This is a genomic window from Photobacterium nomapromontoriensis (genome assembly GCF_050336815.1).
In the GTDB taxonomy this organism is placed as follows: domain Bacteria; phylum Pseudomonadota; class Gammaproteobacteria; order Enterobacterales; family Vibrionaceae; genus Photobacterium; species Photobacterium nomapromontoriensis.
In genome coordinates, this window is the sequence record NZ_JAKJSL010000048.1 from 1 (window position 1) to 57,671 (window position 57,671).

55 protein-coding genes, 9 tRNA genes and 1 other RNA gene (1 of these 65 running past the window's edge) are annotated in these 57,671 nt (G+C 48.3%); 12 read left to right on the top strand and 53 right to left on the bottom strand.

Annotated elements, in window-relative coordinates; all coding sequences use genetic code 11:
* Positions 1-10 precede the first annotated feature (10 nt).
* From L4D12_RS19790 to L4D12_RS19855, 14 genes are all read right to left on the bottom strand, one after another.
* Positions 11-87 (bottom strand) — tRNA-Arg (locus tag L4D12_RS19790).
* Positions 88-137: 50 nt separating this feature from the next.
* Positions 138-214, bottom strand: a tRNA-Arg gene (locus tag L4D12_RS19795).
* Positions 215-336: 122 nt separating this feature from the next.
* Positions 337-413, bottom strand: a tRNA-Arg gene (locus L4D12_RS19800).
* A gap of 91 nt (positions 414-504) precedes the next feature.
* Positions 505-597 (bottom strand) — tRNA-Ser (locus L4D12_RS19805).
* 10 nt (positions 598-607) lie between these two features.
* A tRNA-Arg gene (locus tag L4D12_RS19810) sits at positions 608-684 on the bottom strand.
* A gap of 50 nt (positions 685-734) precedes the next feature.
* Positions 735-811, bottom strand: a tRNA-Arg gene (locus tag L4D12_RS19815).
* 37 nt (positions 812-848) lie between these two features.
* A tRNA-Ser gene (locus L4D12_RS19820) sits at positions 849-941 on the bottom strand.
* A gap of 10 nt (positions 942-951) precedes the next feature.
* Positions 952-1,028, bottom strand: a tRNA-Arg gene (locus tag L4D12_RS19825).
* 37 nt (positions 1,029-1,065) lie between these two features.
* Positions 1,066-1,158: transfer RNA gene (locus L4D12_RS19830), tRNA-Ser, on the bottom strand.
* Positions 1,159-1,386: 228 nt separating this feature from the next.
* A complete protein-coding gene (gene csrA / locus L4D12_RS19835; RefSeq protein ID WP_428449566.1) occupies positions 1,387-1,584 on the bottom strand; it encodes a carbon storage regulator CsrA in 198 nt (65 codons plus the stop codon).
* Positions 1,585-1,671: 87 nt separating this feature from the next.
* A complete protein-coding gene (locus tag L4D12_RS19840) occupies positions 1,672-2,850 on the bottom strand; it encodes an aspartate kinase (RefSeq protein ID WP_428449567.1) in 1,179 nt (392 codons plus the stop codon).
* A 15-nt stretch (positions 2,851-2,865) separates the two neighbouring features.
* Positions 2,866-5,490 carry an alanine--tRNA ligase gene (gene alaS / locus L4D12_RS19845; RefSeq protein ID WP_428449568.1) on the bottom strand — a complete coding sequence of 875 codons (2,625 nt, stop codon included), beginning with the start codon at positions 5,488-5,490 and terminating at the stop codon, positions 2,866-2,868.
* Between the two features lie 369 nt (positions 5,491-5,859).
* Entirely contained in the window at positions 5,860-6,912 is a 1,053-nt protein-coding gene (gene recA, locus L4D12_RS19850; RefSeq protein ID WP_428449569.1) for a recombinase RecA, read from the bottom strand.
* Between the two features lie 123 nt (positions 6,913-7,035).
* Positions 7,036-7,521 carry a CinA family protein gene (locus tag L4D12_RS19855; RefSeq protein WP_428449570.1) on the bottom strand — a complete coding sequence of 162 codons (486 nt, stop codon included), beginning with the start codon at positions 7,519-7,521 and terminating at the stop codon, positions 7,036-7,038.
* A gap of 239 nt (positions 7,522-7,760) precedes the next feature.
* Here L4D12_RS19855 and mutS point away from each other — a divergent pair, with 239 nt between their 5' ends.
* A complete protein-coding gene (gene mutS / locus L4D12_RS19860) occupies positions 7,761-10,298 on the top strand; it encodes a DNA mismatch repair protein MutS (RefSeq protein ID WP_428449623.1) in 2,538 nt (845 codons plus the stop codon).
* A 109-nt stretch (positions 10,299-10,407) separates the two neighbouring features.
* Here the strand turns inward: mutS and rpoS are convergent, their stop codons facing one another.
* The 13 genes from rpoS to rlmD all read right to left on the bottom strand — a co-directional run bounded on the left by rpoS (position 10,408) and on the right by rlmD (position 24,349).
* On the bottom strand, positions 10,408-11,400 hold the full coding sequence (gene rpoS, locus L4D12_RS19865; protein ID WP_428449571.1) for an RNA polymerase sigma factor RpoS: 993 nt from the start codon (positions 11,398-11,400) through the stop codon (positions 10,408-10,410).
* Between the two features lie 56 nt (positions 11,401-11,456).
* Entirely contained in the window at positions 11,457-12,392 is a 936-nt protein-coding gene (locus tag L4D12_RS19870; RefSeq protein ID WP_428449572.1) for a peptidoglycan DD-metalloendopeptidase family protein, read from the bottom strand.
* Positions 12,393-12,422: 30 nt separating this feature from the next.
* Entirely contained in the window at positions 12,423-13,052 is a 630-nt protein-coding gene (locus tag L4D12_RS19875; RefSeq protein ID WP_428449573.1) for a protein-L-isoaspartate(D-aspartate) O-methyltransferase, read from the bottom strand.
* A gap of 2 nt (positions 13,053-13,054) precedes the next feature.
* Positions 13,055-13,804 (bottom strand): 5'/3'-nucleotidase SurE, encoded by a 750-nt coding sequence (gene surE, locus L4D12_RS19880; RefSeq protein ID WP_428449624.1) that lies wholly within the window; start codon positions 13,802-13,804, stop codon positions 13,055-13,057.
* Positions 13,785-14,858 (bottom strand): tRNA pseudouridine(13) synthase TruD, encoded by a 1,074-nt coding sequence (gene truD / locus L4D12_RS19885; protein WP_428449574.1) that lies wholly within the window; start codon positions 14,856-14,858, stop codon positions 13,785-13,787. The genes surE and truD overlap by 20 nt, the downstream gene beginning before the upstream one ends.
* Before the next feature lie 66 nt (positions 14,859-14,924).
* The gene (ispF, locus tag L4D12_RS19890) at positions 14,925-15,398 is read right to left on the bottom strand and encodes a 2-C-methyl-D-erythritol 2,4-cyclodiphosphate synthase (RefSeq protein WP_428449625.1); all 474 of its coding nucleotides are present in this window, start codon (positions 15,396-15,398) and stop codon (positions 14,925-14,927) included.
* Positions 15,398-16,096, bottom strand: a complete 699-nt coding sequence (ispD, locus tag L4D12_RS19895; RefSeq protein WP_428449626.1) for a 2-C-methyl-D-erythritol 4-phosphate cytidylyltransferase — start codon at positions 16,094-16,096, stop codon at positions 15,398-15,400. Before ispD ends, ispF begins: the two co-directional genes overlap by 1 nt.
* Before the next feature lie 36 nt (positions 16,097-16,132).
* Entirely contained in the window at positions 16,133-16,405 is a 273-nt protein-coding gene (gene ftsB, locus L4D12_RS19900) for a cell division protein FtsB (protein WP_428449575.1), read from the bottom strand.
* Between the two features lie 238 nt (positions 16,406-16,643).
* Positions 16,644-17,945 (bottom strand): phosphopyruvate hydratase, encoded by a 1,302-nt coding sequence (gene eno, locus L4D12_RS19905; protein WP_428449576.1) that lies wholly within the window; start codon positions 17,943-17,945, stop codon positions 16,644-16,646.
* Positions 17,946-18,026: 81 nt separating this feature from the next.
* A complete protein-coding gene (gene pyrG / locus L4D12_RS19910; protein WP_428449577.1) occupies positions 18,027-19,667 on the bottom strand; it encodes a CTP synthase in 1,641 nt (546 codons plus the stop codon).
* Positions 19,668-19,863: 196 nt separating this feature from the next.
* On the bottom strand, positions 19,864-20,673 hold the full coding sequence (gene mazG, locus L4D12_RS19915) for a nucleoside triphosphate pyrophosphohydrolase (protein ID WP_428449578.1): 810 nt from the start codon (positions 20,671-20,673) through the stop codon (positions 19,864-19,866).
* An 86-nt stretch (positions 20,674-20,759) separates the two neighbouring features.
* On the bottom strand, positions 20,760-22,991 hold the full coding sequence (gene relA, locus L4D12_RS19920) for a GTP diphosphokinase (RefSeq protein WP_428449579.1): 2,232 nt from the start codon (positions 22,989-22,991) through the stop codon (positions 20,760-20,762).
* A 32-nt stretch (positions 22,992-23,023) separates the two neighbouring features.
* A complete protein-coding gene (rlmD, locus tag L4D12_RS19925) occupies positions 23,024-24,349 on the bottom strand; it encodes a 23S rRNA (uracil(1939)-C(5))-methyltransferase RlmD (RefSeq protein WP_428449580.1) in 1,326 nt (441 codons plus the stop codon).
* Between the two features lie 155 nt (positions 24,350-24,504).
* Between rlmD and barA the strand changes: the two genes are divergently transcribed.
* A complete protein-coding gene (gene barA / locus L4D12_RS19930; RefSeq protein WP_428449581.1) occupies positions 24,505-27,285 on the top strand; it encodes a two-component sensor histidine kinase BarA in 2,781 nt (926 codons plus the stop codon).
* 88 nt (positions 27,286-27,373) lie between these two features.
* Here barA and acpS read toward each other — a convergent pair whose 3' ends face one another.
* From acpS to rpoE, 11 genes are all read right to left on the bottom strand, one after another.
* A complete protein-coding gene (gene acpS / locus L4D12_RS19935; RefSeq protein ID WP_428449582.1) occupies positions 27,374-27,754 on the bottom strand; it encodes a holo-ACP synthase in 381 nt (126 codons plus the stop codon).
* On the bottom strand, positions 27,754-28,485 hold the full coding sequence (gene pdxJ, locus L4D12_RS19940; RefSeq protein WP_428449583.1) for a pyridoxine 5'-phosphate synthase: 732 nt from the start codon (positions 28,483-28,485) through the stop codon (positions 27,754-27,756). The genes acpS and pdxJ overlap by 1 nt, the downstream gene beginning before the upstream one ends.
* Positions 28,482-29,192, bottom strand: coding sequence for a DNA repair protein RecO (gene recO, locus L4D12_RS19945; RefSeq protein ID WP_428449584.1), 711 nt, complete (start codon positions 29,190-29,192; stop codon positions 28,482-28,484). Before recO ends, pdxJ begins: the two co-directional genes overlap by 4 nt.
* A gap of 8 nt (positions 29,193-29,200) precedes the next feature.
* Positions 29,201-30,106 carry a GTPase Era gene (era, locus tag L4D12_RS19950; RefSeq protein ID WP_428449585.1) on the bottom strand — a complete coding sequence of 302 codons (906 nt, stop codon included), beginning with the start codon at positions 30,104-30,106 and terminating at the stop codon, positions 29,201-29,203.
* Positions 30,103-30,777, bottom strand: coding sequence for a ribonuclease III (rnc, locus tag L4D12_RS19955; RefSeq protein WP_428449586.1), 675 nt, complete (start codon positions 30,775-30,777; stop codon positions 30,103-30,105). Before rnc ends, era begins: the two co-directional genes overlap by 4 nt.
* A 10-nt stretch (positions 30,778-30,787) precedes the next feature.
* A complete protein-coding gene (gene lepB / locus L4D12_RS19960; RefSeq protein WP_428449587.1) occupies positions 30,788-31,687 on the bottom strand; it encodes a signal peptidase I in 900 nt (299 codons plus the stop codon).
* A gap of 182 nt (positions 31,688-31,869) precedes the next feature.
* Positions 31,870-33,666, bottom strand: coding sequence for a translation elongation factor 4 (gene lepA, locus L4D12_RS19965; protein WP_428449588.1), 1,797 nt, complete (start codon positions 33,664-33,666; stop codon positions 31,870-31,872).
* 77 nt (positions 33,667-33,743) lie between these two features.
* Positions 33,744-34,241: a SoxR reducing system RseC family protein gene (locus tag L4D12_RS19970; RefSeq protein WP_428449589.1), complete on the bottom strand. Its 498-nt coding sequence runs from the start codon at positions 34,239-34,241 to the stop codon at positions 33,744-33,746.
* Positions 34,238-35,230: a sigma-E factor regulatory protein RseB gene (rseB, locus tag L4D12_RS19975; protein WP_428449590.1), complete on the bottom strand. Its 993-nt coding sequence runs from the start codon at positions 35,228-35,230 to the stop codon at positions 34,238-34,240. Before rseB ends, L4D12_RS19970 begins: the two co-directional genes overlap by 4 nt.
* 14 nt (positions 35,231-35,244) lie before the next feature.
* Complete coding sequence (locus L4D12_RS19980; protein ID WP_428449591.1) at positions 35,245-35,904, bottom strand: RseA family anti-sigma factor; 660 nt, start codon at positions 35,902-35,904, stop codon at positions 35,245-35,247.
* A gap of 23 nt (positions 35,905-35,927) precedes the next feature.
* Entirely contained in the window at positions 35,928-36,506 is a 579-nt protein-coding gene (gene rpoE, locus L4D12_RS19985; protein ID WP_428449592.1) for an RNA polymerase sigma factor RpoE, read from the bottom strand.
* 394 nt (positions 36,507-36,900) lie between these two features.
* On the opposite strand from rpoE, the gene nadB reads away from it, so the two are divergent.
* Positions 36,901-38,520, top strand: a complete 1,620-nt coding sequence (gene nadB, locus L4D12_RS19990; RefSeq protein ID WP_428449593.1) for an L-aspartate oxidase — start codon at positions 36,901-36,903, stop codon at positions 38,518-38,520.
* A gap of 128 nt (positions 38,521-38,648) precedes the next feature.
* Here nadB and L4D12_RS19995 read toward each other — a convergent pair whose 3' ends face one another.
* Both L4D12_RS19995 and L4D12_RS20000 read right to left on the bottom strand, forming a co-directional pair.
* On the bottom strand, positions 38,649-39,077 hold the full coding sequence (locus L4D12_RS19995; RefSeq protein WP_428449594.1) for a protein YgfX: 429 nt from the start codon (positions 39,075-39,077) through the stop codon (positions 38,649-38,651).
* Positions 39,046-39,306, bottom strand: coding sequence for an FAD assembly factor SdhE (locus tag L4D12_RS20000; RefSeq protein ID WP_428449595.1), 261 nt, complete (start codon positions 39,304-39,306; stop codon positions 39,046-39,048). The genes L4D12_RS19995 and L4D12_RS20000 overlap by 32 nt, the downstream gene beginning before the upstream one ends.
* A gap of 309 nt (positions 39,307-39,615) precedes the next feature.
* Here L4D12_RS20000 and ygfZ point away from each other — a divergent pair, with 309 nt between their 5' ends.
* From ygfZ to L4D12_RS20015, 3 genes are read left to right on the top strand one after another with little or no spacing between them, the layout of a single operon-like run.
* Positions 39,616-40,596: a tRNA-modifying protein YgfZ gene (gene ygfZ, locus L4D12_RS20005; RefSeq protein WP_428449596.1), complete on the top strand. Its 981-nt coding sequence runs from the start codon at positions 39,616-39,618 to the stop codon at positions 40,594-40,596.
* 3 nt (positions 40,597-40,599) lie between these two features.
* On the top strand, positions 40,600-41,061 hold the full coding sequence (locus L4D12_RS20010; RefSeq protein WP_428449597.1) for an aminoacyl-tRNA deacylase: 462 nt from the start codon (positions 40,600-40,602) through the stop codon (positions 41,059-41,061).
* Between the two features lie 24 nt (positions 41,062-41,085).
* Positions 41,086-42,024: a LysR substrate-binding domain-containing protein gene (locus tag L4D12_RS20015; RefSeq protein ID WP_428449598.1), complete on the top strand. Its 939-nt coding sequence runs from the start codon at positions 41,086-41,088 to the stop codon at positions 42,022-42,024.
* Here the strand turns inward: L4D12_RS20015 and nqrM are convergent.
* From nqrM to L4D12_RS20030, 3 genes are read right to left on the bottom strand one after another with little or no spacing between them, the layout of a single operon-like run.
* A complete protein-coding gene (gene nqrM / locus L4D12_RS20020) occupies positions 42,021-42,224 on the bottom strand; it encodes a (Na+)-NQR maturation NqrM (protein ID WP_428449599.1) in 204 nt (67 codons plus the stop codon). The genes L4D12_RS20015 and nqrM overlap by 4 nt on opposite strands.
* Entirely contained in the window at positions 42,221-42,703 is a 483-nt protein-coding gene (locus L4D12_RS20025; RefSeq protein WP_428449600.1) for a NifB/NifX family molybdenum-iron cluster-binding protein, read from the bottom strand. The genes nqrM and L4D12_RS20025 overlap by 4 nt, the downstream gene beginning before the upstream one ends.
* 3 nt (positions 42,704-42,706) lie before the next feature.
* A complete protein-coding gene (locus L4D12_RS20030; protein ID WP_428449601.1) occupies positions 42,707-43,009 on the bottom strand; it encodes a DUF134 domain-containing protein in 303 nt (100 codons plus the stop codon).
* A 473-nt stretch (positions 43,010-43,482) separates the two neighbouring features.
* Between L4D12_RS20030 and L4D12_RS20035 the strand changes: the two genes are divergently transcribed.
* Complete coding sequence (locus L4D12_RS20035) at positions 43,483-43,689, top strand: DUF1107 domain-containing protein (RefSeq protein ID WP_428449602.1); 207 nt, start codon at positions 43,483-43,485, stop codon at positions 43,687-43,689.
* A 62-nt stretch (positions 43,690-43,751) separates the two neighbouring features.
* Here the strand turns inward: L4D12_RS20035 and gcvH are convergent, their stop codons facing one another.
* The 4 genes from gcvH to L4D12_RS20055 form a co-directional block, all read right to left on the bottom strand.
* Positions 43,752-44,135: a glycine cleavage system protein GcvH gene (gene gcvH, locus L4D12_RS20040; RefSeq protein WP_428449627.1), complete on the bottom strand. Its 384-nt coding sequence runs from the start codon at positions 44,133-44,135 to the stop codon at positions 43,752-43,754.
* A 300-nt stretch (positions 44,136-44,435) separates the two neighbouring features.
* The gene (locus tag L4D12_RS20045; RefSeq protein WP_428449603.1) at positions 44,436-45,644 is read right to left on the bottom strand and encodes an FAD-dependent 2-octaprenylphenol hydroxylase; all 1,209 of its coding nucleotides are present in this window, start codon (positions 45,642-45,644) and stop codon (positions 44,436-44,438) included.
* A gap of 2 nt (positions 45,645-45,646) precedes the next feature.
* Positions 45,647-46,834: a 2-octaprenyl-6-methoxyphenyl hydroxylase gene (gene ubiH, locus L4D12_RS20050; protein WP_428449604.1), complete on the bottom strand. Its 1,188-nt coding sequence runs from the start codon at positions 46,832-46,834 to the stop codon at positions 45,647-45,649.
* A gap of 33 nt (positions 46,835-46,867) precedes the next feature.
* Complete coding sequence (locus L4D12_RS20055; protein ID WP_428449605.1) at positions 46,868-47,515, bottom strand: UPF0149 family protein; 648 nt, start codon at positions 47,513-47,515, stop codon at positions 46,868-46,870.
* Between the two features lie 264 nt (positions 47,516-47,779).
* Here L4D12_RS20055 and zapA point away from each other — a divergent pair, with 264 nt between their 5' ends.
* The 5 genes from zapA (at position 47,780) to serA (ending at position 51,328) form a co-directional block, all read left to right on the top strand.
* Positions 47,780-48,082, top strand: coding sequence for a cell division protein ZapA (gene zapA, locus L4D12_RS20060; RefSeq protein ID WP_428449606.1), 303 nt, complete (start codon positions 47,780-47,782; stop codon positions 48,080-48,082).
* 7 nt (positions 48,083-48,089) lie between these two features.
* Positions 48,090-48,272, top strand: a non-coding RNA gene (ssrS, locus tag L4D12_RS20065) — 6S RNA.
* A gap of 81 nt (positions 48,273-48,353) precedes the next feature.
* A complete protein-coding gene (locus L4D12_RS20070; RefSeq protein ID WP_428449607.1) occupies positions 48,354-48,962 on the top strand; it encodes a 5-formyltetrahydrofolate cyclo-ligase in 609 nt (202 codons plus the stop codon).
* Positions 48,963-49,163: 201 nt separating this feature from the next.
* Positions 49,164-49,823, top strand: coding sequence for a ribose-5-phosphate isomerase RpiA (gene rpiA, locus L4D12_RS20075; protein WP_428449608.1), 660 nt, complete (start codon positions 49,164-49,166; stop codon positions 49,821-49,823).
* Positions 49,824-50,098: 275 nt separating this feature from the next.
* Positions 50,099-51,328: a phosphoglycerate dehydrogenase gene (gene serA / locus L4D12_RS20080; protein ID WP_428449609.1), complete on the top strand. Its 1,230-nt coding sequence runs from the start codon at positions 50,099-50,101 to the stop codon at positions 51,326-51,328.
* Positions 51,329-51,497: 169 nt separating this feature from the next.
* Here serA and L4D12_RS20085 read toward each other — a convergent pair whose 3' ends face one another.
* The 6 genes from L4D12_RS20085 to tkt all read right to left on the bottom strand — a co-directional run.
* Positions 51,498-52,196 (bottom strand): oxidative stress defense protein, encoded by a 699-nt coding sequence (locus tag L4D12_RS20085; protein ID WP_428449610.1) that lies wholly within the window; start codon positions 52,194-52,196, stop codon positions 51,498-51,500.
* Between the two features lie 247 nt (positions 52,197-52,443).
* Positions 52,444-53,292: a small-conductance mechanosensitive channel MscS gene (gene mscS / locus L4D12_RS20090; RefSeq protein ID WP_428449628.1), complete on the bottom strand. Its 849-nt coding sequence runs from the start codon at positions 53,290-53,292 to the stop codon at positions 52,444-52,446.
* A gap of 371 nt (positions 53,293-53,663) precedes the next feature.
* Positions 53,664-54,740 carry a class II fructose-bisphosphate aldolase gene (gene fbaA / locus L4D12_RS20095; RefSeq protein WP_428449611.1) on the bottom strand — a complete coding sequence of 359 codons (1,077 nt, stop codon included), beginning with the start codon at positions 54,738-54,740 and terminating at the stop codon, positions 53,664-53,666.
* Between the two features lie 138 nt (positions 54,741-54,878).
* Positions 54,879-56,042, bottom strand: coding sequence for a phosphoglycerate kinase (locus L4D12_RS20100; RefSeq protein ID WP_428449612.1), 1,164 nt, complete (start codon positions 56,040-56,042; stop codon positions 54,879-54,881).
* Between the two features lie 78 nt (positions 56,043-56,120).
* On the bottom strand, positions 56,121-57,176 hold the full coding sequence (epd, locus tag L4D12_RS20105; protein ID WP_428449613.1) for an erythrose-4-phosphate dehydrogenase: 1,056 nt from the start codon (positions 57,174-57,176) through the stop codon (positions 56,121-56,123).
* A gap of 282 nt (positions 57,177-57,458) precedes the next feature.
* Positions 57,459-57,671, bottom strand: partial view of a transketolase gene (gene tkt, locus L4D12_RS20110; RefSeq protein ID WP_428449614.1) — the 3' end only. Its footprint extends 1,785 nt past the window's final position; the window shows 213 of its 1,998 coding nt (coding positions 1,786-1,998); the start codon falls outside the window, past its right edge; its stop codon occupies positions 57,459-57,461.

Genomic DNA, 57,671 nt, shown 5'->3' on the forward strand with positions numbered 1-57,671 from the left:
CTTTAAATAATGGTGCGCGCGGGAGGATTCGAACCTCCGACCGCCTGGTTCGTAGCCAGGTACTCTATCCAGCTGAGCTACGCGCGCACTAAATCRGTGTAACAGYAACAAGCATTRAGGCTCATCACTTTAAATAATGGTGCGCGCGGGAGGATTCGAACCTCCGACCGCCTGGTTCGTAGCCAGGTACTCTATCCAGCTGAGCTACGCGCGCACTGAGTTGTTACTTTATTTGTTTCTTACTAACGTACTAGATCATTTTGTCAGAAAACACCTAACGGCCAATGCGTTTCCGTATTGGCTTCAGTAACAATCCATTGATACCTAGTAAGAAAATGGTGCGCGCGGGAGGATTCGAACCTCCGACCGCCTGGTTCGTAGCCAGGTACTCTATCCAGCTGAGCTACGCGCGCACTGTTTGTTGCTACATCTTCCTGCTATAAGAAGATAGTTTGCGTAAACAAAACCAATCACATCTTGTGGTGTATTTTGTAAAGCAAATAATGGCGGTGAAGGAGGGATTCGAACCCTCGATACGGTATTAAGCCGTATACTCCCTTAGCAGGGGAGCGCCTTCAGCCTCTCGGCCACCTCACCGCAAATTTGATGGTGCGCGCGGGAGGATTCGAACCTCCGACCGCCTGGTTCGTAGCCAGGTACTCTATCCAGCTGAGCTACGCGCGCACTAATTCGGTGTTACAGTAACAAGCATTAAGGCTCATCACTTTAAATAATGGTGCGCGCGGGAGGATTCGAACCTCCGACCGCCTGGTTCGTAGCCAGGTACTCTATCCAGCTGAGCTACGCGCGCACTGTTTTGTTGCTGTATTCTTTTTGCTAAGAAAGAATGGCGGTGAAGGAGGGATTCGAACCCTCGATACGGTATTAAGCCGTATACTCCCTTAGCAGGGGAGCGCCTTCAGCCTCTCGGCCACCTCACCGTGAATTTGATGGTGCGCGCGGGAGGATTCGAACCTCCGACCGCCTGGTTCGTAGCCAGGTACTCTATCCAGCTGAGCTACGCGCGCACTATTTTGTTGCTGTATTCTTTCACTAAAGAAAGAATGGCGGTGAAGGAGGGATTCGAACCCTCGATACGGTATTAAGCCGTATACTCCCTTAGCAGGGGAGCGCCTTCAGCCTCTCGGCCACCTCACCGTGTTGCGGGGGCCAATATTACTGCCAGCCAAAAATAAGTCAAACGTTTTATGCTTAAAACAGGACATCTTAAGTGCAGATGCACACTTCATAGCCAACACGACAGCTTATCAGGCATCATCGCATGATATTTTGTCTATTTTCAAGATAATGGTACTTACTCATACCCAAGCGACCTTGGGTATAAAGATAAAAAAAAGGCCAGCAACAATGCTGACCTTCTTCGAATTAGTAGTTACCAGAATCCTGGGAACCCGTTTCTTTTTCTGCTTGAATGCGCATGTAGATTTCTTCGCGGTGTACAGAGACTTCTTTTGGTGCATTCACACCAATGCGGACCTGATTACCTTTAACGCCAAGAACTGTAACGGTGACTTCGTCACCAATCATTAGTGTTTCACCTACGCGACGTGTCAAAATTAGCATTCGTGTGCTCCTTGAGTATTCTCAGCTTTTATAAGAGTTAAAATTTAGTATCCAACAACATTTACATATTTCGTAAATGATCACTGCTCAAGAAACAGCGAGAAGTGGTCGATTATCCAGACTTTCTGGTTCAACCACAAACTTTTTGTGGATGTGCTCTACTGCTAACTGCTGATCCTCCCCATTTATCAGGATGGATAAGCAGCGGGCGGATTGTTTTTGTTGGTGCATAGTCAACCCTAATTCAGTCATTAGTAGACCAATGACATCGCTCAGGTTGTCCATCCCTTCCCCAATGACGGATAAGGTAGTTACCCCTGCCTCTACGACCTCAATACCATTAAGTATGAGCGTCAACTGAGCCAAATCGTCAGTCGCAGCAACGACAAATGTTGCGCTGCCACTACCAGCATAACACCACGCATCATACCCTAACAGCATTAGACGCTGTATTACCTCATCAAAAGGCAGTGCTACACGAAGTAGAGACTGTTGACTCATAACCGCGACGCCAACAGCACCATTACGCTGGAACTGCATAAAATCGACCAGTGTTCCCTCACCCTCATCGAAAGATGACAGTACCCTCAACGGGACCTGATGTGACTCTGCATATTCAACTGACTGTAACTGTAGCACTTTTGCACCATGTCGCGCCATTGCCGTCATGTCATCAAAATGAATTGATGGCAATCGGTAGGCATCACTGACTAACCGAGGGTCAGTGGTATATACCCCATCAACATCGGTAAAGATCTGACACTCATCGGCCCCCAATGCACCCGCAATAGCAACCGCTGTGGTGTCAGACCCGCCTCGTCCCAAGGTCGTGATATTATTACTATAATCACGACCTTGGAAACCAGCCACAACAACAATGTGGCCTTGTGCAAGCAGAGACTTGAGGTTATCGGTTTCAACCTCAATAATGCTGGCATTATTAAATGCATGATCAGTCCGGATCGTCACTTGATCTGCCGTCATCGAGGTCGCAATTACACCTCGTTTATTTAGCGCCATCGCCAGTAACGCTATCGTTACTTGCTCTCCGGTTGATAATAATACGTCCAGCTCACGCTGGGATGGTACAGCATCAACCAGCCTCGCTAAACCTAACAGGCGGTTAGTTTCCCCCGCCATAGCAGAAACAACTACGACAATTTGATGCCCTTGCTTATGCGCCGCAATAACGCGCTCAGCAACGGCTTCAATACGTTCAATACTACCGACTGACGTACCACCAAACTTCTGCACCAATAGTGCCACAGCACTTCTCCAACGTTATAGCTTATCAGCCAACCAAGGGGTGACAGAGTCAAGTGCAGCTGGCAATGCGGCTGCATCGGTACCACCCGCTTGGGCCATATCTGGACGACCGCCACCTTTGCCGCCAACTTGAAGTGCGACTAAGTTAACCAAATCGCCGGCTTTCACTTTGCCAATCAGATCTTTGGTTACACCGGCAATCAAACCGACTTTACCTTCGCTCACATTACCCAGTACGACGATACCGCTGCCCATCTGGTTCTTCAGCTCATCAACCATACCACGTAGTGCTTTATTATCAGCGCCATCTAGTTTAGCGATCAGTACCTTAACGCCGTTGATGTCCTTCGCCAGATTGATAAGATCAGCACTTTCCTGAGCGGCTAGCTTATCTTTCAACTGCTGAATTTCTTTTTCCAGCTGCTTGCTATGCGCAACCAATGCACTGACTTTCGTTGCAACAGAAGCCGCATCAGATTTCACTAGGCTTGCGGTTTCAGCCAGTAGTGCCTCTTGTGCGTGAAGTGCTGCAATTGCCGCCTCACCCGTTACCGCTTCGATACGACGAACGCCCGCAGCAATACCGTTTTCAGACAGGATCTTGAACAAACCGATATCACCCGTATTTTCAGCATGGATACCACCACACAGTTCAACGGAGAAATCACCCATGCTCAATACGCGCACTTCGTCGTCATACTTTTCGCCAAATAGCGCCATCGCGCCTTGCTCTTTGGCTGACTCAATATCCATCACATTGGTCGTGATCGCATGGTTACGACGAATTTGTTCGTTAACCACACGCTCGACTTCACGTAACTCTTCTGGCTTCACAGCTTCAAGGTGTGAGAAGTCAAAACGCAGACTGTCAGGCTTCACGAGTGAGCCTTTCTGTGCAACGTGATCACCTAGCAGATTACGCAGGGCGGCGTGCATCAGGTGCGTCGCAGAGTGGTTCAGACTTGTCGCTGAACGGCGCGTAGCATCAACGGTGGCAGTCACTTTGTCACCGACTTTCAGGCTACCAGCGGCCAGTTGGCCTTTATGACCGATGGCTGCGCCAAATTTCTGGGTATCCAACACGGTGAAAGAGACGCCATCAGCCGTCAACATACCCGTATCACCACACTGACCACCAGACTCCGCATAGAACGGCGTATTATCCAGAACAATCAGTGCATCATCACCCGCGTTAACGGCATCGACAGCATCGCCATCTCGGTACAGAGCAACCACTGTTGCTTCACCCTGCGTGGCGCCGTAACCGCAAAACGCTGTTTCTGCATCAACTTTAATAGCATCATTATAGTCAACACCAAATTGGCCTGCTTCACGAGCACGCTGACGCTGGGCTTCCATTGCATCGTTGAAGCCTTCTTCATCGATAGAGAAACCACGCTCACGCGCGACATCATTGGTTAAGTCAGCCGGGAAGCCGTAAGTATCGTACAGTTTAAATACTGTCTCACCGTCAAGAATCTCACCGTCAAGGTTATCCAACGCTTCTGCTAGGATAGCCATACCGCGCTCAAGCGTGCGGCCGAAGTTTTCTTCTTCGATTTTCAGTACTTTCTCAACCATTTCTTGCTGCTTTTTCAGTTCAGTGCCTGCACTGCCCATGATGTCAGCCAGAGGGCCAACCAGCTTATAGAAGTATGATCCTTTCGCACCCAGCTTGTTACCATGACGTACTGCACGACGAATAATACGTCGTAATACATAGCCACGGCCTTCATTCGATGGCATCACACCATCTGCAATGAGAAACGCACATGAACGAATATGGTCCGCGACAACACGCAGTGACTGATTGCTCAAGTCGTCATAACCGATCACATCAGCGGCATCTTTAATCAGACGCTGGAAGATGTCGATTTCATAGTTTGAGTGTACGCCCTGCATAATGGCAGAAACACGCTCAATACCCATGCCTGTATCAACTGACGGCTTCGGCAATGGCTCCATGGTGCCATCAGCTTGACGATTGAACTGCATAAATACGTTGTTCCAGATTTCGATAAAACGATCGCCATCTTCGTCTGGAGAGCCAGGAGGACCACCGGCAATATGAGCGCCGTGATCATAGAAAATTTCGGTACAAGGACCACAAGGACCTGTATCACCCATCTGCCAGAAGTTATCTGACTCAAACGGCTTACCGCCTTCTTTATCGCCAATACGAATAATGCGATCAGCAGGAATGCCTACTTTCTTATTCCAAATATCAAATGCTTCATCATCAGTTTGATAAACGGTGACCAGCAACCGCTCTTTTGGCAGTTGCAAAACCTCAGTCAGGAATTCCCACGCGAACGAAATAGCATCTTCTTTGAAATAATCGCCAAAGCTGAAGTTACCCAGCATTTCAAAAAAGGTATGGTGACGAGCGGTGAAACCTACATTTTCCAGATCGTTATGCTTACCACCTGCACGTACACAGCGCTGAGCCGTAGTCGCTCGAGTATAGGCGCGTTTCTCAAGACCTAAGAAGCAATCCTTAAATTGGTTCATACCGGCATTAGTGAACAACAACGTCGGATCGTTGTGTGGAACTAACGATGAACTATCTACGATTTGGTGTCCTTTGCTTTCAAAGAACTTGAGGTACGCATTACGTACTTCATCAGTGCTCATGTACATTGGCAATTCCTGAATAGTGCTTTCATGTAATATGAATGAACGAATTTATATCGCATTACCTGGCCCGGATTTACCACCATGCCCTTGGTTGGACAATTCGGGGAGGCCTTGATTGGGCTAACATAAATTCTTTGACGGTTATTGTAAAACAACGGCAGGCAATACGGGAAATGTTATGTTGAGAAATGGGGCAAAATCTACCCGTTTAGGGTATCTAGCGATAACGCATCATCAACCAGAAAGTAAACTTGAACCATACAGAATCACTGTTCTCGGACGGCATAAAACAAAAACGGGCGAGGTTAATACCTCGCCCGTTTTTATCTCATCACAGATATATGGTAGTTTAACGGAATATCTTCGCTAGAGTTAAAAATCCTGCTCTTCTGCATCAATCTCTGCTAGATCTTTGTCAGCTTGCGGGGCTTCTTCTACTGGACTAAGTAGCAACTCACGCAATTTCTTATCAAGTTCAGCGGCAATCTCTGGATTTTCAGTCAAATACTTACACGCATTTGCTTTACCCTGACCAATCTTGTCACCTTGGTAGCTGTACCATGCGCCAGCCTTTTCAATCAGCTTATTTTTCACACCCAAGTCAACCAATTCACCATTGCGGTTGAAACCTAGGCCGTACAAAATCTGCGTTTCAGCTTGCTTAAACGGTGCTGCAATCTTGTTCTTCACTACTTTGATGCGGGTTTCGTTACCAACCACTTCATCACCGTCTTTTACCGCTCCGGTACGACGAATATCAAGACGCACAGAGGCATAGAACTTTAGTGCATTACCACCGGTTGTGGTTTCTGGGTTACCGAACATCACACCAATCTTCATACGGATCTGGTTGATGAAGATACACATACAGTTAGACTGCTTCAGGTTACCGGTTAGCTTACGCATCGCTTGAGATAGCATACGAGCCTGTAGACCCATGTGCGAGTCACCCATTTCGCCTTCAATTTCAGCTTTTGGTGTTAGCGCAGCAACGGAGTCAACCACAAGAATATCAACCGCACCTGAGCGCGCTAGCGCATCGGCAATTTCCAATGCCTGTTCGCCAGTATCAGGCTGAGAGACCAATAGTTGGTCGATATCAACCCCTAACTTCTTCGCATAAATTGGATCAAGTGCGTGCTCTGCATCAATAAAGGCACAGGTTTTACCCTGGCGCTGAGCGGCAGCAATCACTTCGAGCGTTAATGTGGTTTTACCTGATGATTCAGGACCATAGATTTCTACGATACGGCCCATCGGTAGGCCACCAGCACCCAAGGCGATATCGAGAGATAGAGAACCAGTCGACACAGTCTCGACATCCATTGTGCGGTTATCGCCCAACTTCATGATCGAGCCTTTACCGAATTGCTTTTCAATTTGACCTAACGCGGCGGCAAGTGCCTTCTGCTTATTGTCGTCCATTCGACTCTCCAAGGGATGCTTTAATAAGTACTGATAATGATGACCAGTATACTGTCTATTCATACAGTGTCTAGCACTGTATGAAACTTTTTTTATGAATCAGACCATCGTTCAAAATAATCGTCACTGATCGCCCAGCGATTCAAGCCGCCGGATCAGCCCGCGCAATGCAACCTCAACAGCCTGTTGTCGCACCGCCTGCCTATCCCCCTCAAGGTAATAGACCTTGGCTTCTGACCAACCAGTCTTATCTGCCCAAGCAAACCATACCGTACCCACTGGCTTTTCAGGGCTACCGCCGCCAGGACCTGCGATACCACTTACCGCGATACTGATTGAGGCTAATGAACGGGTTAACGCTCCAGCAGCCATCTCAGTCACCACCGCGTCGCTGACAGCACCATATTCAGCTAATGTGCTATCTTTTACCCCCAGCATTTGTTGCTTGGCAGCATTCGTATAGGTGACAAATGCACGGTCAAACCAAGCAGAACTGCCCGCAATATCGGTGATTGCCGTCGATATCCCACCTCCGGTGCAAGACTCTGCAGTCGTCGCCATCCATTGCTGACGCGCGAGCAATAGCCCCAATTGTTGTGCTAATTTCATCACCCGCTCCTTCACAACGTTCTTTCCTTCACACCATACCCCGCACAGAGGGTGCTATCAATACTAAATAACAGCGTAGCTTGTTAAGTAAAATTCCCCCTTGAACCTTTGCCCAAAGGGCGGATTCACGTATCCTAGGCGATCAGATATTTCTCCGGAAAATGCGGGCAAGCACGCTCCTACCGGCACAATGAGCAGGCAAAATCGTGACAGTAAAAGGCATAGAAAAGCATACCCCAATGATGCAGCAATTTTTGCGGATCAAGGCTGAAAACCCTGAGACCCTGCTGTTCTACCGGATGGGTGACTTCTACGAATTATTTTTTGATGACGCCAAACAAGCTTCCCAGCTACTGGATATTTCCCTAACCAAACGCGGCTCATCTAACGGTGAGCCGATCCCAATGGCGGGCGTTCCGTATCATTCCATTGAAGGCTATCTTGCCAAACTCGTCCAGCAGGGCGTCTCTGCGGCTATTTGTGAACAAATTGGTGATCCGGCAACCAGCAAAGGGCCGGTTGAACGTAAAGTCGTGCGGATCATTACTCCGGGAACTGTCAGTGATGAAGCGTTACTCAACGAACGCCATGACAACCTGATTGCCGCTATTTTCTATGATGGTAAGGGATTTGGTTACGCCACCCTCGATATCACCTCTGGCCGCTTTATGCTCACCGAGCCAGAGACCGAAGAAGCGATGCAGGCTGAATTGCAGCGTACCAGCCCAGTGGAGCTGCTCTACGCGGAAGACTTTGCTCTTCCTGGCTTACTACAGGGCTACAAAGGTAGCCGCCGCCGCCCGGTCTGGGAGTTTGATCTCGACACCGCACGTCAGCAACTGACCCTGCAATTTGGTACCCGCGATCTGATTGGATTCGGGGTGGACAAGGCCGATAAAGGGCTGTGTGCGGCCGGTTGCTTGCTGCAATATGTCAAAGATACCCAGCGTATTGCCCTGCCTCATATCCGGGCTATCACCCTTGATACTAAAGATCACTCCGTGATCTTAGATGCCGCAACCCGGCGCAATCTTGAATTAACGCAGAACTTATCCGGCGGCTTTGATAATACCCTCGCGTCCGTACTGGATCACACCGCAACACCGATGGGTAGCCGCTTACTCAAGCGCTGGCTACATCAACCTATTCGCGATCACCAGCAGCTCAATGGCCGCCTTGATGCGATTAGCGCATTCAAAGATAACGGACTGTTTCTCGACTTGGCTGGTGTACTGCGTCACGTAGGCGACTTGGAACGTATCCTGGCCCGTCTCGCATTGCGCTCTGCTCGCCCGCGTGATTTGGCTCGTATGCGCACCGCGCTACAACATTTACCAGAGATCAGTGAACTGCTGGCTGACATCGACCAATCACGTATCGGCGAACTGGCTCACTATGCAGCTCCGATGGATGATCTGTGTGAATTACTTGAGCGAGCGATCATTGAATCCCCACCCGTCGTGATCCGTGATGGCGGAGTGCTAGCACCAGGTTATAACGCTGAGCTCGATGAATGGCGAGATCTGGCCGATGGGGCAACCAAGTTTCTTGAAGAGCTAGAAGCCAGTGAGCGGGAACGCCATGACATTGACACCCTGAAAGTGGGTTTCAACCAAGTCCACGGTTTCTTCATTCAAGTCAGCCGCGGACAAAGCCACCTCGTACCAAGCCATTATGTCCGCCGCCAAACCCTGAAAAATGCTGAGCGCTACATTATTCCTGAGCTAAAAGCCCATGAAGACAAAGTACTGAATTCGAAATCGAAAGCGCTCGCGCTCGAGAAAAAGCTGTGGGATGAATTGTTCGACCAACTGTTACCGCACCTCGAGCAGTTACAAAATGCTGCCAGTGCGTTATCTGAGCTCGATGTTCTGGCGAACTTAGCCGAACGTGCAGATACGCTGAACTATTGCCGTCCGGAACTCGTTGACAGTGTCGGTATTGATATCAGTGCGGGTCGCCACCCTGTTGTTGAGCAAGTACTTAGCGAGCCGTTTATTGCTAACCCGATTGCCTTGCATCAGGATCGACGCATGCTGATCATCACCGGGCCTAATATGGGCGGTAAATCAACCTATATGCGCCAGACTGCGTTAATTGCCCTACTGGCACACGTGGGGTCTTTTGTCCCGGCAGAAGCAGTTAAAATTGGCCCGCTCGATCGCATTTTCACCCGTATCGGTGCCTCCGATGATCTGGCCTCAGGCCGATCAACCTTTATGGTTGAGATGACGGAAACCGCCAATATCTTGCACAATGCTACCCCAAATAGCTTAGTGCTAATGGATGAAATTGGCCGAGGGACCAGTACTTATGATGGTTTATCTTTAGCCTGGGCCAGTGCCGAATGGCTGGCTGACAAAATCGCGGCGATGACACTGTTTGCCACTCATTACTTTGAGCTTACTGAGTTACCGTCACTGATGTCGGGACTCGCTAATGTTCACCTTGATGCGGTAGAACACGGAGATGAAATTGCCTTTATGCACGCCGTGCAAGAAGGGGCTGCCAGCAAATCTTACGGTCTGGCTGTTGCCAGTTTGGCTGGCGTACCCAAAGCGGTGATCAAACGGGCTAAATTTAAGCTCCAACAGCTTGAAGCCAGTGGCCACCAACAAGCTGTCACACCAACAACCTCAATACCGAGAGAAGAGCAACAGCTAAGTCTGATCCCTGAGCCAAGTGAAGTAGAAGAAGCACTGGCGAAAGTTAATCCGGATGAAATGACGCCTCGCCAAGCATTGGATGAGCTATACCGCCTAAAAGCACTGATATAGCACGACAACGCTAAAAAAGAAAAGGGATTGATGCGCTGGCATCAGCCCCTTTTTATTCTTGATTCTATAACTCAAACGTCACAAAAAGTGACAAAAAAATGATAGGACGCTAGAGTTGATCTTGATTAAACAGCGACTCAATACTGAGCCCTTGATGGGTCAACATATCCCGTAGACGACGTAGACCTTCAACTTGGATCTGACGAACACGCTCGCGTGTCAGGCCGATTTCACGACCAACATCTTCAAGTGTTGATGCCTCATAACCCAATAAACCAAAACGTCTCGCCAATACCTCACGTTGTTTAGGGTTCAGCTCTTTAAGCCAATGTACGATAGAGAGTTTGATATCATCATCTTGGGTTGAGGTTTCTGGCCCCCCCCCTTTTTCATCGGGAATAATATCAAGCAGGGCTTTCTCTGAATCCCCTCCAATGGGGTTGTCAACCGAGCCAACACGCTCATTGAGCCTTAACATTCGGTTTACATCATCAACGGATTTATCAAGCTGTGTTGCAATGTCTTCGGCCGTCGGCTCATGATCGAGTTTTTGCGCGAGCTCACGCGCGGTGCGGAGGTAGACATTGAGTTCTTTTACGACGTGAATAGGTAAGCGGATAGTCCGGGTTTGATTCATGATCGCCCGTTCAATAGTTTGCCGAATCCACCAGGTAGCGTAAGTCGAGAAACGGAAGCCCCGCTCAGGGTCAAACTTCTCAACCGCGCGGATCAAGCCGAGATTGCCTTCTTCAACCAAATCAAGCAGGGCAAGCCCACGATTGCTGTAACGACGAGAAATTTTAACCACCAAACGCAGGTTACTTTCAATCATACGTTTACGTGCTATCTCATCGCCACGGAGTGCCCGACGCGCATACAGCACCTCTTCTTCAGCAGTCAGGAGGGGAGAAAAACCAATTTCACCTAAATAAAGTTGCGTTGCATCAAGGGCTTTTTGCGATGTCCCATATTGCGAGACATCAACGTCTTCTTCTGTCGTATCCACACTGACAGTTTTAGCTTCAACGTCGCTGGATTTCCCCTCCATTTCCTCTTCGAAATCAAAGTCTTCAATCTCTGTAACCGTATTGCTTCTACTCATAGCGCCTCCCAGATGGCGAGTTAGCAAGATATTACAACTGTACTACGCCACATTGTCTATCGAGGTAAATAACGCAATGGATCAACGGACTTACCTTTATAACGAATTTCAAAATGCAGCTTTACATTGTTGGTACCGGAACTTCCCATTGACGCAATTTTTTGACCAGCCGTTACTTTTTGCTGCTCCTTAACGTTCAATTGATCATTATGTGCATAAGCACTGAGGTAATCTTCACTGTGCTTAATAATAATCAGGTTGCCATAACCACGTAATGCATTGCCTGCATATACCACCACACCACTTGCTGAGGCTGTAACCGCTTGGCCTCTGTTACCCGCAATATCTAAACCTTTATTGCCATTCTCAGCATTCGAGAACTTTGCAATTACGCGTCCCTTAGTCGGCCATGACCACGAGTCCACTTTATCATTACTGGTTTGGGTGCTTTTTGTAACAACTTTGTTACTTTTGGTTTTTTGAGAGTACTCTCTTGTGAGAGCTGGATCAACATTTTTATTGCTGGTTTTTTGTTCGACTTTAGGCTTATTCACCACCGTCTGAACTGGCTTCTGGGGAGCCGGTTTAATCGGTGGTTTCTTAGCAGTTACTACTACCTCGGATTTACTTGTTGGTTTTATTACTGGTTTTGCTTTTGGTTGAGTGATCACTGGCGCGATAACCACGGGGGCAGCATGACCATATTTAGGGGCCACATACTTGGGCTTCCACAGCTGAAGCGTCTGTCCTGGGTAAATCGTATAGGGCTTAGTCAGCCGATTAGTAGCGATGATCTCATTCACATCCCGCCCGGTAATGTACGAGATGAAATACAGCGTATCGCCTTTCTGAACCTCATAGTAACTACCACGGTAACTACCTCGCTCCAGACTCTGATAATCCTTGCCAAGGCTAGATACCGGTGCGGGCGAATGCCGGCTACAGCCAGACAGCAACAGGCAGACAACCAGCGCTGCCCACCTAAACGTCATTGCTGTAACTGACAAGCTAATCATAACAGGCTACGACAACTCCCCGGCAATCAGGGGAACAAAACGAACGGGTTCGATATCACGATAGCTATAGCGCTCACCTTCACGAACAATCATTTTTAAAACTTGCATCTCTTTGCCAACAGGAATAATCAGACGGCCACCATCGGCCAACTGCGCCAGTAACTCAACCGGGATATCAGCGGCAGCCGCCGTCACGATAATCGCATCAAAAGGTCCTTTACTCGCCCATCCTTTCCAGCCATCACCATGCTTGGTCGACACATTATGAATATCCAGTTGCTTAAGCCTACGCCTAGCCTGCCATTGCAATGCTTTAATACGCTCAACCGAATAGACATGATCCACCAACTGAGCCAGCACCGCGGTCTGATACCCAGAACCGGTACCAATTTCTAACACGCGAGACTGAGGAACCAATGCCATAAGCTCAGTCATTTTAGCCACAATATAGGGCTGTGAAATAGTCTGCCCGTTGCCGATAGGCAGGGCATTGTTTTCATAGGCTTTGTGTGACATGGCTTCATCGATAAACAACTCTCGAGGAACAGCGGCTATCGCCGTTAATACCTTGTCGTTACGGATCCCTTGCTGAGTTAAATGCTCAAGCAAAGCATTCCGCTTATCCACATAGCGCATCCTTACTTCTTCTCCTGATGATTAATCCAGTCTCTGATTTCTCCCAACGCATCATGCGCGGTGAGATCAACCTGCAATGGCGTGATCGAAACACAACCCTGCTCTATCGCATAAAAATCCGTTCCCGGTCCAGCATCTTGGCAAGCGCCGGGAGGACCCAGCCAATACAGCTCTTTCCCGCGCGGATCGACACTCTTGATCATATTCTCGGCACGATGACGCGCACCAAGGCGAGTGACTTGCCATTCACCTAATTGTGTCAGCGGCAGGTCGGGGACATTAATGTTTAAAATTTTATTATTGGGTAATGGCTGAAGTACGACTTTCAACAACACCTGTTTCACAATTTCTGCGGCAGTGTCAAAATGAGTCTGCCCAACCAGAGAAACGGCAATCGCAGGTACCCCGAGAAAATGCCCTTCCGTTGCGGCGGCAACCGTCCCCGAGTACAGCACATCATCGCCGAGGTTGGCACCGTGATTAATCCCTGCAACCACGACATCCGGACGTTCATCTAACCACTCGTTCAATGCAAAATGCACACAATCCGTCGGGGTTCCTTCCACTGAAATACGCTGCTCACCTTCATGGCGAATACGCAGTGGATTATCCAGCGTCAGTGAATTAGACGCCCCTGACCGATTTCGATCAGGGGCAATAACAATCACATCACCAAGTTCAGACAGAACAGTCGCTAGCGTATTAATGCCTTCTGCAAAAATGCCATCGTCGTTACTGATCAGTATCCGCATCTTGTTCATTATCCTTCTGTTCACTGACCTGCTCAACCATGAGCTCACGAACTACCGCCGTGGCAAAACAGCCTGCAGGTAAAGCAAATGAAACCGTGATTTGATCGCCATCTTGTTGCCACGCCATCTGCGTAGGCTTAAGGAGCAATGGGCGACGCTCATGACGCATTCGATTATCACGGATCAGCTTAAGCAAGGCTGGCTCTTGTTCAACAATGGCCATCTCAAAAGCTTGTGCATCGGCCGTGGTTGGCAGAGCATTATCACCCATGATCGGTGCAGTGATTGCCATTCGGCCACTCTCTACATCCTGCTGTAAGCTCTCGCTCACTGCCGCAACAAGCATACCACGTACATCATTATTCGATTGCAGGAAATCCCCCGCCATCAGTGTCTGCACTAGCCCCTGTTCAATACGCGCCGATAGCACCATATTAAACAACCAAGAGCGTGCAGCTGACAAATAAAAGCTACGTTTGCTCTTATCGCGAAGACGAAACTCATCGTTACCCCAGGCACGGGCTTTAACGACATTATTTCCACTGTGACCAAAGCGTTGCTCACCAAAATAGTTTGGCACACCTTGTTCGCGAACGTGCTCCAAGCGCGCAATCACAGCTTGCGGCTGGTCAAGATCACTCAAGCGTAGTTGAAACCAGTTACCCACTAAATCACCTGGGCGTAATTTCTTATCATGGCGAGCAGTTTCCAACACTTCAACACCAGGATGTTCTGCGACAAACTGCGTCAGATCGGGATCCGGCTTACCCGGCAGATGCACGCTGAGCCACTGTTCTGTCACCGCATGGCGATCTTTCAACCCTGCCCAGCTGACATCGCGAGATTTAACCCCGCACGCTTTCGCCAGTTCATTAACAACATACTGGGTGTTTTCGCCCGTTTTACGGATTTTCACCATAAAATGTTCGCCAGTACCGGCAAAATCAAAGCCCAAATTTTCCTTTACTATAAAATCTTCAGGCTCGACCTTGATTCGGCCCTGACAGCTCGGTATTCCGTATAACCAGCTGAAGTTGTCCATGACAGTAGACATAAATACACCATTAACTAACAGCACCGAGGTGCCGAGAAGTAGAGCCAGAACAGCTCTACCATTGAATTATTGTTTGCAGATCAAAACAACTGCTTCACAGGCAATGCCTTCTTTACGACCAGTAAACCCCAGACGTTCAGAGGTAGTCGCCTTGACATTAATATTACCAATATCGGTTTCCAGATCAGCGGCGATAGCTTGGCACATTGCCTCAATATGCGGCGCCATTTTCGGCGCTTGGGCAATAATCGTCACGTCAAGATTACCTAGACAGTAACCTTTAGCCTTAACCTTACTATAGACATCGCGTAGCAAAAAGCGGCTATCCGCCCCAGCCCACTCGGCATCAGTATCAGGGAAGTGGCGGCCAATATCACCCGCACCAATGGCTCCCAGCAACGCATCACACACCGCATGCAATGCCACATCGCCATCAGAATGGGCAATCAGCCCTTGTTTATAAGGTACCGCAACGCCACCTATGATCACTGGCCCTTCACCACCAAATTTGTGTACATCAAAGCCGTGTCCAATTCGCATCATGATGCTTCCCTCAATAGTTTTTCAAGATAAAATTCAGCCAGAGCCAAGTCTTCCGGCTGGGTCACCTTGAGGTTATCGGCTCGCCCTCTCACTAACAGAGGGGGCATCCCACAATACTCTAGTGCCGATGCTTCATCTGTCACGGTCGCCCCATCGGCTAATGCCAGCTCCAGTGCTTGCTTGAGTAACCCAGCCCGAAACATTTGTGGCGTTAAGGCATGCCATAAATCAGCGCGATCCACGGTGGCGGCAATCGCTCCCGCACCGTTGCCGCGCTTCATGGTATCACGCACAGGAGCGGCAAGAATCGCCCCGTATTGACTGGCCTTAGCGGCGACGATCAACTCAGCCAAATCACTGTGATGCAAGCACGGACGTGCCGCATCATGAACCAACACCCAGCAGTGAGGATCATCTATCGCAGCAAGCCCAGCAAATACCGAATCAGCGCGTTCAGCCCCACCATTAACTCTTTGCACCCGCGGATCGTTAGCGAGTGGCAGTTGGGGAAAATAAGGATCATGCTCACTGACCGCGATCACCACTCGTTCGATAGCTGGGAATCCCAAGAGTCGCTCAACGGTATGCTCAAGAATGGTTTTTCCAGCAATAGGCAAGTACTGTTTAGGGCGGTCGGCGGCCATTCGGCTGCCAACCCCTGCAGCCGGTACAACGGCTATCATCTTTTCGCTCATAGTCATGATTTATTGGTTTGTGGCTGCAACGTTCACTTATTCGCTGACAATGCGGAAGAATGTTTCTCCGGGACGGATCATCCCCAACTCATTTCGAGCGCGTTCTTCTATCGCTTCTTGACCTTGATTTAAGTCATTTATTTCAAAATACATTTGTTGATTACGCTGCGCTAATTCCGCATTGGCCCGGTGCTGAACGATAACATTATCTTTCACAGCCAAATAGTCTAGCATGCCATTCTTACCCCACCAGAAGTCATACTGTAGCCAGCTAAGCACAGCCAGTAACAGCAAGGTGAATGCTCGCATCTCACTCTCCAGGCAATGATTGAACATATAATAAGCAATAGCACTTATTGATAACAACTTGAAATGCCATTGCTTAATACCACTCGCTAATGAATCGAGTGAACATGTAATAATCCCATAAAGCGCAGTCTGACACTAGCGCCTAAGCCTAGCTAAGTTATCATTCGCCCATAAAAAAACCGCCCCTATGAGGCGGTTTTTCAAAGCGAGTAGGAAGACCCTACTGGCAGGCTAATAATTAAGCCTGACCTTTAACTTCTTTAAGACCGTTGAAAGGAGCGCGCTCACCTAGAGCTTCCTCGATACGGATAAGTTGGTTGTACTTAGCAACACGGTCAGAACGGCTCATAGAACCAGTTTTGATTTGACCTGCAGCAGTACCTACCGCTAGATCAGCGATAGTTGCATCTTCAGTTTCACCAGAACGGTGAGAGATTACAGCGGTGTAACCTGCATCTTTAGCCATCTTAACTGCAGCTAAAGTCTCAGTTAGAGAACCGATTTGGTTGAACTTGATTAGGATAGAGTTAGCGATGCCTTTCTCGATACCTTCAGCTAGGATCTTAGTGTTAGTAACGAATAGATCGTCACCAACAAGTTGGATCTTGTCGCCTAGAAGTTGAGTTTGGTGCGCGAAACCAGCCCAATCAGACTCGTCTAGACCATCTTCAATAGATACGATTGGGAATTGCTCAACTAGACCCGCTAGGTAGTGGTTGAACTCTTCAGAAGTGAAAGTTTTACCTTCACCTTTCATGTTGTAGATGCCAGCGTCTTTGTCAAAGAACTCAGATGCTGCACAGTCCATAGCAAGAGTGATGTCTTTACCTAGTACGTAACCAGCAGCTGCAACAGCTTCTGCGATAACTTCTAGCGCTTCAGCGTTAGATTTTAGGTTAGGAGCGAAACCACCTTCGTCGCCAACTGCAGTGTTGTAGCCTTTAGACTTAAGCACTTTAGCTAGGTTATGGAATACTTCAGCACCCATGCGAACGGCTTCTTTCAGCGTTTTCGCGCCAACTGGCTGAATCATGAACTCTTGGATGTCAACGTTGTTATCTGCGTGCTCACCACCGTTGATGATGTTCATCATTGGTAGAGGCATAGAGAATACGCCAGCAGTGCCGTTTAGCTCAGCGATGTGCTCGTATAGAGGCATGCCTTTAGCAGCAGCTGCTGCTTTAGCGTTTGCTAGAGATACCGCTAGGATTGCGTTTGCACCGAAGTTAGACTTGTTTTCAGTACCGTCTAGGTCGATCATTACCTGATCGATTTCAGCTTGAGCGGTCGCATCTTTACCGATTAGCGCTTCTGCGATTGGGCCGTTCACAGCTTCGATAGCTTTAAGAACGCCTTTACCTAGGAAACGAGACTTGTCACCGTCACGTAGCTCAAGAGCTTCACGAGAACCAGTTGATGCACCTGATGGTGCTGCAGCCATACCGACGAAACCGCCTTCTAGGTGAACTTCCGCTTCTACAGTTGGGTTACCGCGTGAATCGATAATTTCACGACCTAGAACTTTAACGATCTTAGACATTGTGTTTCCTCTTGCTTTATCTTCAAATAAAAAGCTAAAAAAATAGCCGCAGCTAACACTTGCCACAGCTATCCGTAATCCTTACTTTTTAAGTTCACCACGCTGGTTATCACCAGCCGCTTTCACGAAACCAGCAAACAAAGGATGGCCATCGCGAGGTGTCGAGGTGAACTCAGGGTGGAATTGAGCAGCCACGTACCATGGGTGGTTAGGTAGCTCGATAATTTCCACCAATTTCTTGTCTGCTGAAAGACCAGAAATCTTCAAACCTGCTTTCTCTAGTTTAGGAAGTAGGTTGTTATTTACTTCATAACGGTGACGGTGACGCTCATGGATAGTCGGGCTACCATATAGCTCACGCGCTTTTGAACCGTCTTGTAGGTGACATAGCTGTGAACCAAGACGCATTGTACCGCCTAAATTCGACTTCTCGCTACGCTCTTCTACGTTACCTTCGCTATCAACCCATTCAGTGATCAGGCCAACAACTGGGTATTTAGTGTCAGGGTTAAACTCAGTAGAGTGCGCCCCCTCATAGCCAGCAACATTACGTGCAAACTCGATCAGCGCAACCTGCATACCCAAACAAATACCTAGGTATGGAATTTTGTTTTCACGTGCATATTGTGCAGTCAGGATTTTACCTTCTACACCACGGTTACCGAAGCCGCCAGGAACCAAGATAGCATCCAGGCCTTCAAGAATTTCAGTGCCTTTAGATTCGACATCCTGAGAGTCAATGTATTTGATCTGCACTGACAGACGGTTTTTCAAACCGGCATGCTTAAGTGCTTCGTTAACTGACTTATATGCATCTGGTAGTTCGATGTACTTACCAACCATGCCGATAGTCACTTCAGCAGTAGGGTTGGCTTCTTCGTAAATCACCTGCTCCCACTCAGACAGATTCGCTTCTGGCGCAGTGATGCCAAAGCGCTGACAAACTAAGTCATCAAGACCCTGAGCTTTGATAAGCTGTGGGATCTTGTAGATAGAGTCTACGTCTTTCATGGAAATAACGGCTTTTTCCTGCACGTTACAGAATAGCGCGATCTTGGCACGCTCATTAGCAGGGATCATACGATCGCTACGGCAGATCAGCACGTCAGGCTGAATACCGATAGAAAGTAATTCTTTTACAGAGTGTTGGGTTGGCTTCGTTTTCACTTCACCAGCAGCCGCTAGGTAAGGAACCAGTGTCAGGTGCATGAACATAGTACGATCACGCCCTTTCTGCACTGCTAGCTGACGAATGGCTTCCATAAATGGGAGCGATTCGATATCACCAACAGTACCGCCAACTTCAACGATAGCAACGTCATGGCCTTGAGCACCGGCAATCACACGATCTTTAATTTCGTTAGTGATATGCGGGATAACCTGAATGGTCGCACCAAGGTAGTCACCGCGACGCTCTTTACGAAGTACTTCTTCGTAAACTCGGCCCGCAGTAAAGTTGTTGCGCTTGGTCATCTTAGTGCGGATAAAGCGCTCGTAGTGACCCAAGTCAAGGTCGGTCTCTGCACCGTCTTCCGTTACGAATACTTCACCATGCTGAATCGGGCTCATTGTGCCAGGGTCAACGTTGATGTAAGGGTCTAGTTTCATCATGGTCACTTTAAGACCACGTGCTTCTAGAATAGCCGCTAGAGATGCAGCAGCAATACCTTTACCTAGTGAGGATACGACCCCGCCCGTAACAAAAATGTAATTCGTCGTCATGTTTTACCTGGAAGATTGGTATAGAGGATATAAGTGTATCTGGACGGGAAATTAGTATACCAGACACCCTTTATTGCCACAACGTGAAAACTATCACACTGCGATTGGTTTTTTTTTGTTTCAAATCAATTCTACTCATCAGGCTGGTTATCAATAGCAATATCAATAACAAAGCAGCCTGATGATTGCTGCAATCCTAACCTTTTAACTCCCTACACTTGACCTCATCCCACACCTGATCAAGCTGTTCAAGCGAGCATTCTTCAAGTTGCTTCCCTTGTTCTAGCACAGTTTTCTCGACTTCGCGAAACCGACGCTCAAATTTCTGATTAGCACGATGCAGTGCCCGTTCCGGTTTAACGTCCAGATGACGGCTGAAGTTGGCAACAGCAAACAGCAAGTCCCCCATCTCCTCTTCGATTCTCTCTTGCTGAGGTGATACTTGGATAACCTCTTCCATCACTTCATCAAGTTCTTCGCGTACTTTATCCAACACCGGACCTAAGGTATCCCAGTCAAACCCATGTTTGGCGCAACGCTTTTGAATTTTATCCGCCCGCGTCAAAGCGGGTAAGGCGCGGGGGATATTGGCCAACACGCTGGTGTCTTCGTCTTTTTCTGCTCGTTCTTTGGCTTTTTCCGCTTCCCAATTGGCCTTGATCGCTGCCTCATTGGCAAACAACTTATTTTCAAATACATGGGGGTGACGACGGGTTAGCTTGTCATTAATGCCACACACAACATCATCAAAATCAAACAAGCCTTGCTCTTTGCCCAGCTGACTGTAAAAGATCACCTGAAACAACAAGTCACCCAACTCTTCACGGACATCACTCCAGTTTTGTTGATCAATCGCATCGGCGACTTCATAGGCTTCTTCCAGCGTATGCGGCACAATGCTCGCGAACGTCTGCTTGCGATCCCAGGGGCAACCTTGTTCAGGGTCACGCAGCGTGGCCATGATCTCAATCAGGCGTTCTATCGGTGTCTGCGGTTTCTCACTCATGTTGGAGAGTCCTTCGTGGATATCAAATCAAAAAAAACGGGCAGCATCATGGCTCCCCGCTTCTAGGTTCTAGGTTCTACATCAGATTAGTGTAGGCGTTTAGCTTCAGCGACATCTTTCACTTGCTCAATACGCTTAATCACCTTGCCCAAGACCTCAAGATCGGTGAGCTCCAAGTCAAAGTCCATGATTGACATCTGTTTTTTGAAATCAATCCGACTCTTCATGCCAGCAACCCGAGCTTTTTCATTTGCCAGCGTATTGGTCAGCTCCTTGAGCAAGCCGCTTCGCTCAGAAGCGATCACCCGTACGGTAATATTGTAATTACCGACAAATCCGCCCCCCCATACCGTATCAATGATCCGCTCTGGGGCAACGTGGCGTAGCTCTTCCAACTGCTCACAATCACTGCGGTGAACCGAAATTCCTCGTCCCTGAGTGACAAAACCCTGAATCTCATCCCCTGGGATCGGCTGACAACAACGCGCCAGATGCGTCATCAGGTTATCCACGCCTTCCACCACCACGGCATCACGCTGAGGCTTCTTGGCTGCCATGGCTCGATTGCTGGCTTCAGCTAGCTTCTCAAGCAGTTGCTGATCTTCTTCTTCTGCGGTTGGTTTATTCACCAAGGCATTAATGTGGTTCAGCACTTGATTGATCCGCAGATCACCACTGCCCACCCCAGCAAATAACTCATCGGTTGAATTCACATTAAAACGCTTAAGTGCATACACTTCCGCATCTTTCATCGTCGCGCCAATCTTGACCAATTCGGTTTCAAGAATTTCGCGTCCAGCCGTGATGTTCTTGTCGCGGTCCTGTTTACGGAACCAGGCATGTACCTTCGCTCTCGCACGACCAGAGGTTACAAACCCCAGATTTGGGTTAAGCCAGTCGCGTGATGGGTTCGGCTCTTTCTGGGTAATAATTTCAACTTGATCCCCCATTTGCAGGTGATAAGTAAACGGCACGATTCTGCCTTCTACTTTGGCACCGATGCAACGGTGGCCGACCTCTGAGTGGATATGGTAGGCAAAATCAAGCGGAGTCGCATCCAACGGCAAATCAACCACATCGCCCTTAGGCGTAAAGGCATAGACGCGATCATCAAACACCTGACTGCGCAGCTCATCGAGCATCTCACCGGAGTCTGACATTTCTTCTTGCCAGGCCAGTAACTTACGTAACCAGTTTATTTTTTCATCGTACGAGGATTTAGCCCCGCCTGATGATGAACCGCTCTCTTTGTATTTCCAGTGTGCTGCTACCCCGAGTTCCGACTCCTCATGCATCTGTTTGGTACGGATCTGGATCTCAATGGTTTTACCTTCCGGCCCCATCACCACGGTATGAATAGACTGATAACCATTTGGTTTCGGGTTGGCGACGTAATCGTCAAATTCTTTTGGCAGGTGGCGGTACTTGGTATGTACAACACCTAATGCGGCGTAGCAGTCCTGTAACTCATCAGCAATAATCCGCACGGCACGGACATCGAACAGTTCGTCAAAAGCCAGACTCTTCTTCTGCATCTTGCGCCAGATACTGTAGATATGCTTTGGTCGACCCTGCACTTCTGCCTTGATATTAGAGGCTTTCATCGACTCCGCCAGATCGGCAACAAAATGATCGATATAATGCTCACGATCGATCCGGCGTTCTGATAATTGCTTGGCGATCTGCTTGTAGGTTTCAGGATGACGATAACGGAATGCATAATCCTCAATCTCCCACTTCAACTGACCAATACCCAGTCGGTTCGCCAGTGGTGCATAGATGTTGGCACATTCCTTCGCGGCAGCACGACGAATCTCATCCGGCTCGTCTTTCACTTCACGAAGGTTGCAGATCCGCTCAGCCAGCTTGATCACTACACAACGGAAATCATCAACCATCGACAGCAACATGCGGCGAATGTTATCGACCTGAGCAGACTGCTCTGCTCCTTCTTTTGTCGCATTGAGCTGACCGATAGCGGCCATCTGGCTGACACCATTCACCATATGTGAAATGGTATTACCATAGTCTTCCTGAAGCTGCTCCGAAGAATAAACGCCAGCCTCGTAGAGTGGAAAGAGTAAGGCAGCGACCAGCGTATCTTTGTCCATGCTTAAGGTCACGAGGATCTCAACCATCTCTCGGCCACGCCATAGCAACAATGGCGCAGTCACTTCTTCTGCCGTCAAATCAATACATCGTTGGTACGTTTGCGCGAGGCGTTTAGCCACCTTCGCATCCAACTGTAAACTCTCAATCCAGGCTGAAAGTTCAAATGTATCATTTTCCTTTAAATGCGCACCGCGAACTGCGACCATTGTTCTATCCTGTCTACTCTTGTGTAATGAGTCTATCGCTTGATAAACAGAGCCATTGACTCCAAATGCCCGGTATGAGGGAACATATCCATCATACCCAGCCGCTCCAACTGATAACCGTTATCCAGTAATACCTGACTATCCCTAGCAAGGGTTGCCGGATTGCACGATACATAAACCACTCGCTCAGGCTGCAAGTTAACAACATGCTGCATTACCCCTGCGGCACCCGCTCTGGCTGGATCCAGCAAGATTTTATTGAATTTTTCCTGTGCCCAACACAGGGTTGTCACATCATCATCCAGATTCGCCTGATAAAATTCGGTGTTCTCTAACTGGTTCTGCTTTGCATTTTCTGACGCACGATGCACCATCTCGTCGATGCCTTCAACACCAACCAGTGTATTTGCTTGTTTTGCCAGCGGTAAACTAAAATTACCTAACCCACAAAAAAGATCCAATACCCGATCATTCGGTGCAATTGCCAGCCAGTCAATCGCTTGAGCCACCATTTTCTGGTTTACATCACGATTCACCTGAATAAAATCTTTTGGCGAAAAAGACAGCGTTAAATTATCCAGTTCATAATACGGCGTTGGACCCGCAATATGTTCTAACTGATCAGATGCAGGCGCAAAGTACAACATTAACTGGTATCGGTCAGCAAACTGCTTGAGCGCTGTCATGTCCTTGTCAGAAAACGGTTGTAAGTGGCGGATCAGCACCACCCGACCATTATCCGCCTCAGCCAATTCAACATGACCAAGGTGTCTTTTTCCCTGAAGCTGTGAGAGTAGCTCACGCAACGATGGTAACAACGCATTCAGCGACTGCGCCAACACCGGACAATGCGCAACATCAACAATTTCTTTGCTCTGTTTTTTACGAAAACCAATCTTAAGCTTGTTACCTGCTGGCATCACACTGAATCGTGCACAACGGCGATATTGCCATTCTGCACTGAGGATCGGTGCCGCCTGCTCAATCATGTCTGACGTACGTGCATGAGCAAATTTACCCATCAGCTCACTCAATGCCTGCTGCTTAGCCGCCACTTGCCCCTGATGCGACAAGTGCTGTAAATTACAGCCGCCGCACTCATTGTAAATGGGGCATTGCGGTGCAATACGTGCGTCGCTGTCATTCAAACGTCGGATAATTTTAGCCCGAGCATACTGCTTTTTATCTTCCGTGAGCTGAACAACCACTGTTTCGCCTGGCAATCCCCCTTCAATAAACACGGGTTTGCGGTCTAGGTGACCAATCCCTGCACCGAGGTGATCCAGCCGGCTAATAGTGATTTCTTTGTGCTTGGTGTCGGTTACTTTTCGTTTTTGAGGCTTAAAAAAGCGTGCCATAGTTTCGGACTCACGGAACAGATAGTCCAAACTGAGTGATAAAATCGACAGTTTGGGATTAGTTGATTGTCGAATAGCCCTAGTTTCATTAAGCTAACGACCACAGATGGGCGACAATTCTCCCACAGAATCGCATTCTTGTAATTAAGAGAACCATGACCAAATATGGACTTCGTGCCAGGGTCTTCACCCTGACATTAGCACCGACGCTGATTATTGGCCTGCTTTTGAGCGCATTTTTTACGATGAGTCGCTATCGCGATCTCGAACATCAGCTCATGGCGACCGGCACCAGCATTATTGAACCTCTGGCGATTTCCAGCGAATATGGCATGGCAGACCATAACCGTGAGGCCGTGCGCCGACTTATCAGCTATGCTCACCGTAAGCATTCACAGATCATTCGCAGTATTGCGGTCTTTAATACCCACAACGAATTGTTCGTTACCTCGAATTTCCATCGTAATTTCGATGCGTTGATGTATCCGGACGATCAGCCGATCCCGCTATTGCTTGAAACAAAACTTAACGAAAACTCGCTGATCCTACGGGCTCCTATCTTAAAAGAAGGTCAATTTAGTCATCCAACTTATCCGGGCTATCAAGTCGAAGTACTCGGCTATATCGCGGTTGAACTCGATCTCAGTGCACTCCGTTTGCAGCAATATCAGGAAGTTTTTACCGCACTGATGGTACTACTGCTCGGGCTAACCCTCTCATCACTGTTTGCTTACCGATTGATGAAAGATGTGACCCGGCCAATCTCCCATATGGTCAGTGTGGTAGATCGGATCCGTCGAGGTCACCTTGATGTCCGTATTGAGGGCCAACTACTGGGTGAGTTGGACACGCTGAAGAACGGGATCAATGCGATGGCTATCTCACTATCGGAATACCATATTGAAATGCAACAGAGCATTGATCAGGCAACCTCGGATCTGCGCGAGACCCTCGAACAGCTCGAAATCCAGAACGTTGAACTCGATATCGCCAAAAAACGTGCTCAAGAAGCAGCACGGGTAAAATCAGAGTTCCTCGCCAATATGTCTCATGAGTTACGTACCCCGCTCAATGGAGTGATTGGTTTTACCCGGCAGATGCTCAAGACCAGACTGAGCTCAAGCCAGCAAGACTACCTGCAAACCATTGAAAAATCGGCTAACAACCTACTAACTATCATTAACGACATTCTGGATTTTTCCAAGCTGGAAGCAGGCAAACTGTTGCTTGAAAATATCCCGTTCGACTTTACCGAGTCGCTTGATGAAGTCATGAAATTATTGGCGCCCAGCGCCCATGAGAAAGGCTTGGAACTGACCCTGAAAGTCGATAATCGCCTCCCGCCAGGCATGATTGGCGATCCATTGCGTATTCAGCAGGTACTCACCAACCTGATTGGCAATGCCGTTAAATTTACCGAACGGGGCAATATTGATGTCTCGGTTGAACTAAAAGCCGATCACAGCGAAAGCATGGACTTGCAATTTATGGTGCGAGATAGCGGAATCGGGATCTCCGAACGCCAGCAAGCCCAGCTATTCCAAGCCTTTAGCCAAGCCGATGCCAGTATTTCTCGCCGCTATGGCGGTACCGGGTTAGGCCTTGTGATCACCCAGAAATTAGTCACCCAGATGGGCGGTGAAATCAGTCTGACCAGCCGTCTTCACCAAGGTTCAACATTCTGGTTCAGTATTCGCCTGCATAAAACGGATCTGCCGGTTTCCCAGCCCGTTAATACGCGATCGCTGAATAATAAGAAATTATTGCTGATCGAACCGAACATGCAGGCCGCCTCTGTGATCCAACAACGCCTGATCCGCGCGGGTATTCATGTGACTTACCGTTCAACCATGCCCGATGATGCCGAGCATCATGACTTTACCCTGCTCAATCTCTCACCGGGAGAGCAACCCCCTGTCGCGGCACTGTTCGATATGGTGTTTAAGGCTGAGCAACTGAGCGATAAGGTGATCGTCAGTCTGCCGACCACGGAACTGGCACTGTCAGAGCGCCTACTCAATGCAGGTGTCTCTGCCTGCCTGCCTAAACCGCTCGGCCACCGCAAATTATTCGAAACCTTGATCAACGAGCCGGAGCATCTCAATGAACCCGAGCCACAGCCGATCGTCACCGAGACACCAAAAATTCAACCTTTGACCGTGATGGCGGTGGATGATAACCCGGCGAATCTCAAGCTCATCTCAGCCCTGCTGAGTGAACGGGTCGAGACCGTGATCACCGCGACGGGTGGCCGTAAGGCCGTTGAGTATGCTCACCAGAAAGCCTTTGATCTCATTTTCATGGATATTCAAATGCCTGAAATGGATGGGGTCACAGCCTGTCAGGAGATCCACAAAACTCACCTCAACCATACTACGCCGGTGATTGCCGTAACGGCCCATGCCATGGCTGGTGAACGTGAGCGCCTGATCAAAGCGGGAATGGACGACTACCTGACTAAACCGATTGAAGAACATATCCTGCAGCAAATCCTGGCAAAATGGACCCATCCTGACGATGCCGGTATTGAACAAGTATCAACAGTCGACACTCCCGTAACCACTGCAACCGAGGCCGTATCAGATGTGACTAGCAACGCTGATGTCAGCTGGGATTGGGATCTAGCGCTTAAACAAGCAGCAGGAAAGGAAGATCTCGCCAGAGACATGCTACAAATGCTGCTCGACTTTATGCCTGAAGTCGAAATGCTGGTCAACGAGGCTCTTGACGGCAAAGCGATTGAGCTCTGGCCACCGATCCATAAACTCCACGGTAGTTGTGCTTACAGCGGCGTACCACGACTCAAGAACCTGTGCTACACCATTGAAACAGAACTCAAAGCGGGCGGCACTATCGCCGATATCGAGCCGGAGCTATTTGAACTGGTCGATGAGATGAACAATGTCGTTAAGGCGTCAAAAGCGTACCGGCACTAAGCACGAGTAGCGAGTTTAGGATAAGAAAAAATAAAGAAAAAGGCGAGATCGGAGATCTCACCTTTTTTACACCTAGCACCGAGCAAATTTACGACTCGAGGATCACCGTCGCGACGGCGTATTTCTTCTCGTCGGCAATGGTCAGGTGCACATGGTTAACACCCATCTGTGTGGCAAGCGCTGCCGCTTTACCTGACAAGGTCAGCACGGGTTTACCTAGCTCATTGTTGGTCACGGTAAAATCGTGCAAGGTCACACCACAGGCGATCCCCGTTCCCAATGCCTTCGAGGCTGCCTCTTTAACCGCAAACCGCTTAGCCAGATAACGCTCTTTGAGCTTCAACGATTGAAATACCGCTAACTCTGACGGGGCAAGGATACGCTCAGCAAAGCCTTCACCGCTACGGGCATACGCCTTGGTTACCCGTTCGATATCGGCAATATCGGTGCCTAGGCCAACAATCGCCATTAGCCACGAACACTTTGCATTTCAGCTTTCATATCTGCAACCGCTTTATGCAGGCCATCAAACACGGCACGACCAATGATTGAATGGCCGATATTCAGCTCATATAGCTCAGGCAGCGCCGCAATTGGCTTCACATTATGGTATGTAAGGCCATGTCCGGCATTCACCTTGATACCCTGATTATGGGCATAGCTGGCTGCTGCCGCGATCTTCTTCAATTCAGCTAACTGATCGGCTTCTGTCTCAGCATCCGCATAGTGGCCAGTATGCAATTCGATATAAGGCGCCCCACAAGCAACGGCGGCATCAATCTGCCCTCGATCAGCATCGATAAACAGTGACACTTTGATCCCGGCGTCGGTTAACGTTTTGGTTGCCGCTTTGATTTTCTCTAGCTGTCCGGCAACATCCAGACCACCTTCAGTCGTCAGTTCTTCACGTTTTTCCGGTACCAGGCAAACAAACTCAGGCTTGGTCTGCAGTGCGATCTGAACCATTTCATCCGTGACAGCCATTTCCAGGTTCATTCGCGTTTGGATAGTTTCACGCAGAATACGAACATCACGATCGGTAATGTGGCGACGGTCCTCACGCAAGTGGACGGTAATACCGTCCGCCCCTGCCCGCTCGGCCACCTCGGCAGCATGCACCGGATCAGGGTAACGGGTGCCTCGAGCATTACGCAAGGTGGCAATGTGATCGATATTCACGCCGAGTAAGATGTTGTTCATTTTCCGGTACTCCTTCCTCTAGGGATAAACAATTCCCTGCTTTTTAATGGTTTGCTGCCAAGATACGGCTTGAGGGCCATCCGTGTAAAGCGCTTTGCCGCCCGTAATTGGTCCGGGGTCTCAAACCGTCTGGCGGCAATGGCTTTTAGCTGTTCACCCGTGAAGGTCAACTGGCCCATTGCCAGAGAGGCAATAAAGCCCCGCTGCTCACGGTAGTTGTACGTCATATTATCATCCACGGGCAAACCGCTGCCTGCACAGTGAAGAAAATCAATGCCGTAGCCTAAGTGGTACAATAGCGCGAGCTCAAAACGTCGTAAGGCCGGCTCTGGATTATCCGCTTGAGCCAGCTCTCGCAGCACATTCAGGTAATCCAGAAACAGCACGGGGTAAGGGGTGTTATTTTCTAGGACTCTCGCCACCAACTCATTGACATACATCGCAGAATACAAAATATAGCTGCGCATCGGCAGGCCGATACTGATCGGTTCAGCGTGGGTCAGTACGGGCATTGAGCCGCGTCCGGACCATTTGAGAAATAATGGGGTAAAAGGCTGAAGGGCGCCTTTGAGGTTGGAGCGCTTACGGCGCGCTCCTTTCGATAGCAGTGTGATACGGCCTGAATCCTCACTGAAAACATCAAGGATCAGGCTCGTCTCACTGTAAGGACGAGTATGGAGGACAAAACAGCGCTGAAGCCCTTCCATTACTTCCCTTATAGATCGTCAATATAGCCTAGGCTACGCAGGGCGCGTTCGTCATCAGCCCAACCGGACTTCACTTTCACCCAAAGCTCTAAGTAAACTTTGCGTTCAAACAAGTTTTCCATATCCAAGCGGGCTTCTCGGCCAATCACTTTGATTTTCTCGCCAGCTTTACCGATCACCATTTTCTTCTGGCCTTTACGCTCAACCAAAATCAAACCGTTAATATCAAAACCATCGGTATCTGGGTTGTAATCAAAACGCTCGATTTCAACAGTCACGGAATACGGCAGCTCTTCACCGGTAAAACGCATCAGCTTTTCACGGATAATTTCAGAGGCCATGAAGCGCTGAGAACGGTCGGTTACGTACTCTTCAGGGAAATAGTATTGCCCTTCCGGTAAGTGTTGACGGACAATTTTTTCTACCGCATCAATGTTCGTTCCCTTCTTCGCAGACACAGGAACAACATCAACAAACTCCATCTTGCTGGACAATGCCTGCAAGTGCGGGAATAGGTCCTGTTTCTCTTTAACATTGTCGACTTTGTTAACGAGCAAAACAGTTGGCAACCCGCTCTTCGCAAGTTTATTCAACACCATCTCATCATCAGCCGTCCACATTGTGCCGTCGACCAAGAACAAGACCAGCTCCACATCTGTTAACGAGCTGCTTGCCGCACGGTTCATCAAACGGTTAATGGCACGCTTTTCTTCGATATGAAGACCTGGGGTATCCACATACACCGCCTGAAAACCATCACGGGTATCAACCCCCATAATACGGTGGCGGGTTGTTTGTGGCTTACGCGAGGTAATGGACAATTTTTGCCCTACCAAGCGATTAAGGAGGGTCGACTTACCGACATTCGGACGGCCAACGATGGCAATAAAGCCGCAATGTTGCTTTTCTGTCATGATTCCAACTGCTTAAGAGCAAGTTCTGCTGCTGCCTGCTCTGCCTTGCGCCGACTGCTGCCTTTACCTATAACAAGCTGTTCCAAGCCTGCCACTTCACACTGCACCGTAAACTCTTGATTATGAGCTTCGCCATGTACCTTAGTCACGGTATATGCCGGTAATGGAAGACGGCGACCCTGCAGACATTCCTGCAGACGTGTTTTCGGATCTTTCTGGTTATTTCCCGGAGTGATCGTGTCCAGACGCGACTGATACCAGTTCAACACGATGCCACGGGCAACTTCAATATCACTGTCGAGATAAATCGCCCCTAGGATCGCTTCAACACAGTCAGCAAGAATTGAGTCACGGCGGAAACCACCACTTTTCAACTCGCCCGGACCGAGTAACAGGTGATCGCCCAGATCAAATTCACGGCCCAGTTCAGCCAGCGTCTTACCACGCACCAAAGTGGCGCGCATACGGCTCATGTCACCTTCATCAACCGTAGGGAAGCGATGATACAAGTCATCGGCAACCACAAAGCTAAGGATGGAGTCACCCAGAAATTCCAGACGTTCATTATGCGTACCGTTAGCACTACGGTGTGTCAGTGCCAAAGTCAGCAACTTAATATCATTAAATGTGTAACCCAGCTTACGCTGAAGTCTATTTGCAGGAGTGGTCATTTTTTCCCGATCAGTTTATGCCACCGATGCGGCTAAAGCGCACACCGGTAGGAATCCAAGATGGAAGTGCACTATCAGCACCTCGTTCAAACTCAAAGCTGATCCAGATCCCGACCGCTTTGCCCACTAGGTTAGCTTCAGGAACGAAGCCCCAGTACCGGCTATCTGCACTATTGTCGCGGTTATCACCCATCACGAAGTACTCACCTTCAGGCACCACCCACTCATTAATACCAGGACGTGGCTGATAAGCTAATGTGCGGTCATGCTTGTCCGGATTAATCAAGATCTGATGCTCATGCTTGCCCAATGTTTCATTAGACTGCTCAAGACGCGTCATCCCTTGGCTAAAATCACTGTAAGTCATGTTGGTTTGTGGGACAGGGGTACATACTGCCGATCCTTTCGGCGCAATACACAGCTGCTTATTCCCGCTGTAGCGAACAGTATCACCGGGTAAACCAACCACACGTTTGATGTAGTCAATATTCGGTTGAGGTGGAAATTTAAACACCACAATATCACCACGTTCTGGCTTACCAACATCCACTAATTGATGGCGGAATACTGGATCTTTCAGCCCGTAAGTAAACTTCTCAACCAAGATGAAATCACCAACCAATAAGGTTGGCATCATCGAACCGGATGGGATCTGGAACGGCTCATAAATAAATGAGCGAAATACCATTATTAGCGCGATCACCGGAAACATTGAGCTGGCAGATTCTACCCAACTCGGTTGCGGTGCCACGGCTTGTAAGGTTTTAGCATCCACTTGATCGCCAGCATTAGCCGCCGCCGCATCAATTTTCAATTGGCGTTTTGGCGCCCAGATAAACTTATCTAAAGCCCAGATGATCCCTGTTACTAGCGTAGCCAGCACCAAGATTAGCGAAAAAGTATTTGCCATTTTTATCCCTACTCAATTAACTATCAGGCGGTAAAGAGTCACAGCTTACGCCGCAAAAACTATCCGCTCGATATAACAATGCAGCAAGACCAGCTTGCTGCATTGCCCTTGTCACCAATGACTCAGATAGGAGCCGAAACCCTTTTCAATAGCGATTCATTGGTAACAATAGGTTCGTTATATTACTTATCTTTGCCCACATGCAGAATGGCCAAGAACGCTTCTTGCGGCAGCTCGACGTTACCGATCTGCTTCATGCGTTTCTTACCTTCTTTCTGCTTCTGTAGTAGCTTCTTCTTACGACTCACATCACCGCCGTAACACTTGGCGATTACGTTCTTACGTAACTGCTTCACGGTTGCACGCGCAATGACGTTGGTACCAATCGCTGCCTGAATCGCGATATCAAACATCTGGCGAGGAATGAATTCCTTCATTTTCTCAACCACATCACGACCACGCTGCTGCGAATTATCCTTATGCGTAATGATAGCCAGTGCATCAACACGCTCACCATTAAGCAGGATATCCACACGCACCATGTTTGATTCTTCATAGCGCTGGAAATTGTAATCCAGTGAAGCATATCCCCGCGAGGTCGACTTCAATCGGTCAAAGAAATCCAACACGACTTCTGACATTGGGATATCGTACGTCAACGCCACTTGGTTACCGTGATACACCATATCAACCTGCATACCACGCTTTTCAATACACAGGGTAATAACATTACCTAGGTATTCACTTGGTACCAGAATGTTACAACGTGCAATGGGCTCACCCATGATGGCAATGTCGTTAACCGCTGGCAATTTCGCCGGGCTATCAACATAAATCATGTCGCCATTGGTTTTTGTCACTTCATACACCACGGTTGGTGCGGTCGTGATCAAGTCAATGTCGTATTCACGCTCCAGACGCTCCTGGATTATCTCCATATGCAGCATCCCCAGGAAGCCACAACGGAAACCAAAGCCCAGCGCTGAAGAGCTCTCTGGCTCATAGAACAATGACGCATCGTTCAGGCTTAGCTTGCCAAGTGCATCACGGAAGTTCTCATAATCATCAGATGATACTGGGAATAGACCCGCATAAACTTGTGGCTTCACTTTCTTAAAGCCCGGCAGTGATTTTTCACAACCGTGCTTGGCATGTGTCAAGGTATCACCCACTGGCGCACCTAGGATATCTTTGATACCACACACAACCCAGCCTACTTCCCCGGTACGAAGCACGTCTTTATCAACTTGCTTCGGCGTGAAAATACCCAGGCGGTCAACCCCCCAAGTCTGGCCAGTGCTCATTACTTTGATCTTGTCATTCTTCTTCAATACGCCATTTTTGATACGGACCAAAGAGACAACACCTAAGTAATTGTCAAACCAAGAATCGATAATCAGCGCTTGGAGCGGAGCATCAGGATCACCTTCCGGTGCAGGAATTGCGGCAACAATGTTTTCTAATACATCGTCAACACCTAAACCTGTTTTCGCTGAACAGCGCGTCGCATCGATGGCATCAATACCAACGATATCTTCAATTTCTTCCGCAACGCGCTCTGGTTCGGCAGCTGGTAGGTCGATTTTATTTAAAATCGGCACCACTTCCAGATCCATTTCCATGGCGGTATAGCAGTTTGCTAATGTTTGGGCTTCAACCCCCTGGCCCGCATCAACCACCAGCAATGCGCCTTCACAAGCGGCTAGTGAGCGAGACACTTCATACGAGAAGTCAACGTGCCCAGGAGTGTCGATAAAGTTAAGTTGGTAGGTTTCACCATCTTTGGCCGTATAGTCGAGCGTCACGCTCTGGGCCTTAATAGTGATACCGCGTTCGCGTTCAAGGTCCATGGAATCAAGAACCTGCGCAGCCATTTCACGATCGGAAAGGCCGCCACAAACTTGAATTAGACGGTCGGATAAGGTCGACTTACCATGGTCGATATGTGCAATAATCGAAAAGTTACGAATGTGCTTCATGAATTGGCGTGACTAACTCGTGATAAAAGTGAATGGGATCGATAGATCAAGTTGACGGATTCTACCGAATTTCGCCGCTACTCGCTATCTTTCGATGCGGCATTTATTGTCAACTCGGCTGAAATCGGGCTGCCTAGCACCCGAATGAGGCTCGGCTGATAAGCTGAGAGCCCTTCCAAACGCACTGCATAGCGGCGGGCCAACCACAACCCAATGGCTCCGCTCATCAATGCGGTCAAGATCACACCAAGCTCACCGCCCCCAGCAAGAGCGATAAACCACCACTGCCCCAATATGGCTCCCACCACTAAGCATAGCAAAGGAAGCACATAAACCAACATAGCAGAATGCAGCATGCTACGTTCTGAAAGACCAATTTCAACCACTTCCCCCACCTTGGCCGTTACCTCGGTAGAGAGCGTAATTTGATGCTGGCGTCCCGGTAGTGCCTTGCTGACAATACCGCTACCGCAACTCTCTTGTGAAGCGCAACTGCCGCAGCTGCTCTGCTGCTGGCAACTGACTGTCATTTCGCCTGGACGGGTTGCTATCACCGTCGCCAGTGAACGCATCATTGGCTAATACTCTCTTTGAGTTCGTGGCTTCCAGTGGGCAAGAATGCGATGGACTCGGCAACCCGGCGCGCCGTTGCGGGTGGAATATCTCCCACCACGGTCACTTCTTTACCATTGTGCAAGTAGCTATGCAAGGTTCGCCGCCCTTGGCGGACCAACTGTTCACGCACTGTATAGTGATCAGCGGCTGAAATGTAAATCGAAAAACTAAACAAGCCATCGCTGAACATTTTGCTCTCAACTGGCCGCTCTGTCATCATCAAACGGTGACGATTTCGCGAAACAGACTTAAAGCCTTGCGGTAACCAGTTCACCTGCCAGTCTAATTTAGCCTGTGGCTTAGGTGGCAGTTGAACCACGGCTGGCAATTTCACGTTTTCCAGACTTTTCAGTACATCACCGACTTTCGGATTAATCACATAAGACACCGCACGGTACTGTTCAAGTGGTTCACCATCGCGATCGAGCAGATCCGCTCGCATCACCAGTTTACTGCGAGTGTCAATCCACAATAAATAGGAATAACGGGCGCCATCTTTCGGCGCTATCCGTACTACATCACAGGCGACGCCCGTTTCTCGGGATCGCCCCATCGAAATAAAGTCATAATACTGCGATAACTTATCAATATCCGCTTTCATGATCGGCGGTAACGGGGCAACCATTTTATTGCTATCGATGGTGAACGGCTCTAAGCCAGGTTCGAAGTAACTGACTTCATTGCCACGCTGGATCACTTCTCGAGGCGGACCACTGAGATAAACCAGGTGCGCATAGGTTTCACCATTCTCTAACGCATGGCGATACCGCAACGGCTCAATACTGTTTTTTTTAATTAAGATGTATGACAGCTCATAACTGAGCTCACGGCTAGCCTCATCCATTTGATGCAACAAAGCCCCGGCTGAAGGAATCGGTTCTTCAGCTGAGGCTTGGTATGGCATCGCAAGGCTGACCAGTGCCATTACACCGACCAGAATTCTTTTCATTTACCCGCCATCAATTAATTAGCTTCTAGCATAGAACGGTCAATTGAACCGTCATCCGCATTCAAGCGAAGCTGTAATTCATAATCCTGAAGCATGGCATTAATGCGGCGACGCTGCTCCATCACCTGCTCTTCGGTTGGCCCCGCATGCCGATTGGTTCGGAGCGAATCACTGGTTAAACTTACTGGCTCGGCAACCCCCGTAAATGGAATTGTTTCGAGTACAGGTAATTGCCCATCCCCAGCGGGTGAAATCATGCTACCTTCACTGCCGTTATATTGCTGGACACCAACAATCACAGCCAATGACACACAGGCAGCAACAGCAACTTGACCAAATTGGGTCAACCAGCTCGGCATCGTTCGCTTAGCTTGCTGTGGCGTAGGTTGCGCCTCGGCAATGTATGCGTCCCGAGCGGTAGAAAGAGGTATAACAGATTCAAGTTGTTGCTCAGTGAAACCGGTATAAGCCGGTTCATCTTCCAGTGCCAGTGCTACCCTGGCCGCAATATCCCAATCCTTGGCTTGCGGTGCTTCCCCGCGCATCACATCCCCCATGAGGTTGAAATGCTGCCAGGTCTGCTGACTGTCAATATCGACCGTCAATGCATTCACAGTGCTCTGATCCAGCTCTTCGCCATCTAACAATGCCGAAATTTTTTCTTTATCAGCCATCTTTTTCACCGTTTGGCCCAACACTATCGCTGCATAAGAGGACGAATGCGTTTTTCAACCGCCTCTCGTGCACGGAAAATTCGAGATCGAACAGTACCTACGGGGCATCCCATTACCTCGGCAATTTCCTCGTAACTTAAGCCTTCCAGCTCACGCAAGGTAATTGCTGTTTTAAGATCATCAGGCAAGGCCTCTATGGTACCGAAAACAACCCTCTTCAATTCTTCAGACAACATTTGGTTCTCAGGGTTCGAAATTTCTTTCAACGCACTGCCACTTTCATAATACTCAGCTTCTTCAGCATCCACATCCGAAGCTGGCGGCCTGCGCCCCTGAGCCACTAAATAATTTTTCGCCGTATTCACGGCAATACGGTACAGCCAAGTATAAAACGCACTTTCCCCCCGGAAGGTAGGTAAAGCCCGGTACGCTTTAATAAATGCTTCCTGAGCGACATCCGGTACATCACCAGAATTACTGACATATCTTGCAACCAAATTGCAGACTTTATTCTGGTATTTGATTACCAGTAAATTAAATGCCTGCTTGTCGCCACGCTGTACCCGCTCAATTAATACCTGATCAGTTTGCTGCTCGCTCATCCGAGCGTGTACTCCTATGTCTATTACACCCGCATTTTTATGTACTTGCTTATTATTGGTGAGTTCAACCTAAACATACGCGACTGCCTCCAGTATGAATACAGCGCTCTGTCGTGCCCAACCAAAACAATATGCTAAAAATATATGAGCGTGAGCACTATGTATGACTCGGACTCACTGGCAAAGTTCCCGAGATAAAAATCATTTTTCAATAATAGTGCGCGATTTATCTGCTGTGATACAGCAAAATTAATATACCTAAGTTACCGCAAAGCATCGCTTAGGTGGGCATTATAACGCTTACGACGCGGTATGTGTGAACCACCCGTCAAAAATGAACAAATGGAACAAAGTTTGGTAACATAACGTATCACCATAGGGATATGAAATCATTATGAACGGAAATCATGAACATCAATGTGATGTGCTTGTCATCGGCAGCGGGGCGGCGGGACTATCACTCGCATTGCGACTAGCCCCTCTCGGGAAAGTCATTGTCCTGAGCAAAGGACCACGTAGCGAAGGGGCAACCTTTTACGCGCAAGGGGGGATTGCCGCTGTATTTGACGAGTCTGACAGTATCGACTCCCATGTCGAAGACACCCAAATTGCAGGGGCTCACCTGTGTGATGAAGAGGTCGTTCGCTTCATCGCTGAAAATGCCAAACACTGTGTTCAGTGGCTGATTGATGGCGGCGTTCCCTTCGATCGCGAAGAGAGCGACAGCGATGATGCCCCTCGCTATCACTTAACCCGGGAAGGCGGCCATAGTCACCGTCGGATCCTCCATGCTGCCGACGCAACGGGCATGGCGGTACAAAACTCATTACAAGACAATGTCCACAGTCATCCCAACATCAAGGTACTAGAACGCCATAACGCATTGGATTTTATTACTTATCAAAAACTCGGGATCGCCGATCAACCCAACCGCATTCTTGGGGCTTACGTTTGGAACCGTAATCGTGAAGCCGTAGAAACAATACGGGCTAAATTTGTGGTTCTCGCGACAGGAGGTGCCTCAAAGGTTTATCAGTATACCTCTAACCCTGATGTATCTTCCGGCGACGGTATCGCCATGGCGTGGCGTGCTGGCTGTCGAGTGGCTAACCTTGAGTTTAACCAATTCCATCCAACCTGTTTGTTCCATCCCGATGCCCGTAACTATTTACTGACGGAAGCACTGCGTGGCGAAGGGGCATACCTGCGTCGCCCTGACGGTTCGCGTTTTATGACAGACTTCGATGATCGTGGTGAATTAGCACCACGTGATGTCGTCGCCCGAGCGATAGATTTCGAAATGAAACGCCTCGGTGCCGACTGCATGTATCTCGATATCAGCCATAAACCCGCCGATTTCGTTACCAAGCATTTTCCGACCATTTATGACAAGTTACTGACTTTCGGGATCGACATTACTCAAGAGCCCATCCCTATTGTGCCTGCCGCACACTATACCTGTGGTGGAGTAGTCGTCGATAAAGCAGGCCGCACCGATCTGGAGGGCCTCTATGCGATTGGTGAAGTCAGCTATACCGGACTGCATGGCGCAAACCGCATGGCCTCAAACTCTCTGCTCGAATGCGTCGTCTATGCGTGGGCGGCTGCCGAAAGCATTGCCCAAAAAATAGACAGTGTCAGCATGCCCCCCTCTCTGCCCTGCTGGGATGAAAGCCAAGTCGGTTGCTCAGACGAAGAAGTGGTGATCCAGCATAACTGGCATGAACTTCGCCTTTTCATGTGGGACTACATGGGTATTGTCCGCTCCACCAAGCGCCTTGAGCGCGCAATGCGCCGCATTCAATTGCTTCAGGATGAAACCCACGAATACTACAGCAATTTTAGAGTCTCAAATAACTTGCTTGAGCTGCGTAACCTGCTTCAGGTGGCAGAGCTGATGGTGCGCTGTGCGTTGGAGCGTAAAGAAAGTCTCGGACTCCATTATACGCTGGATTATCCCGAGACTACGGGTCAGGCTAAACCGACCATCCTCACCCCAGAACAACCGTGTTAATCGTGATATAGGGAGGACCCTCACCGGTATCATCGTCGCCAATGAAAGCGAGAGAGCCCCTCTCGCTTTTTTCATCACGAATAACCGTTGGCAACTTATTGACCGCCCGAGGGTGAGATCAAATATCATCAGTCACCGATATTGTCGGCATAGTGGGCAAATAAAGCCAGACTCCGGTATGCCTGCAGATGGCAGCTATCAGAAGCTATCACCACCCAACAATACTCCGATTCATGTTGCAGCCGTAACACGAGCAACCATGCCGTACGGATCTTTGCTTCCTGCAATCGCCAAGTTTGTTGCTGCCAATCAATGTCAGCTTGGCGAGAGATAAGCAATCGGCCCTGCTTCTGACAGTATTGACACGCCAGATGCCAGCCTTCATGCCAAAGTAACCATAGACCAGTAATTGTGAGGGAGACGGGGAGTTCTGAATGTAATGGGGAGAGTAATAAGAGACAAGCCACACTGACATACAGCCATGCCAGTGCGGTAAGAATTCGCTGGGAAGGATATAAGGTTATATCAGCGTAATTTGCTGTTGTTAAGGGCGACAATCTTATCCACCATGGCAGCATGAGCAGGGTTGTCACTACGACCGTGCTGCATCATCCAAGTAAACAAATCAGGATCATCGCAAGTAAGTAGTGAAATAAAGTCTTGCTGCTCTTGCTCTGGCAGTACATCAAAGCACTCTTCAAAAAAAGGCATAATGAGCACATCCAGCTCAAGCATCCCGCGGCGACACGCCCATTTTACGCGAGCCTTTTCGTCTGCTTTCAACATTTCATAACCTCAAACATCTGTCTCGGAACGGCCTCAATGATCAGGAGAAAAAGCCTCATGCTCAGCCAGCCCCACACATTTACAATTCGTCTAATACTAGCAGCCCCCCTTCCCGCCGACTATGAGCCAGCGCAACCAAACGACCAAGTTGAGAGCTAGGATCTATTTTATCCCACTCGATTCGGTCAAGCCTTCACCGCTGTCCGTGATGATCAGATCGCCGCACTAGCGTATTGATGCTGACAAACCGGACAAGTGGCTTTACCATAACCCTATTCCTATTTCTGTCGCTGATATCATGGACATTTTATGAGCACCTGGTCTGAACACCTTAATTTTACGCCCCTTGCCCTTGCACCAGCAGACAAACTGCCTGAGTTGGCCCTTGTTGATCTGGCCTGCTGGGCACTGATCACCCTGATTGGGGATGACAAGAAGTCTTACCTTCAAGGCCAAGTTACCTGTGATGTGGTGGGTCTCAACCCGAGTCAGTCAACATTGGGTGGCCACTGTGACGCAAAAGGCAAACTGCGTACCATTTTCCGCCTCTTTCATCACAATGATGGCTATGGTTTCATTCAGCGTCGCAGCCTGATGGATACCCAGCTCCCTGAACTCAAAAAATATGCTGTATTCTCTAAAGTTGAGATCGCAGCCAGTAACGACATTCTGCTGGGTTTAACGGGTAGTGATGCGACTCATCGTATCAACAGCCTATTTGGTGGAGAAGGCGATGTACGTGCAATTACTGGAGGTAGCGCAGTCAAAATAGATGAACAACGCTGGTTGTTAGCTATCGCACCAGAACATGCTGTCGCCTTGGCAGAACAGCTGGCACAAAATGCTGTACTAAGCACCGATCTGCTGTGGGATCTCTATGATATTCAGGCGGCTATCCCGCGTATTGAGGCCACTACCGAACTGACCTTCATTCCACAAGCACTAAACTTGCAGGCGTTAGATGCAATCAGCTTCAAAAAAGGCTGCTACACCGGTCAAGAAACTGTTGCACGAGCGAAATATCGCGGGATCAATAAACGTGCAATGTATATCGTCAGCGGGCCTGCAGCCCACAGCCCACAAGCGGGTGATACACTGGAACGCAGCGTGAGTAATAGCTGGCGTAAAGGCGGCACCGTAATTGCTGGCTACCTATTTAATGACGGTACGGCTATCGCACTGGTGTGCCTACCTAATGATCTGGAAGCCGACACTGTATTTCGCCTTGCAGAGCAAGACGCTCACTGGCAGCTGCTCCCACTGCCTTACTCGCTTGACGATAACGCCTAAGCTATGCAGACACCTGTTACCATGTTTCTGGAAAAGGAAGGGGTGGAATTCCGCCTCCTTCCCCATAACCAACCGGCCAGAACTATCGAAGAGGCTGCGCGTGAACGCGGAGTGGATCCTGAGCAGATGGTGAAATCCATTTTGCTCAAAGACATGAGCGGCTTTCACGTTTTGGCCTGTGTGCCCGGCCCCGCACAGGTTGACCCGACCAAGGTGCGAGCCTTATTGGGCTGCCGCAGAATGACCTGTGCGGATGCCAGCGATGTAGAAAAGATCACAGGGTTAGTCATTGGCACTGTTGCGCCAATAGGCCTAAAGCGCCCACTGCCACTGATTTTCGATCACCGGATTAGCCAGCAACTCAAGGTCAACATCAGCAGTGGGGATCGAATGGCGGGAATTGAACTGGCCACCGAAGATTTACTGCTACTTTGCGACCCTATGCTGGCAGATATCTGCCGTTAGTCATGAGAAGGGAATAAACAGACGATGAATAACATCAACTGGCGCGGTGTCGATCTTAACTTACTGATCGCTTTTTCCGCCTTAATGGAAACCCGCAGTGTCACCAAAGCGGCCGCCAAGCTGTCTATGGGGCAATCAGCCATGAGTCATAATTTGTCTCGGCTCCGGATCTTAGTTAATGATCCACTGTTTGAACGCCATGGCCACCAGATGATCGCAACGGATAAAGCGCTTGATCTCGCCCCCGTGGTTGAACAAATCTTGCAGTTAGTCACCAGCGAGATCCTCCAGCCCGGTGATTTTTCACCACAAAGCTACCAAGGTACATTTCGGATTGGTCTGACCGACTATGCCGAACTCCTGTTTGCACCTTCCCTGTTTGATGCGATTCACCACCAAGCGCCGCATTGTCAGCTCAGTTTTTGTAATATCGACCGCAATAACTATCAGCAAGCTGCCGAGGCGCAAAAAATCGATCTGATCATTGGTTCGATGAAAGATCTCCCCCGTGAATTTGACAGCCAGTACCTGTATACCGAAGATCATGTCTGTCTGTTCGATAGCAAGGCAACAGGCCTTACAACCCCGATTGATTTAGCCCGTTATATCCACACACCACAAGCTCTGGTCACCCCAGACGGTAAGCTCGCCAGTCAAGTCGATAACCAGTTACAGCAACAGGGATTCCATCGCCATATTGCGGTCGGCTCCAGCAGCTTCTTAACGGTCCGGCACTTGCTTACTGGTCGTAACCTGCTCTGCGTGGTGTCGACACTGATGGCCAAGTTAGACGTCTTCCATGACAACCTCAGCCAATGCCGTCCTCCCGTGGAGATCGCCGACTTCGACATCAATATGCTCTGGCTACGGCGCAACGCGAACCATCCTCGTCAGGAATGGCTTCGTCAATGTGTCCATCGCACAATAACCAACCGAGTCACCGAATTACGTCAGATCCATTAAGATGATTGCGTTTTTTCAGGTTCTTGGATCTGATAGAGCTTGTGCTCATCACAGGGCTCTTTACAGTTACATTCTTTTTCAACACCGACATTGGCCAAGCCTCCGCAACTGCCCTGGATGGTTTTTTTCTTAAAGATCCAACCAATTGCCATTGCTGCAATCACCAATAAAAACACCACTACGGTCAACAAATAAGTCATAACTTGAATCCTCCCATTCGTGGCAACCCAACAACTCGCTCTGAGCCTGTCGCCTTCATGCCTATTTTAATTTTAGCGGGCTGTGAGGATTTTTTACTGCCACAACCGCAGCCGCATCCCCCTTTCTCACGCTTACAGGGACGCCCCTGCTCGGCAGCAACCAGCGCTTCACGTTGCACATCACCATTCAATACCGCAGCTAATGGCGTTCGCCCCGGCACCCGATAAACCGCGAAGCCTGCTGCCAATAATCTTGCTAGAGATCGCTGACCGACATTACCAAGAATGATCTCCGTGACACCATGACCAACCAACTGACGCTGTATCAGCTTCTTATGCTTACAGCCGACCGCTCGAGGATCTTCATTTACCATTTCGGTAATGCATTGCCCTTGACGATCATAAATCATAAACACGGCAGCCTTGCCAAAGTGACCCGCGACTTCCTGCCGGGGGGTGATTGCGATTGCTACTGACATCAATTATTCCTTCTCACTGTTACCCTGTGGGTATGACTCAAGCTCTAACGCCATTCCTTCAACCAATGCTTTAGCCACTTTATGCCGGGCGCTGGCAATAATATTGCCCAGCGTTTGGCGTGACACACCCAGTTCAATCGCGGCATCCTGTTGGCAGAGGCCTTTCAAATCAACCAGTTTAAGTGCTTCAAGCTCATCGAGAGCTAGACCAAGCACAGGCAATTGGGTCATCGGGACCCCGACAGGCTTGAAACAACTATAGGCTGGCCGACAACTGATCCGGCGCTGTATTTTGGGTCTAGGCATTTCGGTCCTGCTTCACGTCCACAAAAAGCCCATTATTGGCATATGCCAATAATGGGCTTTGATCTAAAACAGTAAATATTCACTTCTTTATCTCAGATCAGACCATTCGTTCAATTCAGCATATTTAACTGAGCAGAAACCAAAACAGACGAATAATTGACGATCCCCACCAATACAAAGCAAAGCACCGCTTGTATGCATTATGTGCAATTCACTTTAAAAGCATTGCTAAACCATTAAAAAACAAACATTAATAAAAAACATCATATTTCCACAGAAAAATAACGCGGCAGATAGACGTAATGACAATTAATACTGAACAGAATAATAATCTAAAGAGATAGCTATCAGTAAAAGAATTACAAAACCAAGATCTATTTAACATTGGTATTATGCTGAAGCCATCACAAAAGTGTCATGCATATTGTTTTATAATTATTGACGTCAAATACATAGGGAAAGGTTGGCTTAATATGCGCATGTTCAAACGCTACGTGCCAAAAATGATCGCAAAGCACGTCAGTCGTTTATTCAGTGGTAGACTCTACATTGATGGTCGTGGAGGCTATGAATTTAACAATGGATTGTTGAAGGTTCCCGTCAAAGCTCAGCAGCATCATTATCAGACCGTGAATGAAATCAATCAGGAAATCAGGCGAATGAGAGAGAGCACCTGCTAACCCGTTCTTTATTTTATAGGTTCCGATAAAAAAAGCTCACCAATGTGAGCTTTTTAGATTTTTTACTCATCATCAGCCACCAAATCAATATAATTATCCGCATCCAGCAGATCATCCAATTCGGTGTCATCCTCAACTTTAATCTGAAAAAGCCAACCATCACCATAGGGATCACTATTGAGCAATTCAGGGGCATTCTCCAATTCTTCATTAATGGCGATCACATACCCGGTAAGTGGCGCATAAACATCAGAGGCAGCCTTCACCGATTCTGCCACCGCACAATCCTCACCGGCATCTGTCGCACTGTCGACTTCGGGAAGCTCAACAAACACCATATCGCCGAGCATCGACTGGGCATGATCGGTAATACCGATGGTATAAACACCCTCACCTTCAGGACGGATCCATTCGTGAGTATTGGTATACATCAATTCAGAGGGAATATAACTCATGATAAAACTTCCTTATAAAAGCTTGCCTATCACCGTACTTTTATTGCCAGTCCAACAGCAATATCAGCAACTGTAAATAGCTCAAATCAATCAGTTTTTTCGCCAGTAACGCACCGCGTTGGACGCATCGGTATACACACACTAGCTGGGTATAAATATTTCCTGATATTTACTGTAGGTGAAAAAATCGGAAAACGGATCAAAAAATTCAATTTCATACCAACACATTGAATAGACATAAAAAAACCGCCTTCTCAACGGCGGTTTTTTTATCTACGAACAACACAAGTATTAACGCTGCGCTAGCTCTGGCAGCTCTCCAGACAAGCCTAATGCGCGTCGCATAAATTCATCTTTGACACCAGGCGTGATATCGGCAAGTAACATACCCAGATCTCGAACCAATTTTTTAGCCGGATGACTTCCAGAAAACAGATCCTTAAAACCTTGCATTGCCGTGATCATCTTGGCGGCTTCAGCCTTACGCCAACGTTCGTAATGACGTAAATGCACTTTCTTTCCGATATCTTGCTCTTGCTGCCATAACTGCTTGAGCTCTTGCGCCAAACTAGCAGCATCGAGTAATCCCAAGTTAGCACCTTGACCAGCTAAAGGATGAATCGTGTGTGCGGCATCGCCAACCAATGCCACGCGCTCGCGAACAAAATCACGGGCATAGCGCATTTTGAGCGGAAATGCCTGTCGCGCTCCCACCACCTGACATAAACCCAGTTGGTTATCAAAAGCAACCGTCAAATGCTGATTAAACTCCGCCTCTGGCATCGCCATCAAAGCCTTAGCCTCTGCGGGTGGCAACGACCATACAATCGAACACAGATCTGGCTCAGCGAGCGGTAAGAAAGCCAGTGGTCCCTGTGGTCGGAAGATCTGCCGAGCCATCTGCTGGTGAGCCTCCGAGGTGCGAATATTGGCAACAATAGCGCTATGACCGTAATCCCAGTGCGTTAGTGGTATATCTAACTGCTGACGCAGCCAAGAATTAGCCCCATCGGCACCCACGACTAGCTTTGCGGTCAGGTTTTTCCCCGACGCCAAGCTCAGCCACGCTTCACTTTCACCAAAGGCAATGCTCTGGCATCGCTCAGGAGCCAGTAGTGTGACATTGGGTAAACCTTTGACCTTATCCATCAACGCTAGCTGTACAACCCGGTTTTCGACAATATGCCCCAGATCCGGCTGGGCCAGGTCAGCGGCAGCAAACTGAATACGGGCAAAGCTGTCTTGCTCCCACACCTGTATTTTGTCATAGGGTGAAGAACGACGAGCTTCAATCCCCTCCCAGGCTCCGACACGGCGCAAGATTCGCTCACTGGCACGACTTAGCGCAGAAACACGTAAATCAGGCAGTTCTGCCAATTGAGGCTCAGGTAATTGCCCCTCAATCACTGCGATCCGAAGCTCGGTGTCTGCCAATGCTGCGGCCAATGTCAGCCCAACCATCCCACCACCAATAATAGCGACATCTACACTTTGCATCATGGCTATCTTTCTACCTGTCCCATCGCCCGCCGTACCAGCGGAGCTTTCAATACATTAATCCTTTCCATTGCCATTAAGCCGATATTGCGACCGACAACGAAAGGCAGACTTTCTGTGGAAAAAAGACCAACCAATCCGGCAGTCATCGCGACGGTGGCCTCGCGGTCCGGCTCTCGGCGCTGACGATAGCGGCTGAGAATTTGCACGCAGCCCGGATCCTGACCGTCAGAAATCCCCGAAGCGATTTCCTCAGCCAAACTCAACACATCACGCAGGCCAAGGTTAAACCCCTGCCCGGCAATCGGGTGTAACGTCTGGGCAGCATTACCAATGACCGCGACCCGATGAGATGTCAACCGCTGAGACTGACGCAACACCAATGGATAGGCACAGCGCTTCCCCGGTTTGAGCAATTGTCCCAGCCGCCAGCCAAATGCCTGTTGCAGTTGAGCCAAAAACTCATCATCACTCCAGCCCATCACTGTTGCCTGATCCTGTGGCCGAACACACCACACCATCGAACTCCGGCCATCAGACATCGGTAACAATGCCACTGGCCCATGGGAGGTAAAGCGCTCAAATGCCCGGCCATGATGTGGCTCAGCTGTCGTCACATTAGCAATGACTGCAATTTGATCAAAATCGTAGTCACTACGGCCAATTCTCAGCATATCGCAACACGAAGACAATGCCCCATCCGCCGTGACCAGTAACTTGCCCTCAATTTCGTCGCCATTATCTAGCTGCACGCTGACCTGCTGCTGTTGCTGCTCGATGGCACGGATCGTGGCCGGACAATACAGATCAACCCGCTCACACGTGGCCAGAGATTGGTGGAATATCCGTCCTGCGTCCGTCAACTCGACCACATAACCGAGTGCATCAACCGCTTGCGAATAAGCATCAACATGTACCATACCAGCATGACCGCGATCAGAGACATGGATATGGGTAATTGCCGTTGCCAACGCGGCCAACTTTTCCCAGCAGCCAATCGACGCCAAAAGGTTAGCCGAGCCTAACGACAGCGCAATACTACGAGCATCATAACCCGGGTGTTGGTCAACACTCGGTGCGACAGCTTCTACCACCGCAATCGTTAACTGTCCGTTAGTGAGCTTATCCAGTGCAAGCGCTAACGTCGCACCCGCCATCGCCCCACCCGCAATGACAACATCGTAATGCTTCACATCCCGTCCCTTACTTACTCATTTGTTCCGTTCTTAATGCAGCGTCGGTTTATCAGCTGGCTTGTCGGCTGATATGTCGTCACTGTCGTCTATCGTCCCTCGCTGACTCAGGCCGATCAAGCAAGTTAGAACACAATCTGGTACATAATCAACCACATCATTAAACAGTAACGCCTGCTCGTCCATGTCTTCGTCTTCATCGATCCCAAGCTGAGAAATTTCCTCCAGCGCAGCGACAGCCTCGGCGACATCACCGGATAAAGCCTGCTTTTCCATTCCCATCAAACCCAGGCCTGAAATAAAGTTCGTCACCCACTCACTGAGAGCCTCAGCGCGCAGCATCAGCTCAGCATCATCTGCAGGCAATAACAGCGATACACTGAATTCAATCTCCGACAATTCAGCAGCCGTCGAGGTAAATAACGTTTGCGTTAAACTACCAAGTTCGCTTGCCGCGGCATCAAATACTGACCGTACCAGTGCTTTTGCACCGTCCAGCATCGGTTCACCCTGATTGGCGTAATCACAAATCGGCATCAGCCACTGTTCGCCATCGATTGCCAAACCACCGCAAATCATACCACTTAGCAAGCCATGCAGCTCCGAAGGGGTCACGGCAAGGCCTTGTACTTTTAGCATCGGCTCGAGGGTTTCGTAAGCTGGTAATTTTACGTCGCTCATGGGCTGTTCACCTTAATATCGTTGGTGTGGATCGTGTTTGTGTTATGCTACCACTTATACGAAAGATCAGTCACTCGGCAATTCCTGCCGCAGGGGCATGTTTGCCTCAATCTGGTTAAGATCTGATTAGTCAGACACAATTGAGCATAAAGCGTGATAAGCCTGCTTGCATGTTGATAGGGCTTTTTCTATATTTACCCTCTTAGCGCGTTCGTAAGCGGAATACCATATTGAGCTATCTGACACGGAGCAGATTAAAAGTTTATGAGTAACCAGGCAGTAGAAATTCAGGTATTTGGCCGTACCCTTAAGGTTAATTGCCCATCAGGTCAAGAAGTCGCTCTGCAAGCATCAGCGGCCGATTTTGACCAGCGCCTGAAAGATCTCGCCGAGCGAACCAAGATCAGCAATCAGGAACAGCTGTTAATTTTCACAGGCCTGAACATTTGCAACGAATTGTATAGCGAACGCCAAGAACAGCAGCGCAATGCTGAAAAACTGTCCAATAGAATCAAAGAGATGGAAGATTTATTGGAGAAAGCATTGCAATATCAGCCAGAGCGTTGATAATGAATTGACCCTGGGGTGTGCGTCAGCGGATTAACGTCCCCGAGCCGATAAGCAAATACCCAGGATCAGCTTTTATTAGCTATTGAGCATGCTCGGCTCGTACCGAGAAGCCTACGGTTAATGTTGCTGATCCACCTTGAACATCTGGTTCAAGGGCCACAATGCGCAACGGCACCCTGGGGCATACCTTCTTGTTTTACCAAAAACTTTTGTAAACATCGTTTTGTAGAAACCTTTACCCAGCATACCTTCTGTCATTGGATGACTTATGAGATCTGCGGTTCACCCATCGGCAACTCGCCAGCATATTCGTCAATTTATTCGTCAGAAACGCCGTGCCCTCAGTCATGCTCATCAGTGCCAAGCAGCAACCGATCTACTTCAACACGTCAAGCAATCAGAGACGATCTCTCAAGCTCAGCATATCGCGCTGTACCTAGCCAACGATGGCGAACTCGATACTCAGCCAGTGATAGAATGGCTATGGCTGCAAGGAAAGTCCGTTTACCTGCCTGTATTGCACCCATTTAGCAAAGGCAATTTGCTTTTTTTGCACTATACACCGACCACCAGAATGACCCTCAATCGCTACCAGATCAAAGAGCCTATTCTGGATGTACGGTTAGTCAAGCCCATAATCGAACTTGACGTCATCTTTACCCCCTTGGTGGCCTTTGACAATACTGGCCAGCGCCTTGGCATGGGCGGCGGCTACTATGACCGCACCCTCACTCGCTGGCACCTCCAGCGGCTTGGCCCACGTCCCATCGGTTTAGCTCACGACTGCCAACAGGTCGACACGCTCCCCTTTGAAAGCTGGGATGTTCCATTACCGGAAATAATCACCCCCTCATACCATTTTCACTGGTCAGCATAATTGCCAGTTACCACATAGCCCCAGACGCAAACGTTTGGTATTTTTGAACCACACCACTAACCCCAACCCTATGTTATTAATAGAATTATATTTTTGTCATCGATAAGCATAACGAACAAGCGGAGATAGGGACTGACTACACACAGTGCTTTGGCTATAATCAGCGCTCTGCGCAACAAATGTCATCACTAGGAGACAAGCATGACACAAGATGAAATGAAGAAAGCTGCCGGCTGGGCTGCATTGGAATACGTCAAAAAAGGCAGCATTGTGGGTGTGGGCACCGGCTCAACCGTCAATCACTTCATCGATGCATTGGAAACCCGTAAAGAAGAAATTAAAGGTGCGGTATCGAGCTCAATTGCCTCAACCGAGCGCCTGGAAAAGATCGGTATCCCGGTATTTGACGCCAATGAAGTATCAAGTCTGGATGTTTATGTCGATGGTGCCGATGAGATCAACAGTGAGTACGATATGATCAAAGGCGGCGGCGCAGCCTTGACCCGTGAAAAAATTGTCGCAGCTATCGCGAAACAGTTTATCTGTATTGTCGACAATACTAAGCAAGTGGATGTTCTGGGCCAGTTTCCTCTGCCAGTAGAAGTGATCCCCATGGCACGCTCATTTATTGGCCGTGAGCTAGTGAAACTCGGTGGTGATCCGGTTTATCGTGAAGGTTGTCTGACTGATAACGGCAATATCATTCTGGATGTCTACAACATGAAAATCACCGAACCGAAAATCATGGAAGACAAGATCAATGCACTTCCTGGCGTGGTAACGGTGGGTCTGTTTGCTCACCGTGGCGCAGATGTGCTATTGGTTGGTGCGCCTGACGGCGTCAAAACATTCGAAAAATAACTACTGAACCTATTTTCCTCTTAGGCGACGAAGGGAAATAGGTTTAATACGTTATTCACTTACAAAACGGCATAATATATGCCGTTTTCTATTATCAATCCTGTAATATTCTTACCCATTGTGGTTATTTTTTGGTAATTTAAAAGCCAGCATATAAGTAATCGTAAAGTGGTGCTCATGTATAGCCCGCATACAGGAAAATTGATCGTAGTCCTTTCCTGCCTCTGCCCTGCTCCATGGCCCCCTCTACTCTCAGTATTTAAGGATAAGTACCAATGGCTAAAATATCACTGGATAAAGACAAAATAAAAATTCTATTGCTTGAAGGCCTTCACCCTTCAGCGATCGAAGTGCTGCAGCAAGCTGGCTACAGCAATATTGAATATCATAAAGGCTCCCTCTCCGGTGATGAGCTACAAACGGCCATCGCGGATGCCCACTTTGTAGGGATCCGCTCCCGCACCCAACTGACCGAAGAAGTCTTCAGCGCAGCGAAGAAACTGATCGCGGTCGGCTGTTTCTGTATCGGTACTAATCAAGTTGATCTCAATGCCGCAGCAAAACGCGGGATCCCAGTGTTCAATGCCCCATTCAGCAACACTCGCAGTGTGGCTGAACTGGTCTTGGGCGAAATCCTGCTACTGTTACGTGGGATCCCTGAAAAAAATGCCAAAGCACATCGCGGTGAGTGGTTCAAATCCGCGGATCATTCATATGAAGCGCGAGGTAAACGTCTCGGGATCATCGGCTATGGCCACATTGGCACCCAGCTCGGTATTCTGGCTGAAAACCTTGGCATGAAAGTCTATTTCTATGATATCGAGAATAAATTATCACTCGGCAATGCCACACAGGTTCCGTCACTCTCAGAGCTGCTCAATAAATGTGATGTGATCAGCCTGCATGTACCGGAAACAGCAGGTACACAAAATATGATGGGGGCTGATGAGTTTGCTCGCATGAAGCCAGGCTCAATATTTATCAATGCCGCTCGCGGCACAGTCGTCGATATCGACTCACTGTGTAGTGCACTGGAAAGCAACCACATTGCAGGTGCTGCGGTCGATGTATTCCCAGAAGAACCACAGACCAACAGTGACCCATTTGAATCACCGTTGGCTAAATTTGATAATGTCTTGCTCACCCCGCATATTGGGGGATCAACCCAAGAAGCTCAGGCGAATATCGGGATCGAAGTCGCTGGTAAAATGGCCAAATACTCCGATAACGGCTCAACCCTTTCAGCGGTCGGTTTCCCCGAAGTATCACTGCCTGAGCACCGTAATTGCTCTCGCTTACTGCACATTCACGAGAATCGCCCGGGGATCTTAAACCAGATCACCACTATCTTTGCCTCTGAAGGGATCAACATTGCAGCTCAGTATCTGCAAACCGGCCCTGAAGTAGGTTATGTGGTGATTGATGTCGAAACAGAGCGTTCTGAAGAAGCACTGAAAAAACTCAAGGCCATCGACGGAACTATCCGCGCTCGGATCTTGCACTAGGTTCGAGGTTCGAGGTTCGAGGTTCGAGGTTCGAGGTTCGAGGTTCGAGGTTCGAGGTTCGGCAATATTATAAAAATGGGACACTGAAAAGTGTCCCATTTTTTTCATCGATGCTTTCTCTGGCTCGACCTGCTTTTCCTTTAGACTCGCACCTCGTCCCTGCTATTGTTTAGTCTTCCAGCTTAAACACGACCTCAACCTGATCACGAATGGTGATTTGACTGTCTTGGTAGCTCATATTGTTCTCTGCTGCACTGTCCATCGCCATCCGCATCATCACTGGGCGAGGCTGTTGTGCCTGATATGAGATCTCCCATACCCCATCCAATTTGGTACCGAAGCCTTTCGCTAGCGATTGGGCATTCGAAATTGCATCTTTAATGGCAGCCTGACGTGCTTGTTCAAGGTAAGCCTTCTCATTACTCACCTTAAGCTCAATATTATTAATACGATTTATGCCATCGCCCAGCGCACTATCCAGATAAGTGTTGAGGTTCTCTAACTTATTCACGGTCACTGTAATAAACCGGCTAGCACGGAAACCTTTAAGCTGAGGCTCCTGATCTTTAGGATAACTGTATTGTGGCTGCAAACTGATATTCGCACTTTGGATTTGGCTACGATCGACCCCTTTCGCTAATAATCGTTCGACAAATGCAGTAACAGCACGATCCACCGTCTGCTTCGCTTCTTTTGCCGTCGGACGAATTTCTTCCACCGCAACAGTGAATACCGCCATATCAGGCTGAACCGTGATCTCACCGCTACCGGTCGTTTCAATATGAGGAACAGGCACATCAGCCAAAGCCATGCCACTGGTACCAAGTAGACCCAAGCCAATCATCACTGCAACAAGTTGTTTTTTCATCAGAGTCGTCCTGTTATTCGTCTTATATTATGTCTCTGGCTGATTGGACAACAAGAGGCCACAAAAAATTCCCTTTAATTATAACTTTTTTGTACATTGTTTTATTGTGACGATGACCGATCATGAAATTCACCGTTTCCAGACTACATCCGTGATAGGACAATATCAGGACAGCAACGAATCTTTGGCATGTATCAGATATAAAAAATGGAGCCCTCAGGCTCCATTTTGACTCAGCAAATCAAGATTAGCTTTCTAGCTTGTTCAGATGCACATCCATCTGTGGAAATGGAATTTCGATCCCTTCTTCATCCAGCGCTTCTTTAATCGCCTGAAGTAAATCGAAATAAGCGCCCCAGTAATCTTCAGTGTTCACCCAAGGGCGCACAACGAAGTTAACCGATGAATCGGCTAGGGCAACCACACCAACGGTTGGTTCTGGATCTTTCAATACACGCGGATCCGCAGCAACCACACGCTCAAGTACTGCTTTGGTCTTTTTCAGATCAGCCTTATAAGACACACCAATCACAAAGTCGATACGGCGCGTTTTGTGGCGAGAATAGTTAGTAATTGGACCACCAATCACCGATGCGTTTGGTACCACAACCATTTTATTATCAGGTGTATTTAGAATGGTCGAAAATACCTGAATTGCTTCAACTGAGCCTGATACGCCGCCAATTTCAACGAAATCACCGGATTTAAAAGGACGGAAGGCAACAATCAATACGCCAGCAGCAAAGTTAGACAACGAACCTTGCAGTGCAAGACCAATAGCCAGACCCGCGGCACCAATTACAGCAACCACAGAGGCCGTCTGCACACCGACACGGCCCAAAGCGGCAATCAGAACAATAACAAATAACAGGTAACGAACGAGCGAATAAAGGAATTCGACGACTGCACCATCCATGTCTTTCTTGCGTAGCATTTTCGCTACACCATTGGCGATACCTTTGGTGACGATATTACCGATAAACAAGATCAGTAAGGCTGAAATAATATTCACACCATATTGGATTAAGAGATCATGATTATCAGCCAACCAATTACCCGCATGTAATACGCCATTGGTTATATCATTGTCTTTCATTGTTTCAACCACCGTATCTTTTACGGTTGTTGCAATACTATCACTCATATTGACTTCATCCTGCTCTGGTCATTGTTATGCTCATTGACTCAGTCAATGAACCCACAAATAAACTAAAACGCTATATACATTGTTAACTTATGTAATCTCTAACAACCTATACTGTTATCACCCTATCAACAATGATACTGGCATAACTCATATTGTGCTGGTCGCGACTATTTTGTGCGCGGGATAATACCGCTCTCGGTCAATAACACCAACAAAAAATTTGACCGTTATCACACTTTAATTTAGGCCCGACATTCTGACACTTATAAAAAAAGCCCGCACTTGGCGGGCTCTTTATATCAATGCATCAGACACTACAATTATAGTACGTCGATTGCGTTTAGGTCAGCAAATGCTTTTTCTAGACGTGCAACCATTGACGCTTGACCTGCACGTAGCCATACGCGTGGATCGTAGTATTTTTTATTTGGTGCTGCTTCACCAGTTGGGTTACCGATTTGGCCTTGTAGGTAATCGTGGTTCTCAGCTTCGTAACGACGAACGCCATCCCATGATGCCCACTGTGTATCAGTATCGATGTTCATTTTGATAACACCGTAGCTGATAGACTCTTTGATTTCTGCTTCAGAAGAACCAGAACCACCGTGGAATACGAAGTTTAGAGCGTTAGGTGCAATACCAAACTTCTCTGCACAGTATGCTTGAGAGTCACGAAGGATAGTTGGAGTCAGTACAACGTTACCTGCTTGGTAAACACCGTGTACGTTACCGAAAGATGCCGCGATAGTGAAACGGTGGCTGATTGGGCTTAGTGTTTCGTAAGCGTATGCAACGTCTTCTGGAGAAGTGTATAGCTCAGAAGAATCCATATCTGAGTTATCAACGCCGTCTTCTTCGCCACCAGTACAACCTAGTTCAAACTCTAGAGTCATACCCATTTTTTCCATGCGAGCTAGGTATTTAGCACATGTAGCGATGTTCTCTTCTAGAGACTCTTCAGAAAGGTCAATCATGTGAGAAGAGAATAGAGGCTTACCCGTTTCAGCAAAGAATACTTCGCCAGCGTCTAGTAGACCGTCGATCCAAGGAAGTAGTTTCTTCGCAGCGTGGTCAGTGTGAAGAATGACAGGCACGCCGTAAGCTTCAGCAACAGCGTGTACATACTTAGCGCCTGCTACAGCACCAAGGATTTGTGCACCTTGGCCTTCAAGTTTAACGCCTTTACCAGCGAAGAAACCAGCGCCGCCATTAGAGAACTGAACAACAACAGGTGCTTTAACTTTAGCTGCCGCTTCAAGAACACCATTGATAGTGTCAGTGTTAACAACGTTAACCGCTGGAAGTGCAAAGTTATTCTCTTTTGCTACTGCAAATACTTTCTGTACGTCATCGCCAGAAATAACACCAGGTTTTACGAAATCGAAGATCTTAGACATAACAATAGTCCTATTTACCTTGTTGTCTGTGTGAATTTAACTCTTTGCAAACGTTTGCTACTGATCAGTATTCTATAAAAACCTGACCCAATGCACAAACGTTAAAGTACGGGAGCATCATGCTCCCGTCTTGATTTATTACGCTTTTGCACGCTCTTCTAGCATCGCAACAGCTGGAAGTACTTTACCTTCAACAAACTCAAGGAATGCACCACCGCCAGTCGAGATGTAAGAAACGTCAGCTTTGATACCGAACTTGTCGATTGCTGCTAGCGTATCACCACCGCCAGCTACAGAGAAACCTGCAGACTTAGCGATTGCTTCAGAGATACCTTTAGTGCCCGCTTCGAAGTTCTTGAACTCGAAAACACCTACAGGGCCATTCCAAAGGATAGTTTTTGCGTTAGCAATGATGTCTGCTAGAACAGCCGTTGAATCTGGACCTAGATCGAAGATCATGTCGTCATCTTGAACGTCAGCAACGTTTTTGATTTCAGCTTCAGCGTTTTCATCAAATGCTTTTGCACAAGCAACGTCTGTTGCAACTGGAATTGCGCAATCTTTCATTAGCTTCTTAGCCGTTTCAACGAGGTCTGCTTCGTATAGAGACTTACCTACATTATGGCCTTCAGCTGCGATGAATGTATTCGCAATACCACCGCCAACAACTAATTGGTCAGCAATTTTAGATAGCGACTCAAGAACAGTCAGCTTAGTTGAAACTTTAGAACCACCAACGATTGCTACTAGAGGACGCTCAGGGTTGCTCATTGCTTTGCCTAGCGCTTCTAGCTCAGCCGCTAGTAGCGGACCAGCACAAGCTACAGGGGCGTGCATGCCTACACCGTGAGTCGATGCTTGTGCACGGTGAGCCGTACCGAATGCATCCATTACGAATACGTCACATAGCGCTGCGTATTTCTTAGAGAGTTCTTCTTCGTTTTTCTTCTCGCCTTTGTTAAAGCGAACATTTTCCAGAACCACTAGTTCACCTGCATTTAGCTCTAGGCCATTCAGGTAGTCTTTTGCTAGTTTAACGTCGCAATCAAGTGCGTCGTTTAGGTAATTAACAACAGGAGCTAGAGAGAACTCTTCTGCATATTCGCCTTCAGTCGGACGACCCAGGTGAGAAGTAACCATTACTTTTGCACCAGCTTCTAGGCAAAGCTTGATGGTTGGTAGTGATGCAAGGATACGAGCATCTGAAGTTACTTTACCGTCTTTTACTGGAACGTTTAGGTCAGCACGGATAAATACGCGTTTACCTGCAAGATCCAGGTCAGTCATCTTGATTACAGACATGGTTTGTCCTCTCAACATTAATTAAATTAAAAATCAAAGTTTTGCCAGCTCAGCGTCACTGCCAAGCCCTACGAATTCTTATTGCTTGCCCTCATCCGATATCACACTATCGGCGGCTTGCATGGCTAACGCGGTATCTAACATCCGGTTAGCAAAACCCCATTCGTTATCACACCACACCAGCAATTTAATCAAATGCTGGTTACTCACGCGGGTTTGAGTACCGTCGACAATCGCGCTATGGGGATCGTGATTGAAGTCAATAGAGACCAACGGTACTTCGGTGTAATCAACGATGCCATCTAATGTACAACGAGACGCATCTGCCAGTGTTTGATTTACGTCATTAACTTTCACATTTGTTTTTACAGTGACACTTAAGTCCATGGCAGTAACGTTAATTGTCGGTACGCGCACAGAAATTGCTTCAAACTTGTCAGAAAGTTTCGGGAAAATGCGTCCAATGCCCAAATGAAGTTTAGTATCAACAGGGATTATTGACTGGCTCGCTGCCCGGGTGCGCCGTAAATCAGCATGGTAGGCATCAATAACCTGTTGGTCATTCATGGCCGAGTGAATGGTGGTAATGGTACCAGATTCAATGCCAAACTTTTCGTCAAGCACCTTAATAACAGGAACAATACAGTTGGTGGTACAAGAACCATTAGAGACTATCTTGTGCTCGGCGGTGAGCGAGTCATGGTTGACACCATAAATTATGGTATTGTCGATGTCAGTTGCAGCAGGATGGGAAAATAACACTTTGCGGGCACCGGCTTTTATATGGGCCTCGCCATCGGCTCGTGAGCCGTATACCCCGGTACAATCAAGAACAATATCAATATCGAGATCTTGCCAGGGAAGAAGATTGATGTCGCTTTGATGAAGAATTCGGATACTGTCTTGCTCGCCATTTTCATGAGCCACAAACAAGTGCTCCTGATCATGACTGACAGGTTTAAAAAAGCGACCATGGCTGGAATCATACTGGAGCAAGTGAGCCATCGCTTCCGGCTCAGCCAACTCGTTGACTGCGACAACCTTGATCTGGTGATACTTACCGCTTTCGTACAATGCTCTGATCACACTGCGTCCAATGCGGCCGAATCCATTTATTGCAACTTTTAGTGTCATATCCGTGCTACAAAATTAACAAGCCGGATTAGTGTATACCAAGCCCCCCTGATAATCACCATAATTGTGAGCAGAGTCACCAATGGGAATAAAATCATTTTAATCAAAAGCTTGCATGCCTTACTGCCAGTTCATATTGGATTTAACCATGATCTTACCCATGACGAAGATCTCATTTTTAAAAAAAAAAGACCTCACAAGGAGGTCTTTTTTTTCTCTTCAAAATAAACCGCAGCCATCACATCAGTAATTCGACGAGTACCGTTTATTCTCGATCCGGTTTTAAGCCAGCAACTCTTGTGCTGTCTCAACCACGTTTTCAACCGTGAAACCGAACATTTTAAATAGCTCATCTGCAGGAGCAGATTCACCGAAAGTTGTCATGCCGATGATCTTGCCACCGAAGCCGACATACTTGTACCAGAAGTCAGCAATACCCGCTTCAATCGCAACACGTGCTGTGACATCTGATGGTAGTACTGATTCACGATAAGC

Excerpts from the sequence above, each read along its gene's own strand:
- csrA (WP_428449566.1), bottom strand. The coding sequence starts at position 1,584 with ATGCTAATTTTGACACGTCGCGTAGGTGAAACACTAATGATTGGTGAC.
- alaS (WP_428449568.1), bottom strand. The coding sequence starts at position 5,490 with ATGTACATGAGCACTGATGAAGTACGTAATGCGTACCTCAAGTTCTTT.
- recA (WP_428449569.1), bottom strand. The coding sequence starts at position 6,912 with ATGGACGACAATAAGCAGAAGGCACTTGCCGCCGCGTTAGGTCAAATT.
- L4D12_RS19855 (WP_428449570.1), bottom strand. The coding sequence starts at position 7,521 with ATGAAATTAGCACAACAATTGGGGCTATTGCTCGCGCGTCAGCAATGG.
- mutS (WP_428449623.1), top strand. The coding sequence starts at position 7,761 with ATGATGCAGCAATTTTTGCGGATCAAGGCTGAAAACCCTGAGACCCTG.
- rpoS (WP_428449571.1), bottom strand. The coding sequence starts at position 11,400 with ATGAGTAGAAGCAATACGGTTACAGAGATTGAAGACTTTGATTTCGAA.
- L4D12_RS19870 (WP_428449572.1), bottom strand. The coding sequence starts at position 12,392 with ATGACGTTTAGGTGGGCAGCGCTGGTTGTCTGCCTGTTGCTGTCTGGC.
- L4D12_RS19875 (WP_428449573.1), bottom strand. The coding sequence starts at position 13,052 with ATGCGCTATGTGGATAAGCGGAATGCTTTGCTTGAGCATTTAACTCAG.
- surE (WP_428449624.1), bottom strand. The coding sequence starts at position 13,804 with ATGCGGATACTGATCAGTAACGACGATGGCATTTTTGCAGAAGGCATT.
- truD (WP_428449574.1), bottom strand. The coding sequence starts at position 14,858 with ATGTCTACTGTCATGGACAACTTCAGCTGGTTATACGGAATACCGAGC.
- ispF (WP_428449625.1), bottom strand. The coding sequence starts at position 15,398 with ATGCGAATTGGACACGGCTTTGATGTACACAAATTTGGTGGTGAAGGG.
- ispD (WP_428449626.1), bottom strand. The coding sequence starts at position 16,096 with ATGAGCGAAAAGATGATAGCCGTTGTACCGGCTGCAGGGGTTGGCAGC.
- ftsB (WP_428449575.1), bottom strand. The coding sequence starts at position 16,405 with ATGCGAGCATTCACCTTGCTGTTACTGGCTGTGCTTAGCTGGCTACAG.
- eno (WP_428449576.1), bottom strand. The coding sequence starts at position 17,945 with ATGTCTAAGATCGTTAAAGTTCTAGGTCGTGAAATTATCGATTCACGC.
- pyrG (WP_428449577.1), bottom strand. The coding sequence starts at position 19,667 with ATGACGACGAATTACATTTTTGTTACGGGCGGGGTCGTATCCTCACTA.
- mazG (WP_428449578.1), bottom strand. The coding sequence starts at position 20,673 with ATGAGTGAGAAACCGCAGACACCGATAGAACGCCTGATTGAGATCATG.
- relA (WP_428449579.1), bottom strand. The coding sequence starts at position 22,991 with ATGGTCGCAGTTCGCGGTGCGCATTTAAAGGAAAATGATACATTTGAA.
- rlmD (WP_428449580.1), bottom strand. The coding sequence starts at position 24,349 with ATGGCACGCTTTTTTAAGCCTCAAAAACGAAAAGTAACCGACACCAAG.
- barA (WP_428449581.1), top strand. The coding sequence starts at position 24,505 with ATGACCAAATATGGACTTCGTGCCAGGGTCTTCACCCTGACATTAGCA.
- acpS (WP_428449582.1), bottom strand. The coding sequence starts at position 27,754 with ATGGCGATTGTTGGCCTAGGCACCGATATTGCCGATATCGAACGGGTA.
- pdxJ (WP_428449583.1), bottom strand. The coding sequence starts at position 28,485 with ATGAACAACATCTTACTCGGCGTGAATATCGATCACATTGCCACCTTG.
- recO (WP_428449584.1), bottom strand. The coding sequence starts at position 29,192 with ATGGAAGGGCTTCAGCGCTGTTTTGTCCTCCATACTCGTCCTTACAGT.
- era (WP_428449585.1), bottom strand. The coding sequence starts at position 30,106 with ATGACAGAAAAGCAACATTGCGGCTTTATTGCCATCGTTGGCCGTCCG.
- rnc (WP_428449586.1), bottom strand. The coding sequence starts at position 30,777 with ATGACCACTCCTGCAAATAGACTTCAGCGTAAGCTGGGTTACACATTT.
- lepB (WP_428449587.1), bottom strand. The coding sequence starts at position 31,687 with ATGGCAAATACTTTTTCGCTAATCTTGGTGCTGGCTACGCTAGTAACA.
- lepA (WP_428449588.1), bottom strand. The coding sequence starts at position 33,666 with ATGAAGCACATTCGTAACTTTTCGATTATTGCACATATCGACCATGGT.
- L4D12_RS19970 (WP_428449589.1), bottom strand. The coding sequence starts at position 34,241 with ATGATGCGTTCACTGGCGACGGTGATAGCAACCCGTCCAGGCGAAATG.
- rseB (WP_428449590.1), bottom strand. The coding sequence starts at position 35,230 with ATGAAAAGAATTCTGGTCGGTGTAATGGCACTGGTCAGCCTTGCGATG.
- L4D12_RS19980 (WP_428449591.1), bottom strand. The coding sequence starts at position 35,904 with ATGGCTGATAAAGAAAAAATTTCGGCATTGTTAGATGGCGAAGAGCTG.
- rpoE (WP_428449592.1), bottom strand. The coding sequence starts at position 36,506 with ATGAGCGAGCAGCAAACTGATCAGGTATTAATTGAGCGGGTACAGCGT.
- nadB (WP_428449593.1), top strand. The coding sequence starts at position 36,901 with ATGAACGGAAATCATGAACATCAATGTGATGTGCTTGTCATCGGCAGC.
- L4D12_RS20000 (WP_428449595.1), bottom strand. The coding sequence starts at position 39,306 with ATGTTGAAAGCAGACGAAAAGGCTCGCGTAAAATGGGCGTGTCGCCGC.
- ygfZ (WP_428449596.1), top strand. The coding sequence starts at position 39,616 with ATGAGCACCTGGTCTGAACACCTTAATTTTACGCCCCTTGCCCTTGCA.
- L4D12_RS20010 (WP_428449597.1), top strand. The coding sequence starts at position 40,600 with ATGCAGACACCTGTTACCATGTTTCTGGAAAAGGAAGGGGTGGAATTC.
- L4D12_RS20015 (WP_428449598.1), top strand. The coding sequence starts at position 41,086 with ATGAATAACATCAACTGGCGCGGTGTCGATCTTAACTTACTGATCGCT.
- nqrM (WP_428449599.1), bottom strand. The coding sequence starts at position 42,224 with ATGACTTATTTGTTGACCGTAGTGGTGTTTTTATTGGTGATTGCAGCA.
- L4D12_RS20025 (WP_428449600.1), bottom strand. The coding sequence starts at position 42,703 with ATGTCAGTAGCAATCGCAATCACCCCCCGGCAGGAAGTCGCGGGTCAC.
- L4D12_RS20030 (WP_428449601.1), bottom strand. The coding sequence starts at position 43,009 with ATGCCTAGACCCAAAATACAGCGCCGGATCAGTTGTCGGCCAGCCTAT.
- L4D12_RS20035 (WP_428449602.1), top strand. The coding sequence starts at position 43,483 with ATGCGCATGTTCAAACGCTACGTGCCAAAAATGATCGCAAAGCACGTC.
- L4D12_RS20045 (WP_428449603.1), bottom strand. The coding sequence starts at position 45,644 with ATGATGCAAAGTGTAGATGTCGCTATTATTGGTGGTGGGATGGTTGGG.
- L4D12_RS20055 (WP_428449605.1), bottom strand. The coding sequence starts at position 47,515 with ATGAGCGACGTAAAATTACCAGCTTACGAAACCCTCGAGCCGATGCTA.
- zapA (WP_428449606.1), top strand. The coding sequence starts at position 47,780 with ATGAGTAACCAGGCAGTAGAAATTCAGGTATTTGGCCGTACCCTTAAG.
- L4D12_RS20070 (WP_428449607.1), top strand. The coding sequence starts at position 48,354 with ATGAGATCTGCGGTTCACCCATCGGCAACTCGCCAGCATATTCGTCAA.
- rpiA (WP_428449608.1), top strand. The coding sequence starts at position 49,164 with ATGACACAAGATGAAATGAAGAAAGCTGCCGGCTGGGCTGCATTGGAA.
- serA (WP_428449609.1), top strand. The coding sequence starts at position 50,099 with ATGGCTAAAATATCACTGGATAAAGACAAAATAAAAATTCTATTGCTT.
- L4D12_RS20085 (WP_428449610.1), bottom strand. The coding sequence starts at position 52,196 with ATGAAAAAACAACTTGTTGCAGTGATGATTGGCTTGGGTCTACTTGGT.
- mscS (WP_428449628.1), bottom strand. The coding sequence starts at position 53,292 with ATGAAAGACAATGATATAACCAATGGCGTATTACATGCGGGTAATTGG.
- fbaA (WP_428449611.1), bottom strand. The coding sequence starts at position 54,740 with ATGTCTAAGATCTTCGATTTCGTAAAACCTGGTGTTATTTCTGGCGAT.
- L4D12_RS20100 (WP_428449612.1), bottom strand. The coding sequence starts at position 56,042 with ATGTCTGTAATCAAGATGACTGACCTGGATCTTGCAGGTAAACGCGTA.
- epd (WP_428449613.1), bottom strand. The coding sequence starts at position 57,176 with ATGACACTAAAAGTTGCAATAAATGGATTCGGCCGCATTGGACGCAGT.